The sequence below is a fragment of the Aquiflexum sp. TKW24L genome (genome assembly GCF_023502205.1).
GTDB lineage: Bacteria > Bacteroidota > Bacteroidia > Cytophagales > Cyclobacteriaceae > Cognataquiflexum.
In genome coordinates this window covers 1-48,331 of record NZ_JAMFLG010000034.1, presented here as the reverse complement: position 1 = coordinate 48,331, position 48,331 = coordinate 1, and the positions used below count along the sequence as shown (strand labels likewise).

Annotated in this window: 46 protein-coding genes; 23 read left to right on the top strand and 23 right to left on the bottom strand. The window is 41.6% G+C overall.

The features are described 5' to 3' along the window. On the bottom strand, window positions 1–236 hold a 236-nt coding region (locus M3O96_RS17795), incomplete at its 3' end, for a hypothetical protein (RefSeq protein WP_249722770.1). A gap of 60 nt (window positions 237–296) precedes the next feature. Between M3O96_RS17795 and M3O96_RS17790 the strand changes: the two genes are divergently transcribed. The 3 genes from M3O96_RS17790 to M3O96_RS17780 all read left to right on the top strand — a co-directional run bounded on the left by M3O96_RS17790 (window position 297) and on the right by M3O96_RS17780 (window position 2,429). After that, on the top strand, window positions 297–1,688 hold the full coding sequence (locus M3O96_RS17790; RefSeq protein WP_249722768.1) for an MATE family efflux transporter: 1,392 nt from the start codon (window positions 297–299) through the stop codon (window positions 1,686–1,688). 116 nt (window positions 1,689–1,804) lie between these two features. Then, complete coding sequence (locus M3O96_RS17785) at window positions 1,805–2,029, top strand: hypothetical protein (RefSeq protein WP_249722766.1); 225 nt, start codon at window positions 1,805–1,807, stop codon at window positions 2,027–2,029. After that, window positions 2,019–2,429: a putative toxin-antitoxin system toxin component, PIN family gene (locus M3O96_RS17780; protein WP_249722764.1), complete on the top strand. Its 411-nt coding sequence runs from the start codon at window positions 2,019–2,021 to the stop codon at window positions 2,427–2,429. The genes M3O96_RS17785 and M3O96_RS17780 overlap by 11 nt, the downstream gene beginning before the upstream one ends. Window positions 2,430–2,509: 80 nt before the next feature. Here M3O96_RS17780 and M3O96_RS17775 read toward each other — a convergent pair whose 3' ends face one another. The 9 genes from M3O96_RS17775 to M3O96_RS17735 are packed head-to-tail and all read right to left on the bottom strand — an operon-like array spanning window position 2,510 to window position 11,377. Next, window positions 2,510–3,277, bottom strand: a complete 768-nt coding sequence (locus M3O96_RS17775; protein WP_249722762.1) for an ABC transporter permease subunit — start codon at window positions 3,275–3,277, stop codon at window positions 2,510–2,512. Further along, window positions 3,270–4,013: an ABC transporter ATP-binding protein gene (locus M3O96_RS17770; protein WP_249722760.1), complete on the bottom strand. Its 744-nt coding sequence runs from the start codon at window positions 4,011–4,013 to the stop codon at window positions 3,270–3,272. Before M3O96_RS17770 ends, M3O96_RS17775 begins: the two co-directional genes overlap by 8 nt. Beyond that, window positions 3,988–5,235 (bottom strand): nitrous oxide reductase family maturation protein NosD, encoded by a 1,248-nt coding sequence (locus M3O96_RS17765; protein ID WP_249722758.1) that lies wholly within the window; start codon window positions 5,233–5,235, stop codon window positions 3,988–3,990. Before M3O96_RS17765 ends, M3O96_RS17770 begins: the two co-directional genes overlap by 26 nt. A 29-nt stretch (window positions 5,236–5,264) precedes the next feature. Continuing rightward, window positions 5,265–5,699, bottom strand: coding sequence for a nitrous oxide reductase accessory protein NosL (locus M3O96_RS17760; RefSeq protein WP_249722755.1), 435 nt, complete (start codon window positions 5,697–5,699; stop codon window positions 5,265–5,267). A gap of 29 nt (window positions 5,700–5,728) precedes the next feature. Next, window positions 5,729–6,316: a hypothetical protein gene (locus M3O96_RS17755; RefSeq protein WP_249722753.1), complete on the bottom strand. Its 588-nt coding sequence runs from the start codon at window positions 6,314–6,316 to the stop codon at window positions 5,729–5,731. 56 nt (window positions 6,317–6,372) lie between these two features. Next, on the bottom strand, window positions 6,373–8,337 hold the full coding sequence (gene nosZ / locus M3O96_RS17750; protein WP_249722751.1) for a Sec-dependent nitrous-oxide reductase: 1,965 nt from the start codon (window positions 8,335–8,337) through the stop codon (window positions 6,373–6,375). Between the two features lie 21 nt (window positions 8,338–8,358). Continuing rightward, complete coding sequence (locus M3O96_RS17745; protein WP_249722748.1) at window positions 8,359–10,176, bottom strand: c-type cytochrome; 1,818 nt, start codon at window positions 10,174–10,176, stop codon at window positions 8,359–8,361. 3 nt (window positions 10,177–10,179) lie between these two features. Beyond that, window positions 10,180–10,899, bottom strand: coding sequence for an iron-sulfur cluster repair di-iron protein (gene ric, locus M3O96_RS17740; RefSeq protein ID WP_249722746.1), 720 nt, complete (start codon window positions 10,897–10,899; stop codon window positions 10,180–10,182). A 46-nt stretch (window positions 10,900–10,945) separates the two neighbouring features. Further along, window positions 10,946–11,377 carry an RrF2 family transcriptional regulator gene (locus tag M3O96_RS17735; RefSeq protein ID WP_249722744.1) on the bottom strand — a complete coding sequence of 144 codons (432 nt, stop codon included), beginning with the start codon at window positions 11,375–11,377 and terminating at the stop codon, window positions 10,946–10,948. A 245-nt stretch (window positions 11,378–11,622) separates the two neighbouring features. Between M3O96_RS17735 and M3O96_RS17730 the strand changes: the two genes are divergently transcribed. From M3O96_RS17730 to M3O96_RS17720, 3 genes are all read left to right on the top strand, one after another. Next, complete coding sequence (locus tag M3O96_RS17730) at window positions 11,623–11,841, top strand: FeoA family protein (protein WP_249722742.1); 219 nt, start codon at window positions 11,623–11,625, stop codon at window positions 11,839–11,841. Between the two features lie 4 nt (window positions 11,842–11,845). Then, window positions 11,846–13,972 carry a ferrous iron transport protein B gene (gene feoB, locus M3O96_RS17725; protein WP_249722740.1) on the top strand — a complete coding sequence of 709 codons (2,127 nt, stop codon included), beginning with the start codon at window positions 11,846–11,848 and terminating at the stop codon, window positions 13,970–13,972. A 270-nt stretch (window positions 13,973–14,242) separates the two neighbouring features. After that, window positions 14,243–14,554 carry a hypothetical protein gene (locus M3O96_RS17720; RefSeq protein ID WP_249722738.1) on the top strand — a complete coding sequence of 104 codons (312 nt, stop codon included), beginning with the start codon at window positions 14,243–14,245 and terminating at the stop codon, window positions 14,552–14,554. Window positions 14,555–14,619: 65 nt separating this feature from the next. Here M3O96_RS17720 and moaCB read toward each other — a convergent pair whose 3' ends face one another. From moaCB to M3O96_RS17670, 10 genes are all read right to left on the bottom strand, one after another. Beyond that, the gene (moaCB, locus tag M3O96_RS17715; protein ID WP_249722736.1) at window positions 14,620–15,531 is read right to left on the bottom strand and encodes a bifunctional molybdenum cofactor biosynthesis protein MoaC/MoaB; all 912 of its coding nucleotides are present in this window, start codon (window positions 15,529–15,531) and stop codon (window positions 14,620–14,622) included. Window positions 15,532–15,966: 435 nt separating this feature from the next. Then, window positions 15,967–16,413 carry a molybdenum cofactor biosynthesis protein MoaE gene (locus tag M3O96_RS17710; protein ID WP_249722734.1) on the bottom strand — a complete coding sequence of 149 codons (447 nt, stop codon included), beginning with the start codon at window positions 16,411–16,413 and terminating at the stop codon, window positions 15,967–15,969. 3 nt (window positions 16,414–16,416) lie between these two features. Then, window positions 16,417–17,505 (bottom strand): HesA/MoeB/ThiF family protein, encoded by a 1,089-nt coding sequence (locus M3O96_RS17705; RefSeq protein ID WP_249722732.1) that lies wholly within the window; start codon window positions 17,503–17,505, stop codon window positions 16,417–16,419. Window positions 17,506–17,516: 11 nt separating this feature from the next. Further along, window positions 17,517–17,777 carry a MoaD/ThiS family protein gene (locus tag M3O96_RS17700; RefSeq protein ID WP_249722730.1) on the bottom strand — a complete coding sequence of 87 codons (261 nt, stop codon included), beginning with the start codon at window positions 17,775–17,777 and terminating at the stop codon, window positions 17,517–17,519. 171 nt (window positions 17,778–17,948) lie between these two features. Continuing rightward, window positions 17,949–18,692: a sulfite exporter TauE/SafE family protein gene (locus tag M3O96_RS17695; RefSeq protein WP_249722728.1), complete on the bottom strand. Its 744-nt coding sequence runs from the start codon at window positions 18,690–18,692 to the stop codon at window positions 17,949–17,951. Window positions 18,693–18,695: 3 nt separating this feature from the next. Then, a complete protein-coding gene (locus M3O96_RS17690; protein WP_249722726.1) occupies window positions 18,696–19,877 on the bottom strand; it encodes a molybdopterin molybdotransferase MoeA in 1,182 nt (393 codons plus the stop codon). A gap of 9 nt (window positions 19,878–19,886) precedes the next feature. Next, window positions 19,887–20,867: a GTP 3',8-cyclase MoaA gene (moaA, locus tag M3O96_RS17685; protein WP_249722724.1), complete on the bottom strand. Its 981-nt coding sequence runs from the start codon at window positions 20,865–20,867 to the stop codon at window positions 19,887–19,889. A 1,127-nt stretch (window positions 20,868–21,994) separates the two neighbouring features. Next, window positions 21,995–23,962: a c-type cytochrome gene (locus M3O96_RS17680; RefSeq protein ID WP_502798920.1), complete on the bottom strand. Its 1,968-nt coding sequence runs from the start codon at window positions 23,960–23,962 to the stop codon at window positions 21,995–21,997. An 18-nt stretch (window positions 23,963–23,980) separates the two neighbouring features. Further along, window positions 23,981–25,792 (bottom strand): 3-keto-alpha-glucoside-1,2-lyase-like domain-containing protein, encoded by a 1,812-nt coding sequence (locus M3O96_RS17675; protein ID WP_249722723.1) that lies wholly within the window; start codon window positions 25,790–25,792, stop codon window positions 23,981–23,983. 702 nt (window positions 25,793–26,494) lie between these two features. Then, entirely contained in the window at window positions 26,495–27,001 is a 507-nt protein-coding gene (locus tag M3O96_RS17670) for a CIA30 family protein (protein WP_249722722.1), read from the bottom strand. A gap of 349 nt (window positions 27,002–27,350) precedes the next feature. Here M3O96_RS17670 and M3O96_RS17665 point away from each other — a divergent pair, with 349 nt between their 5' ends. The 3 genes from M3O96_RS17665 to M3O96_RS17655 all read left to right on the top strand — a co-directional run bounded on the left by M3O96_RS17665 (window position 27,351) and on the right by M3O96_RS17655 (window position 30,530). Further along, entirely contained in the window at window positions 27,351–28,382 is a 1,032-nt protein-coding gene (locus M3O96_RS17665; protein WP_249722721.1) for a chemotaxis protein CheB, read from the top strand. 214 nt (window positions 28,383–28,596) lie between these two features. Next, a complete protein-coding gene (locus M3O96_RS17660; RefSeq protein ID WP_249722720.1) occupies window positions 28,597–29,763 on the top strand; it encodes a zinc-dependent alcohol dehydrogenase in 1,167 nt (388 codons plus the stop codon). Between the two features lie 245 nt (window positions 29,764–30,008). Continuing rightward, entirely contained in the window at window positions 30,009–30,530 is a 522-nt protein-coding gene (locus M3O96_RS17655) for a DUF421 domain-containing protein (RefSeq protein WP_249722719.1), read from the top strand. A 121-nt stretch (window positions 30,531–30,651) separates the two neighbouring features. On the opposite strand, the gene M3O96_RS17650 is transcribed toward M3O96_RS17655, so the two are convergent. Next, the gene (locus M3O96_RS17650; protein ID WP_249722718.1) at window positions 30,652–31,236 is read right to left on the bottom strand and encodes a DUF4136 domain-containing protein; all 585 of its coding nucleotides are present in this window, start codon (window positions 31,234–31,236) and stop codon (window positions 30,652–30,654) included. A gap of 379 nt (window positions 31,237–31,615) precedes the next feature. On the opposite strand from M3O96_RS17650, the gene M3O96_RS17645 reads away from it, so the two are divergent. The 4 genes from M3O96_RS17645 to M3O96_RS17630 all read left to right on the top strand — a co-directional run bounded on the left by M3O96_RS17645 (window position 31,616) and on the right by M3O96_RS17630 (window position 34,147). Continuing rightward, complete coding sequence (locus M3O96_RS17645; protein WP_249722717.1) at window positions 31,616–32,173, top strand: DUF2975 domain-containing protein; 558 nt, start codon at window positions 31,616–31,618, stop codon at window positions 32,171–32,173. A gap of 3 nt (window positions 32,174–32,176) precedes the next feature. Continuing rightward, entirely contained in the window at window positions 32,177–32,389 is a 213-nt protein-coding gene (locus M3O96_RS17640; protein ID WP_249722716.1) for a helix-turn-helix domain-containing protein, read from the top strand. 89 nt (window positions 32,390–32,478) lie between these two features. Continuing rightward, window positions 32,479–32,844, top strand: a complete 366-nt coding sequence (locus M3O96_RS17635) for a DUF2200 domain-containing protein (RefSeq protein WP_249722714.1) — start codon at window positions 32,479–32,481, stop codon at window positions 32,842–32,844. A 241-nt stretch (window positions 32,845–33,085) separates the two neighbouring features. After that, complete coding sequence (locus tag M3O96_RS17630) at window positions 33,086–34,147, top strand: endonuclease/exonuclease/phosphatase family protein (protein ID WP_249722712.1); 1,062 nt, start codon at window positions 33,086–33,088, stop codon at window positions 34,145–34,147. Window positions 34,148–34,258: 111 nt separating this feature from the next. Here the strand turns inward: M3O96_RS17630 and M3O96_RS17625 are convergent, their stop codons facing one another. After that, window positions 34,259–35,365, bottom strand: coding sequence for an AI-2E family transporter (locus M3O96_RS17625; RefSeq protein ID WP_249722710.1), 1,107 nt, complete (start codon window positions 35,363–35,365; stop codon window positions 34,259–34,261). A gap of 657 nt (window positions 35,366–36,022) precedes the next feature. Between M3O96_RS17625 and M3O96_RS17620 the strand changes: the two genes are divergently transcribed. The 7 genes from M3O96_RS17620 to M3O96_RS17590 all read left to right on the top strand — a co-directional run bounded on the left by M3O96_RS17620 (window position 36,023) and on the right by M3O96_RS17590 (window position 43,601). Further along, window positions 36,023–37,813: an SLC13 family permease gene (locus M3O96_RS17620; protein WP_249722708.1), complete on the top strand. Its 1,791-nt coding sequence runs from the start codon at window positions 36,023–36,025 to the stop codon at window positions 37,811–37,813. A 50-nt stretch (window positions 37,814–37,863) separates the two neighbouring features. Continuing rightward, entirely contained in the window at window positions 37,864–39,270 is a 1,407-nt protein-coding gene (locus tag M3O96_RS17615; RefSeq protein ID WP_249722707.1) for an MBL fold metallo-hydrolase, read from the top strand. A gap of 20 nt (window positions 39,271–39,290) precedes the next feature. Then, window positions 39,291–39,824: a YeeE/YedE thiosulfate transporter family protein gene (locus M3O96_RS17610; protein WP_249722706.1), complete on the top strand. Its 534-nt coding sequence runs from the start codon at window positions 39,291–39,293 to the stop codon at window positions 39,822–39,824. Window positions 39,825–39,840: 16 nt separating this feature from the next. Next, entirely contained in the window at window positions 39,841–40,437 is a 597-nt protein-coding gene (locus M3O96_RS17605) for a YeeE/YedE thiosulfate transporter family protein (protein ID WP_249722705.1), read from the top strand. Window positions 40,438–40,475: 38 nt separating this feature from the next. Beyond that, window positions 40,476–41,555 carry a mechanosensitive ion channel family protein gene (locus M3O96_RS17600; protein ID WP_249722704.1) on the top strand — a complete coding sequence of 360 codons (1,080 nt, stop codon included), beginning with the start codon at window positions 40,476–40,478 and terminating at the stop codon, window positions 41,553–41,555. 147 nt (window positions 41,556–41,702) lie between these two features. After that, window positions 41,703–42,455, top strand: coding sequence for an SDR family NAD(P)-dependent oxidoreductase (locus M3O96_RS17595; RefSeq protein WP_249722703.1), 753 nt, complete (start codon window positions 41,703–41,705; stop codon window positions 42,453–42,455). Between the two features lie 123 nt (window positions 42,456–42,578). Then, on the top strand, window positions 42,579–43,601 hold the full coding sequence (locus M3O96_RS17590) for a Na+/H+ antiporter NhaC family protein (protein WP_249722702.1): 1,023 nt from the start codon (window positions 42,579–42,581) through the stop codon (window positions 43,599–43,601). Between the two features lie 781 nt (window positions 43,602–44,382). Here the strand turns inward: M3O96_RS17590 and M3O96_RS17585 are convergent. Beyond that, a complete protein-coding gene (locus M3O96_RS17585) occupies window positions 44,383–45,396 on the bottom strand; it encodes an LLM class flavin-dependent oxidoreductase (protein WP_249722701.1) in 1,014 nt (337 codons plus the stop codon). Window positions 45,397–45,775: 379 nt separating this feature from the next. Between M3O96_RS17585 and M3O96_RS17580 the strand changes: the two genes are divergently transcribed. The 3 genes from M3O96_RS17580 (at window position 45,776) to M3O96_RS17570 (ending at window position 48,226) form a co-directional block, all read left to right on the top strand. Beyond that, window positions 45,776–46,069, top strand: a complete 294-nt coding sequence (locus M3O96_RS17580) for a hypothetical protein (protein WP_249722699.1) — start codon at window positions 45,776–45,778, stop codon at window positions 46,067–46,069. Between the two features lie 35 nt (window positions 46,070–46,104). Then, a complete protein-coding gene (locus M3O96_RS17575) occupies window positions 46,105–47,115 on the top strand; it encodes a virulence RhuM family protein/type II toxin-antitoxin system death-on-curing family toxin (protein WP_249722696.1) in 1,011 nt (336 codons plus the stop codon). Window positions 47,116–47,263: 148 nt separating this feature from the next. Beyond that, entirely contained in the window at window positions 47,264–48,226 is a 963-nt protein-coding gene (locus M3O96_RS17570; protein ID WP_249722694.1) for an NAD-dependent epimerase/dehydratase family protein, read from the top strand. The last annotated feature ends 105 nt before the right edge of the window (window positions 48,227–48,331 follow it).

Genomic DNA, 48,331 nt, shown 5'->3' with positions numbered 1-48,331 from the left:
TTCCCGCAGCCCTGACAGGGTGAAATTTTTATTAATGAAAATCGATTTTGAAAATCGGACCAAAGAAAATTGATCATAATATTATTTCGCCCTTTCAGGGCTGATTTGGATCCCGAAGATGTTAGCTCTCTATTCAATATTATTGTTCCATAGATTTCCCCTTTGCGTTTATTATTTTTTTGTAGCATTTTTGTGCCATTATGAAGGCTTAATTTTTCTCCTGTTTGTTTTGGCACAGTCCCTTTAAGGCACGTCTGCTGATTATTTTCAACCCCTTCGGGATAGCATTTTCATATATGACAATCAAAGATTTTATTCTTCATTTCCGTCAGGCTGTCAGTGGCCTTGAGGAGGATTTTACAGGTATCAGTATCAAAAAAGCGATTTTCTACCTTTCTGTTCCCATGATTTTGGAGATGGTGATGGAATCGTTATTTGCAGTAGTAGACATATTTTTTGTAGGCAAACTAGGCGTACATGCTGTTGCGACTGTGGGTCTGACGGAATCAGTATTGACGATAATTTACTCGATTGCGATTGGACTCAGTATGGCAGCGACTGCGATTGTGGCTCGGAGGATAGGGGAGAAAAAGCCTAAAGAAGCATCTGCAGCTGCTTTTCAGGCAATCTTGGTTTGTTCGCTTTTTGCAGTGGCGGTGGCGGTTCTTGGGGTAATTTATGCCAAACCCATGCTGGCACTGATGGGTGGAGAACCGGAAGTGATTGAGCAGGGCTACCGCTATACCCAAGTTATCTTTGGTGGAAATGTCTGTGTGATGTTACTCTTTCTGATCAATGGAATTTTTCGTGGTGCAGGTAATGCTGCCGTGGCTATGAGAACCTTGTGGATAGCCAATGGCTTTAACATCGTTTTGGATCCGATCCTTATTTTTGGCTTGGGACCGATTCCGGCAATGGGATTGGAAGGGGCGGCTTGGGCCACCACGACGGGCAGGGGAATCGGGGTGATTTACCAGTTTTATATCCTGTTCAATGGCAAATCCATCATCAAATTCCATTGGGATAGCCTCAAGATGAATTGGAAAACAGTCCTGACCATCGTCAAAGTAGCCTCAGGAGGAATGGGTCAGTTTCTGATCGAATCCGCTTCATGGATCTTCCTGATGAGGATTATCTCCGAATCAGGTTCTGTGGCTTTGGCGGGATATACGATAGCTGTCAGGCTGATCATCTTCGCACTTTTGCCTGCATTTGGGCTTTCCAATGCCGCAGCGACCTTGGTCGGACAAAATCTTGGCGCCCTGCAACCGGGAAGAGCGGAGAAATCCGCTTGGTTAGCAGCACACCTGACAGCCATATTTCTTGGATTCTGTGCCATTATTTTCATCGCAGGAGCAGGATTCTTTATTGGGATATTCAATCAGGAAGAGGGAGTTATCGCTGTCGGGACAATGGGCTTGACGATCATTTGTCTGGGCTATGTTTTCTTTGGCTATGGCATGGTGATGAGTCAGTCGCTCAATGGTGCGGGTGATACTCGGACGCCAACAATCATCAACTTGGCCATCCTTTGGGGCTTTCAGATTCCCTTTGCTTACCTGCTTGCCAAGACTTTTGGATTGGGGGCAACAGGTGTTTTTATTGCCATTGCAGTCAGTCATTCACTGCACGCGGTGGTGAGTACTTTGGTGTTTAAAAGGGGAAAGTGGAAGTTGGTGCAGGTTTAGGTAGTAATTTTTAGAGAATTTTCTAGGTGGTTTAAATTTAAAAATCCCAAGGTATCAAGGCATCGTTATAGTGTCAAGGGATTTTTTGTAAATTGGAGTTTCAAATTAATTAGGTTATGGAAAAGATAATGATTGAAGTAGAAAAAAATACAGCAAAGAAATGGGAAGAAAGCGATGCTGTCACAAAGCAAAGAATTTCGGATGTATTTGATAAATTTTTGAATATTTTAATGGAAAAGGAAGAAGAAGACTTTTGGCCTGTATTGGAAAAAATAAGAGAAGAGGCTGAGAAAAAGGGTTTTTCAGATGAAATTCTAGATCAAATCCTTAATGAAAAATAGGTTTATTTTTGATACAAATTCGCTTGTAAGCTCAGTTTTGTCTCCACATTCAACCAATGCTTCCGCTTTAAAAATTGCTTTAAAAACAGGAGATGTCATCATATCCCAGAATATTTGGGATGAATTCAATTATGTCATTTTTAGAAACAAGTTTGATAGGTATTTTACAGTCGAACAGCGAAATGAAATACTGACACTATTAAAGAAAAAGTTTGTTTTCTTTGAAACCCAAAGCAATTTCAAAGCCTGCAGGGATCCAAAAGATGATATGTTTTTACATCTTGCTGTGGATGCCAAAGCAAAATGTATAGTAACTGGTGACCCTGATTTATTGGTCCTTCATCCGTTTGAAGGAATACCTATTTTAACTCCTGCCGAATTTTTGGAAAAATTTATTTAATGTTGATTTCAACGGATTTATTTTTAAACTTTCAACACTCCATTCTCCCAATTTCTGGATCTCACTAAATCGCTTTCCACTCAAAAATCCTTCCTCTTAAATACCCTCATAGCAGCCGTTACAGGCAAAATCATCCAAATAAACATCACTGCGGAGGACAATAGGATTCCCTTTGCCGAACCGAAAAAATCCTGAAAGAAAGCGCCCGTATATCCCATCAGCGCTGAAATGTCCAACTGCATCAGCATGATGATTCTGCCCAAGTCAACAGGATTTAAAAATACCAAAGCCAAAGTGGGTTTTTCCAATGGATAATCCGCCAAGCTATAAATCAGGTACAGTACAAATCCGTCATAGACCAAAGAGAAATAGATCCAAAATGACAAGCTGATGCCGATAGCTTTGGCTTTGTCCCTCGTCAGGACCGAAGCCAAAAACGCCAATCCTGCAAAAATAACGCTGAGTCCAATGCCGATTGCTAGCAAGATCAAAACCGAAGCATCGGCTCCCCAAAGGAGCATCGGCGCACCAAAACCTATCAAAATCGCCATGCTCAATACAAATATCACAGCAAGAATCTGACTCAAAAAAACGTCCCTTCTCTTTACAGGTTGGGCGAGCATGAGCTCGGTAAACTCCAGGTTATTAAAAAAATGGGTAGTAGCAAATATGGCTGAAATCAAAGGTATGATCATTAGCATGATGTTGAGCAGACTGAGGGAAACCTTACTCATATCTTCCGAAACCTGGTAAATGGAGATTGCTACCAACACCATAAACAGCGTGTAAAGAAGAGCAAACCTTGACTTTACGATATCATACAGGGCGTATTTCAATAACTTAAACATGGCTCAATTCAGTTTTAATTTGCTTTTTTTTTAAACTCCATTCCATCAATCTCGCAATGGCTGTGGTGAACTTGGATTCGCCGGTGATATCCTTCAGGCTTTCAGTAGTGTCATTGAAGAATACTTTTCCCTCATGGATATAGATGGCATGGTTGGTCAGTTCATCCAACTCACTCAGGATATGGGAAGTGATGAGGATGAGTTTTCCTTTTTCTCTTTCGTGGATGATTTTGGTTTTCAGGATTTCTACCGCAATGGGGTCGAGTCCAGCTGTAGGTTCATCGAGGATCAAAATATCCGGACAAAACATAAAAGCCAAAGAGGCACTCACTTTTTGACGCGTTCCCCCGCTGAGGGTATGCATAGGTTTATCCAGCATGTCCATCAATCCAAATTCTGTGGCCAAAGCCATGTCATATTTCTTGATTTCGGGTCTCATGTCCTGCATCATGGAGAATAGCTGACCTATTTTCATGTTATCAGGGTATCGGCCGATCTGTGGCATATAGCCGATATCGGATCTATAGGCAAAGCTGCCTTTGATGGATTTGCCTTTGACAAGGATATCTCCTGCATTCGGGATGACCATGCCAAGGATGATTTTAATCAGTGTGGTTTTTCCTGAGCCGTTTGGACCCATGAGGGCATAGCTTTTTCCGGATTCAAACTCCAGGTTGAAATCCTTCAAGACTTCTAGCTTGCCAAACTTTTTATGTATTTGTTGTACGGATATCATAAGGTCTCATTTTAGGGGAATTGTCGATCATATTTTCAGGTGTGATGGAAGGGAGCACTTTTTCCATTCTATCGAGAAGGGTCACCAGAAAACTTCTCCAAAGAATCATTGCGGCGGGGATTTTTTCTACGATCACGCTGAAAAGACTGATGGGACGGTAGGGAATGTCTCCTGTCCGGTTTTTATCCAAGTCGTAGCCCTCGTATTTGTCCCAATAATTATGCTGAAGGGTATTCAAAACCACGGTGCCGTTGGTGCTGATGTCAAAGGTGTTGGCGATAAAATTATTCTCTTCGAAAGTATTTTGGTCACAACTTGCCATGAGTTTGATCGCCCATCCATTTTGGGTAAAGGAGTTGCTTTTGAAAGTGCTTCGGCTACATCCTTCCATATAGATGCCGATGGTATTTTTTCTAAATATGTTGCCGACGATTTCGCTGTCGGTGATGTCTTTGAGCAAAATCCCATATGAACTCGCTCCTTCGTTTTCTTCGAAGATATTTTCCTTCATCAGTACATTTCGGGTGTACATGACTGCTACACCTGCGCCATTTTTCTTGAAGGTGTTTTGAATATAGCTGTTGTCATGCGAAAACATAAAATGCAGACCATAACGCTTGTTGGCCTCGATCATGTTGCCTATACTGACTGTATTGGTCACAAATTCTAGGTAAATACCATCGCGGTGGCCGCTTACAGTATTTCCTTCAATAAAAGAATCACGGCATTTCCAGAGATGGATACCGTTGCCGGTTTGGTATTCCCGCTCGGCATGGGAGGAAAGCTTGTTATTTTTGATGGTCAGTTTGGAGGAATTAGAAAAATGTAAACCAAAATATGTTTCTTCCAAGATATTGTCTTCCACGCTACAGTTTTTGGAGTCAAAAAATTTGATTCCGGCCGAGTCGTCCATGTTTGACATGCCTGTGTTAATGATTTTGAGTCCTCGGATATGGACATTTTCTGCGGCTACCAAAAATACGTTTCCTTTTTCCTTTCCATCAATCACCGGGTAGGATTCGCCGATGATGGTCAATGGCTTTCGGATGGTGATTTCATTTTCAGCGAATGTTCCTTTTTCGATGATCAAGGTATCTCCATCAGCTGCTTGATTGATGGCTTTTTGGATTGATTGACCGTTTTTGACCCTGATTGTAGCAGCTTCCAAGGAAGCCATGCTCAGGATAAAAAATGTCACGAAAAGGAGATTTAAAGTTTTCATTTTTTTTGGATTTAAGTCCGGGTAATGTCTCACTTGAATTGGGTCACTAATTCACCCCAAGCCAGATATACGCCTCCATGTTTGGATTTGTAGCTTTCGAGAGTTTCATAATCAGAGAATGCGATGATATTGCTTGCCATTGGCGTCTTGAATTTGTCAGACTTCAGGTAAAAAGCAACCGTGGCATCAGTCAGGCTTTCGGGTTTGGTGTAGTCTGTGACGAGGATATGTTTGATATCTTCCTGATTCACTTCATCGGATTCCAAGAATGACATCAGGCAATTGACATCATCGAAAATAAATATTTTCCCTTTTTGGGTGACTACTTCCGCTCCATAGACAGGATCCATCAGCTTCATTTTGCAATGGTGACAATTGTCATTTCCATAGCTGATGGGTCTTGGGTCTGCTTTGCATGAAAGCATCAGAAGAGAGATCAGGAATATTTTAAGGATATTTTTCATAGAGAGTGAGGTTTATTGTGAACATGCTTTTAGAGGGAAGCCACTTTCTTTTTCTTTCTCCATTCGGTAAAAACCGCAAATGTCAAGAGCAAAGCCGACACACCCAGAATCCATCCACCTGTATCGGGTCCTGAATAGGCAATGAAATTGAGGAGTTCCTTGTATCCGATCAGTGGGGGTTGGTAAGCCATACCCGGCACTTTGATCGCTGCAGTCTGATCAAGGTTATGTCCATAGTCATATCCCCACAGGTACATGTCTGTCAAAACTCCAATTCCAAGAAGGATGATCATGGCAAAGAAGGTATAAAGTGCCCATCTTTTGGCAATGATGGCTGTAAGGATTCCAAACCCGATAATGAAACCAAAGACATAGATCAGGTAGGTAAATTCAGGAAACATTTCGACTCCGATATGCTTCATGCCAATATAATGGTTGACACCGTTGATAATGTCGATATCACCGCTGAGGCGGTCGATCCATATTTTCATATTCAATCCCTCGGGATATTGGGGAGCCCAGAGGCTGATTTGCCACAGGGGAGTAAAGTATGCTGAAACCATCAGGGCTGCGGCGATAAATGCCAGAATGCGATTTGATGGGCTGAGATTATTCATTTTTTTAGTTTTTAAACACCGCCGGAATTGATCCCGGCGGTGAGATTATGGGGAAATTATTCTGCCACTCCTGTAGAAAACTTAAGCGGGGTATTGCTTCCTGCCGGAGATACCCTAATGTATCCCTGCATTTCTTGGTGCAATGCTGAACAGAAATCTGTACAATAGAATGGGAAGATGCCTACTCGGTCAGGAGTCCATTTCAGGGTGGAGGTTTCTCCTGGCATTACCAGAAGTTCAGCCGTATTGGCACCTTTGATAGCCAATCCGTGCGGTACATCCCAATCCTGCTCAAGGTTGGTCATGTGGAAGTACACTTCATCGCCCACTCTGATGCCTTCAATGTTATCCGGTCTAAAATTTGACCTGATACTCGTCAGGTAGATGTGGACTTGATTGCCATCTCGTTCCACTCGAGCATCATTGATTCCTTTGAGTGCATGAGGGTGGTTATTTTCTTCCAGTTTGTAGAATTTCACTTGCTTGTCCTTGATCAAGGAAGCAGGGAAAGCCTCTGCATAATGGGGTTCACCGATGGTCGGGAAGTCAAGAAGCAACTGCATTTTATCCCCTGAGATATCATAGAGTTGGGCAGAATGCGCCAATTCAGGACCTGTAGGTAGGTATCTGTCTTTGGTGATTTTGTTGTAAGCTACCATATACTTACCATGCGGCTTACCTGTCGGTCCACCGGGGATGCTCAAATGGCCTATTGAATAGTAAGTAGGGATTCTATCGACTACTTGAAGGGTTTCAATGTTCCACTTCACAATTTCCGAAGACACAAACATGGAAGTATAGGCAAATCCTTTTCCGTCAAATTCGGTGTGCAAAGGTCCAAGACCTGGTTTTTCAACTTCTCCGTGCAAAACAGATTCGTATTTTAGGACTGGCATTCCATTAATATCTCCTTCGAAATCCTTATTTTCAATAGCTGCAAGCATTTTGGTAAATGAAAATACAGGGATGATCGCTGCCAACTTACCACTGCCTATGATGTATTCTCCGGTAGGGTCTGTGTCTGTGCCGTGCGGGGATTTTGGACAAGGGATAAAGTAGACAATGTCCTTCAATTCTTTTGGATCAAGGGAAAGAACTTCATTCCTGATGGTAGAGATAGCCGTATGTGTACTTTCATCCCACTTGTTGTGGACATATTTTGAGGGGACTTTTTTACCTTTTCCTGCAGCAATGTATTCTTCCGCTTTCTTCCAGTTAACAGCCATGATAAAGTCCTTGTCTTTTTGCGAAGCATTCACTTCCAAAAGGGTATGGGCCATTTCAGTGTTATAAGTGGAGAAGAAAAACCAACCATGTGATTTTTTCTTTCCAGCTCTTGCCAGGTCAAAGTTGAAGGGTGGTGCTTCCAATTGGAAAGCAATGTCCATATCGCCGTGTTCCTTGTCGACACTGATGAAGGAAATCGTCCCACGGAAATTTTCCTTGTAAGTGTCGATAGGCACATCTCTGTCTTTGTCATCGCCGGTTGGTATCGAAAACCTTGTTCCCGCCACTACATACTCTGTATTTTCAGTAATAAATGGTGAGGAGTGATTTCCACTTGAGTTTGGGATTTCGATGATCTCGACGGTTTTGAATGTCGTCAGGTCAATTCTTGCAATCCTTGGGGTATTGTTTGCATTGGCAAAAGCCCATCTTGCATCATGCTCGGCATTGGTCGTAGAGATCGCAATGTGGTGCAAATCATCCCAAGGAACGAATCCATGGGAAGTGTTCAGCATGGGTTTTGTTTCTTCAGAGAAACCCCAGCCATTTTCCGGATGGACGGAGAATACCGGCAATATCTTTAAGACTCTTCCCGAAGGAAGTCCTACAACAGATATCTGCCCATTAAAGCCACCGGATACGATGTTGTAAAATTCATCGTGCTGTCCGGGGGCGACGTATACTTTGGAGGCAGCGTCTCCCGAAATGGCGGTTTGTGCGCCTTTGGGTTTGCAACCAGAGGCAAAAGCTACAGCAACTGCGGCTCCTGCGATTAACCATAATCTTGTTTTCATTTTTCTTGGGGTTTTGAATTTTTATTTGGTAGCAGCATCCATGCTGCCGGATTTTTCTAAGTCATTTTTTCTCAGGAATTCCAAAATATGCCTGGATTCGTCCATGGAGATATTTTGATTTGGCATTCTGGTAAGACATTCCTCAAATAGGGCCTGGGCGACCGGGTCTTCATCCAGCATCACATCGACATTGGTGATCATATTCATGATCCATTCAGGCCTTCTTCTGTTGGTCACTCCCTGAAATCCGGGACCTACCAATCGCTTGTCATTGAGTTGGTGGCAGGCCGTACACTTCATATCCACGACTGCCTTCCCTTTCTCTGCCATTACCTCATCGACAGTGGCTCCGAGATCCACATTTTTGATTTCTCCGACACCTTTTGGATCGGCTGCTTTTACTGTTTCTTCAGCGGTAGGAGGGGTAGAAGTTCCTTGGTTTTCACCACCCCCACCACAACTAGCCATCAAGAGCATTACAGCTCCTATTGTCATGATCATCGAACTTTTCATAGTTTTTCTATTTTTATAAAATTGGGTTTTGATAGTTTTTATCATAGTGAGATTGGTTTCTTTAAGTGCCTGTTTTCTCCACAATTCCACCCAAATCAGCAATAAGCCAAGGGGAAATAGGGTGGAGGTAATGAATAGAATCAGGTGGAAGTGTGGAATAAATCCAAGTTTGGCCCAAAGCAAAGTTCCTTGCCCGAGGAGTAATACCTCCGAAACAATGAAAGCCCCTGCCAATAAGTACCACCCATTTTGGGATAATGCGCCCGAACCGAGCCAATTGTTTTTCAAAGCAAATGCCCCGATACCAAAAGTAATTGAGCCTAACATCACCAAATGGACAAAGCCGATGACGTACATTCGGATGGTATAGGCGATGGTAGCGACATCAGGAATGATAAGCGCTGCCTGAATCAAGGCTTTTGCCACCAAGCTCATCAATCCGATATAGAGCATCCTGTCTATCCAGTTTTGGGGAAATGAGAACCCGTTGAATAATTGACGGAATGCAGGTTGAAGTATCCAGAAGTATGCAATGATTTGGAGAATTACCCCTAATGCATTGATGTAAAAAAGCGACATGATCGGTGTGCTCCAAGAAACAGCCAAAGCATAAGTCAAGAAAAGAGAAAGGTGGAGGATCCATTCCTTTGTTTTAGAAATCGGTATGGTCCATCCGCTTTTTTGGAGGTAAGCTGTTAACAATCCCAAAAATCCATAAACAAACCAGCCATTCAATTGAAAGTGCAAAAACCATTGCACGCTCATGAAATATAAGGGATGAACTCTGCCCAACATCGCACCGACAGGACCGATGGCCCAAAGCCCAATACTGGAAAGCAACAGCCAAATGATGGAGAACTTCACCAATCGGGTAGCTGTAGTTTTTTTGTGCTTCGAAAGATCCTGTAAGAAGTAGTAGGCGAAGAAATAACTTGTAATCAGATGTAGCGACGAAAATGCAATGCTGTATAGGCCATATCCCTGAAAGGGAAAACTCAACATCATGCCTATGGTGGCGACAACAGAAATACCGAGTAGGAATTTATAGGTTCTAAGCCTGTTGGCATCTTTTACATAAGTGAATACCAAAGCACCTGTGACCAATAAATATCCCCATCCCAACAATGCTAGGTGAGAGTGCGCATGAAGCAAATGCTTGTATTCAAAAAAATTGACCTCACCGACTAGGAAATACCTCATCAGAAGCCCGAATAGCGAAGCCATCAAAAAGAAGAAAACCGCCCAGAACATCCACGGTTTTGCCAAGTGTCTCTCTAGAGGAGAGGCATTAGATTTTTGGCTTAAAAGTTCCGGGGCGGTTTTCATTTCTTATGGATTCAATTGGTGATACAATTCGGTAGCCTTTGGAAATAAGATGTTGTTTTCCAAATGGATATGCTTGTGTAAGTCTTCTTCAAATTCCTGAAGCATGGCAAAAGCCACTTTGTAAGTCTGACAGCCATCGGAAGGTGTCCTATAGCCGTCACTCAGTTCGGATATCAAGCGGAACCTTTCACCTTCAGTTTCATGCTCGTCTTGCATCATGTTGATGGGATTCTCGATTGCTCCAAAATGTGGTTTTGACAGGGTAAAATGACTTGATTTGGCTTCCTCCATCGCTTTGACATAGGGGAAAAGGATCAATTCTTCCTTTTTCATGTGGGTAGTCAAAGCATCTGCAGCTTGGAAAAATTGTTCTTTGATTTGTTCCAATTCAGGATGTCTTTCTCCATGTACAAGGACAAGTTTTTGTAAATAAGCTTTCAGTGGAGGAATGCTGTTTTCTACATAGCGGTGATGCGTAGTCGTGATGTGGTTGATGAGGTCAGTCAATCCAAATTCTTTGAAATGAACCTCCTCAGGTATGATGACTGCGTTTTCGAGGTCCTTGAGGATGTTTTCCATTGACACATCGTTTATTTCACAGGCCTTTTCAAGGCTTATTCCCCCTTTGCAGCAAAAATCAATGCCGTACTCGGTGAATACTTTGGCCGCCCGGAAATTTTCCGCTACGATTCCGCCTACTTTTCTTTTTGATAGATTTTCCATTTTTCTTATTTTTTAGAGCCTTGTAGCCGTTAGATTTCAATTTTTTTTAATACTTCAGAAAACTGATGCCGATATTCACCCTGTCTGCCACATCTCTCAAACTTGTTGTCATCAGCATTCCGGTCAGGTGTTCGCGGATCGCCGTGAACTTATGGTGAACTGGGCAAGGATGGTCTTCAGAGCATTTTTCCAAACCCAAAGCGCATCCTGTAAATAGCATGTCCCCATCAATGGCTTCGACGATTTCCGATAGGACGATTTTGCTTGTATCACCCTGAATGTGAAACCCTCCATTTGGCCCTTTTACAGAATGGAGCAAGTCATGCTTAACAAGCTCCTGCAAAATTTTACCTGTAAATGCCTCCGGCGAATTGACTGCCTTTGAGATTTCCTTCAATCCTGCACGCTCTTGACCTTCTGGTAGAGTGGCCACATAGATCATGGCATTGATGGCATATTTGCAGGCTTTGGAAAACATATTCGTTTTTAATACAGGACAAATATATCCTTTTTTATTAAAAGATAAAAATATCCTTTAATATTTTTTCAATCCGAAATGTTTATAATTGCGCAATACAGAAATAAAAAAACCGAACAGATAAATTCAAGCACCTTTTCTCTAGATTTTGGAACTTATACATAATTATTTAGATTGATTAAAAATAAATTATAGGTAAGTTTGAGAAAATCCATAAATTTTCAAGCCCTATTATAAGTTATAAAATGACCGCAGCACAACTTTCGTTACAGCAATCAGCAATCATTGAAAGTATAGGGGAGTCTGATATATCCATTAATTTTCTGGAGTTGGGGATTTTGCCCGGCAAGGAAATCAAACTGTTGAAAAAAGCCCCTTTTGGCGGTCCTATGGCATTTATTATTGAAGAAAACATTGTTGCCCTCAGACAGCAGGAAGCCATTTTGATTAATTTAAAATCCTAATTGCATGGAAACCACCACTGTCGCTGCCACCCAAACAAAAACCATTGCTATCATCGGTAATCCCAATGTGGGGAAATCCAGTATTTTTAACCAACTGACCGGTCTCCACCAAAAAATCGGAAATTATCCCGGTGTCACGGTAGACAAAACGGTTGGCTTTCTCCGGCTGGGGGAAAAATCCTTTGATCTGATCGACTTGCCCGGGACATACAGTCTCTACCCAAAGTCCGAAGATGAAGTGATCGCCCATCGGGTGCTTAATGGTTTGGGGGAAGAAAAACCTGATTTCGTTCTTGTCATCCTTGATGCCTGTAATTTAGAGCGGAGTTTACTCTTGGGTACGCAGGTGATGGACCTTGGTATTCCGATGGCTTTTGTAGTCAACATGAAAGACCTTGCCATCAAAAAAGGCATTCAGATCAAGACTTTTGAGCTCTATAAACTTCTTGGAGTGCCGCTGGTGCTGACTGACGCCAGAAATAATGAAGGGATTAACGCCATTCGTCAATTGATGGCAGCTGAGAAATTTGAATCACCCAAACCGCTTCTAGACTCATATTCATTTGCAGATGCTTCCTTGATAGGTGAAGTCATGGCAAGATTTGGATTTACTACTCCCTATCAGGCTTTTCAGTTGTTGGTTTTTGGGGAGTTTGACAAAACGCTCCCACCTTCGGACAAGGAATGGCTCCAAGAAAAATCCAAGATTTTCGGATTTGACAGGAAAAAGCAACAGATCCGAGAAACAGAAGCGAGGTATGTCCAAATCGGGGAGATTTTAAAAAAATCTGTTTCCAAGGAAAAAATCAAATCCCGAAACACGACCATAGCACTGGACAATGTTTTTATCAATCCTGTCTTCGGTTTTGTGATTTTTTTGATCATCATGCTGTTGATATTTCAGGCGATTTTTGCTTGGGCTTCTATTCCTATGGACTGGATTGATGTGGGATTTGCAGGATTGAGTGGTTGGATCTATGACAACCTTCCCTCCGGGGTTTTGACAGATTTGTTGGCGGAGGGGATAGTTCCAGGAATCGGTGGCGTGGTGATATTTATTCCCCAGATAGCCATGCTGTTTGGTTTTTTGGCTATTCTAGAGGATACGGGATACCTTTCGAGGGTCGTGTTTTTGATGGATAGGTTGATGAGGCCTTTTGGTCTTCATGGCAAAAGTGTTGTTCCGCTTATATCAGGTATGGCCTGTGCCATCCCGGGAATCATGGCTGCAAGGAATATCAGTAATTCGAAAGAAAGGCTGATCACGATTTTGGTGACTCCTTGGATGAGTTGCTCAGCAAGGCTTCCCGTGTATATCATTCTTATTGGATTGACTGTTCCTGATACATTGTGGATGGGTGTCAGCCTTCAGGCTGTCGGCTTATTGGCCATGTACTTATTGGGGGTTTTATTCACTTTATTGGGAGCGTTTGTTTTGAAATACATCCTGAAAACAAAAGAAAACAGCTACCTACTTACTGAGCTTCCTATCTACAGGTTGCCAAGGTGGAAGACGGTGTTGTTGACGATGTTCAACAAGTCCAAAATTTTCGTCTTGGAAGCTGGGAAAGTAATCCTTTCGATATCCATCGTTCTTTGGATATTAGCGAGCTATGGCCCTAGCGGTAGCATGCAGGCGCTTGAAGAGGAAAAAACAGCCATTTTACAAAATACACCTGAAGAAGAACGTTCTATAGTGGAAGAGTCTTTTGCTTCCAAAAAACTGGAAGCTTCCTTTATCGGTATTTTGGGCAAGGCTATCGAGCCTGCGATCAGGCCTTTGGGATATGATTGGAAAATCGGGATAGCATTGTTAACTTCTTTTGCAGCAAGGGAGGTTTTTGTGGGAACGATAGCAACTATTTACAGCATTGGCGGAGACGTCGAAAATGAACTTACTATCCGTGAAAAACTGGAAAAGGAAGTCCATTCCGATACAGGGGAAAAAGTTTTTGACAAAGCTACAGGGTTTTCACTTATGGTGTTTTATGCATTTGCGATGCAATGCATGAGTACTTTAGCGGTAGTGTATCGGGAAACCAAAAGCTGGAAATGGCCGGTCTTGCAGACGCTCGTCATGACAGGAATTGCGTATTTGGCAGCATTTATTACTTATCAGATTTTCTCATAATTATGTGGCAGGAAATAGTTGTTTTCGGATTATTTGCTTTGGTGTTGGGTGCTTGGGTTTTCAGGAATTTTATCCGAAAACCGAAGAAAGCGACCGGTCCGGGTTGTGATAAATGTGGGGTTTAATCGCCCATCCTTTTAACTTTATGCCTTTTTTATTCATTAATTATTTTTATATATATAATCATAAATATAAATAAAAATTAATGACTCCTCATTGGTAGTTTTGTGTAGAATCATGAACCAAAATTAAATGGATACAAATATGACCATGCATAAAAACATCACTTTGATTAAAGGGGATTTTGAAATAGAAGAAGCAAAAGACATTTTAAGAAACCTGATTGATTTTAAAATCAAGTTTCATCAAATTAAAAGTTTTAACTCCGAATTGAAAATAGGAGAAAAAGATGCGCGTTCTCAAGCAAGGATTATTGAACTGAAGGCAAGCATGCAAAAAATGCTTTCAATCATGGAAGAAGCTGAGGCAAATGGGTATAACTTAAAAATGGAGGCAAAAATAGATATTGAATTTCAACATCAAGAAACTAACATATTGAATCAAGAGGTGGTCAGCCATTGATATATATTCAGACTTATTCGAAAAAAAATGGGGAATTAAACTTCCCCTTTTTTTTTGATTTTTTATCAATCATGTCTCGCCCCTTCCATCACCTTGAAAATATGCAACACAGCCGGAAAAACTGCATCCATGGATTCTGCAGCCCCTTTGGTTGATCCGGGCAGTGCCAAAATCAAGGTTTTTCCAATCAATCCGGCTACACTTCTCGACAACATGGAATAAGGAGTCCGCTGTTGTCCATATGCACGGATTACTTCTTCGATTCCGGGAACATCCTTTTCCAACATGGGCTTGATCGCTTCAGGAGTCACATCCCTTGGAGACAGGCCTGTTCCCCCGGTGAAAATCACCAAATCCATTCCTTCACCACAATACAGCTTCAATTTTTCCTGAATGACAGCTGTCTCGTCAGGAATTACAATATAATCTGCAATGACAACTCCTTGTTTTTCCAACTTTTCGATTATGGCCTTTCCTGCCAAGTCTACTTTGGTTCCTCTGGATATCGAGTCCGAACAGACAATCACAGCAGCCTTGAACCCTTCATTTTCCTTTTTGGCAAAATCGGTCTTGCCGCCTTTCTTTTCCAGCAATTTAATCTGATTGATGCTGATGCCTTTGTCAATCGGCTTGAGCATATCGTACATCGTCAGCGCCACGACCGAGGCCGCATGCATGGCTTCTACTTCCACGCCCGTTTTGTAGATCGTATGGATCTCCGCATGGATGTGGACATCCAATCCTTCGATTTTGAAAGTGATGGAAGTATATTCAATTGGTAGAGGATGACAATCCGGAATCATATCAGATGTGCGCTTGGCAGCAAAAAGTCCCGCCGTTTTCGCCATTTCAAAAACATCTCCTTTGGGAACCTTCCGCTGCACGATGGCATCGATGGTTTTCTGTGAGCTCACTGAGAGGATTGCCTGAGCAATGGCTTTGCGGAGAGTGGGGGATTTGTGGGTAATGTCGACCATTTTTTAGAGTATCAAGTAATTAGGATCAAGTATTAAGTATCAAGAAACGAGAGCCGAGAAGCGAGAGAGTCGCAGTGATCAGTTTGCAGTGGCAGTTGGCAGTGGTTAGATTTTAAGTATCAAGAAGCGAGAAACGAGAGCCGAGAAGCGAGAGAGTCGCAGTGGTCAGTTTGCAGTGGCAGTTGGCAGTGGTTTGGTTTTAAGAAGCGAGATTCTGGACCCCCAGTATGAAGTCAATCCATCTAACATTACAAGGCGAAGCAGAAAACCGACAACCATTACAACCAATCAATTTACTTCGATTAGGACTGCTGTGAAAAACAGTTAAGCAAATAACCAATTAACCAATTAATCATTTTCAACAGCCCGAAAACGCGAAGCAGACAACCCGCCAACCATTACAACAACGACAACAACTACAACAATTTTAACCCTTCAAAGATTCTCCTTCCATACCGAGCCTTCGTTGTCAATCAATTCTTTTCCCCAGACAGGAACTTCTTTTTTGATCCTTTCTACCAATTCCTCGCAGGCATCGATAGCAGCTTTGCGGTGTTTTGAAGAGGTGAATACAAAAAGGCAGATTTCGCCGACTTTCACTTCTCCAAGACTGTGGTAGATGTGCATGCAGCTTAAGGGATATTTGGCAAATACGGCTTCTCTGATCTCAAAAGCCTTTTCCAATGCCATTTCTTCATAGGCCGTGTATTCGATCGCTGTGACTTTTCCACCTTCTTTTTCATCTGCCCTCACTTGGCCGAGAAAGATGCTATGTCCTCCGATATCGGTTTTGGTACTGTGGTTGGCGATGGACTTGGCGATGGATTCTGGGGAAATCTGTCCCTGCACAAAGATGTTTTTTGGGCTTCTTTTGGTTTCCATGTCTTAATTATAAATCGGTGAATCAGGGGCTTCAATGCCTCCTGATATAGAATGTATTTTTTTCCCCGGAAAATGCTTTTCCAATATTTTGACTGCTTTCAAACTTCGGACTCCGCTTTGGCAAAACAACAAAATCAATTCTGAATTAAGCCATTCTTGGTGTTTTTCATCCAACAAATCCAAAGGGACAGATTGGTATGGATATCCTTTCAGTTTTGGGTATTCATCCGCTTCCCTGACATCGATGAGTGTTCCTCCTGCGAATTTTCCTAATAAATCAAAAGCTTCCTCCCAATCAATAGAGTCACCATCCCCGCAAATTATGGCATAATCTGTGACTTCCAATGCTTCTATGCTGGACGGAATTCCTTTCCTTGAATCCGGATTCTGGCTAAGTTCCATCGTATAGGATTGATGGCTGAGAAGGTTGTAAAACAACATCTTGTCCACCAAAGTTTCGCCGTATCCTGTCAGAAATTTGATGGCTTCCGCGGCCTGAAGTGTTCCTATGATTCCAGGCAAAACGCCTAAGACTCCTGTTTCATTGCAGTTGGGGATTTCATAGGCAGTTGGAGGATCCGGGAAAATATCGCGGTAATTGATGCTGTTTTGACCGTTTCCATTCAATATAGCAACCTGTCCTTCATTTTGGTACACAGCTCCAAAAACCAATGGTTTTCCCAAAAGAACGCAAGCATCATTAACTAGGTACCTTGTGGGGAAATTGTCCGAGCCGTCAATAATCAAATCATATTGGGATAAGATGACTTTGATGTTTTGCGTAGTGAGGAATTCAGGAATGCAGTTGATTTTGATATCAGAGTATTTTGCTTTGAGAAAATGGGCGGCAGTTTCCGCTTTGTTCATACCCAAATCTCCCTCTCCGAAAATCACTTGCCTGTTAAGGTTGGATAATGATACCATATCTCCATCCACGATGCCAATTGTTCCAACGCCTGCGGCAGCAAGGTAGAGTAGGATCGGGCAACCCAAACCGCCAACACCGACGACAAGAACCCTGGACAGCTTTAGCTTTTGCTGCGCAGCTGTACCAAATCCCGGCAAAATGGTTTGTCTAGTGAATCGGTCCATATCGTTTTTGATTAACCTCCTGAAAAAGGTGGTAGCAGCGCAACTTCCGCACCGACAGGAATGAATGTTTTCCCGACCACCATTTTTTTATTGAGCGCAATGCTGAACTTGGTTTGCTTCAAGTCGGGAAATTGTTGATAAAGATAGCCCAATAATACCTCAGTGTCAGGCATATATTCCAACACCAACTCTTTTGTTTTTATCTTTTCGGCAATCATACCGAAAGCAATCACATGTATACTTGTAGGTGTCATAGGTTCTAATTTAGGCATTAGATTTAAAAATAGTACGGTTTTCCATTTTTTAAAAGGCAGATGAGATTAACTGGAAGACAGAAGACGGAAGACGGAAAAAAACGATGCAATCTTTATCCGGGTATAGTTAAATATGAATTGTTTTTGACCATTTATAGCTATCCTGACCAAAGACAAGTACTTCCTTGTTTAACCGGGCCAAATTAACTTTACTGCCGCAATGAAGAGAACGACTGTCAATAGGTATTTGATGATTACAGGGTTGAATTTTTTTGCGCCGAGGTACGCGCCCAAAGCTCCTCCTGCGATCGTCAACGGCATGACGATCCAAAGTTGCCGGTCGATTTCTACCTGAAATCCATCTGCACCTAGGAATCCTGAAACAGAGTTGAAAAAGATGAACAGCGCACTGACGGCAGCAGTTTCTTTCATATTGGTCCAACCCAACATCAGCAATATCGGAGACAGGATGATCCCGCCTCCGATGCCGATCAGTCCGGAAAAGAATCCGATCACCAATCCCAAAAGCGGCCCCATCCACCACTGTCTTTCCATGGCAGGACGGTCAGAAACAGGAAATACATTCAGAAATTTCAAAATGGGAAAGAACAGCAATATCCCCAAGATCCTTTTGTACAACACAGTATCTACCAAAATACTTCCCCCAAGATATGCTGCAGGAATAGAGAAAATAACCAAGGAAATGAATAGGGACGTTGGGAAAGTACTTGCCTTCCGAAAGGAAAGAAATGCCATCAGTGAAACAAACATGTTCATGATCAGTGCTGTCGGTCGGATTTGTTCGGGAGCAAAATTCAACAAAGCCAATACCATCAGGTAGCTGCTTGCACCGCCGTGACCGACTGAGGCATACAAAAACGCCACAAGGGGAAGCATCAGGTAGAGGATAAATTCATTCAGCCCTTCTGCCATATTTTACCAATTGTAAATATTGACGTTGGTTCCCGCTTCCAGCCTTTCCACTTCTTCTCCGACTTCGGCGATACAATTGGCAGCGCCATAAGAGATCAAATTAAAGGATTCCTGACTGGGAAGGATGATCACTTTTCCGTTTTCAAGTTTTGCTTTGAGAAAAAAAGTGAGGCCTGTGGTTTTTTCAAAGTTATCTGCCAATGGATAAGCTCCACTTGGATTCCAAACTTCTTTCTTTCCCATCCAAGCTTCGATGCAGGGTTTGACATATTGGTTGAAACATGTGAGGGTGGATGCGGGATTTCCCGGCAAAGCAAAAATCCATTGGTTTTCCTTCTGCCCTACAAAAAGCGGTTTTCCGGGCTTTTGTTTCACTTTGTAGAAAAGTTCATGGACTCCAGCTTGCCGCAATCCTTCTTTGACGTAGTCATAATCTCCCACCGAAATCCCTCCGGAAAGGATCAGGACATCATATTTGTCGAGGTATTCATTGATTTTTTGCTGCAATTTCTCTGGTTCATCGACTGCTTTTCCGATCTGTATCTCTTTTACGCCAAGATTTTGAAGGTAAGACTTCATCACCGGACCGTTCGCATCATAGACTTTTCCAAAACCTAGAGGATTGCCCGCTTCTTCGAGTTCGTCCCCCGTCAGGATGATCCCGACAGTTGGTGCAGCATAGACCGAAATTTGGTTGATCCCCACTGAGGCAAGCAAACCAATCATTCCCGGACTGATAGAACTGCCTTTCTTGGCGATCAGGTCTCCTGCTTTGTTTTGGGCTCCTTTGCCACGGAAGTTGGCTCCCTTGCGGAACTTATCTGAATCAAAAATCAGTTGCCTTTCTTCTATTTTCACCCACTCTTGAGGAATGATGGTGTCTGCCCCTGAGGGAACTGGCGCTCCGGTAAAGATTCGAATAGCTTCATTTTCTCCTAGTACCAACTCCTGCAGGTCTCCGGCTTTGCTCTTGGATTGGCTGCGGAGTTCTCTCCGATTGATGCCTTCCTTCCAGCAAATGGCATAGCCGTCCATGGCGGAGTTATTGAAAAAAGGAATATCGATGGGGGAGAAAATATCCTCAGAAAGGACCAACCCAGAAGCTTTATCCAAGTCCACTAAGATGGTCTTGCCTGAGATGAGGTTGTCCTGAAGTATTTTTTTTGCTTCGCTAACTGAAATCATATGGGTTGGCTAACCGCCGATTTTGATCATGCTGCGGTTTTCGATTTTATCTGCTTCGGCTTTGAGGTAATCAGGTGAAAACTGCCCCCCGAGCATGGCATGTTTTCTATAAATAGACAAATGGATCAAGGGAAGGATGTCTTCTCCTTTGCGCAGCGTTCCGAGTAAGTCCATTTCCTCTTTGCCAAAAAGGCAATTTTTCATCTTGCCGTCTGCCGTGATCCGCATCCTGTTGCAATCGCCACAGAAGTGCTCGCTCATCGTGGTGATGAAGGCGAAAGTACCTTCATTGCCGACCACTTTATATTTCTTGGCGGTATCATGAACCTGATCCTGAAGTTTGACTACATCCATTTCAGCTTGGACGATACCGAGCATTTGCTTGGCCGTAATTACCTTTTCACTTTTCCAATGGTTGCCCGAAAAAGGCATAAACTCAATGAATCGGACGTGCAAGGGCAGTTTTTCGGTGATTCTGACAAAGTCCAACAATTCTTCTTCAATGATACCATTTAGTGCCACCGCATTGATCTTGACCCGGAATCCATGGTCAAGGAGCAGCAGAATATTGTCCCAAACTTGTTGGAATTGGTTTCTTTTGGTGAGTTTGAAAAATGTCTCTGGATTTAAGGTGTCGAGACTGACATTGAGGGAGCGGATGCCGGCCTCTTTTAAGAGTTGGAGATGCTTGTGTACCAAGACACCGTTGGTGGTCAAGGTAAGTTCGACAGGCAACTTTGACAGTCGCTGCACAATATCTGGAAACTCCTTTCTGACCAAAGGTTCGCCTCCGGTCAACCGGATTTTTTTCACTCCGAGATCCACAAAGGTTTTTGCAATTTGCTCAATCTCTGAAGTGGACATGAGTTTGGAATTGGGCAGGCACTCGATTTCCTCATTGGGCATGCAGTAGGCACAACGGAAGTTGCAGCTATCTGTCAGCGATATCCTGAGGTAATTGTGGATCCTTTGGTGTTGGTCAACGAGCATTCGCGGCGGGTAAATTTCCCAAATGTATTAAGATCAAATTTGCCAAGATAAATTAAGAATTAAAAGGGGAATTTTGTAAAGGGTAGGATGTCAGATGTCCGATGACGGATGTAAAGACACGAGAGCTGAGAAGCAAGAGCCGAGAAGCAAGACAAGTATGCAGTAACAATAAACAGTGATCAGTCTCAGTAGGCAGTTGAAGAAAACGAGGAAACCAAAGAGCAGTGATCAGTCTCAGTCGCATTCGGAATGTTTGTTTGGTTTTAACCAAGCAAAGTTAAATGTCACTCACAACTTTGAAATTGGAAAAAACTTATCCTTGTCACCTCGACGTTGGAGAGGTCTATTTATTCAATTAAATAAAAGATTTCTCTCTACGTTCGAAATGACAAGGGGAGGTTCATTCCGATCTTGACGAACGATGGAAGCTAACCCTTTCATTTTTTTCATGGAAAGTCGAAAGTCACTCATAACTTTGAAATTGGAAAAAACTTATCCTTGTCACCTCGACATAGGAGAGGTCTTTGAAAATTCTACTGATAGATTTCTCTCTGCGTTCGAAATGACAAAGGGAAGTTCATTTCGATCTTGACGGACGATGGAAGGTAATCCATTCATTTTTTCCATTGAAAGCCGAAAGTCACTCACAATGTTTAAAATGTAAAAGACCTCACCTTGTCACCTCGACGTAGGAGAGGTCTTTTTCTAGATATTTTTAGATTTCTCTCTGCATTCGAAATGACAAAGGGGAAGTTGATTTCGATCTTGACGAACGATGGAAGCTAACCCTTTCATTTTTTTCATGGAAAGTCGAAAGTCACTCGCAATGTTTGAAGTGTAAAAGACTTCACTTTGTCACCTCGACGTAGGAGAGGTCTTTTTCTAGATATTTTTAGATTTCTCTCTGCGTTCGAAATGACAAAGGGGAAGTTGATTTCATTTTCGACTTTCTTTTCCCACCCGATCAAGTTTCTAGAAACAAAAACCCCAAACAAATCCGAAGCACGATTCTGTTTGGGGTTTTGTAAATGACATGATCAAATTGAGGAATGTCCCTGAGCCAATATCAATCAATATCCAATATCAATCAATATCTATTTGTACGTAATTCAACCTAACCAGAAGATTTACTTTGCCAATGAATTAATCCAAGCAGAAATCTTCAAAGCTTCATCTCTTGGAACCTGTGGCATTGCGGCCATTGGCGTGGCATAATCCGGCCAATTTTCAGGCTTCGGGTTATAGATCAAATCCACAATTTTTTCATTGGAATATTTCCTTTTGGCGATTTCTGCATAGGCAGGACCGACTTGTCGTTTGGTGGCATTGTGACAAGCAGTACAGGTGTTCTTGGCGAGCAGTGCATTGATAACTTCGAGTGAAGGGACTTCATTGGCGGCAGCTACGGATTGCACAGCAACTGCAACTGGGGCTTTCTTGGGAGAAGCAGCGGCTTTCTTCGCGGCTTCTGCTTCCAATTTGGCTTTCTCTTTCACCGAATTATACTGAATGAGTTCGTCTTCGGCTAATTTAGCTCCCTCGGGAATATTGTTCAGTGTATAGTATGCCGTGCCATGTACCAAAGAATGGGATTCGAAACTGTCCCTGATGCCATCCAAGGATATTTTGTGGATGTGGTATCTTCTCAAGCCATCGACTACAATCCTTACTTTCATGCGATCAGGAGAAACTTTCACCCCGGAAATGACATTGTCTTGAGTATTGACTGGAGGACTTCCATATACTGGATGGTACTTGTAAATAAAGCTCTGAACGGAATAGGAAGCCAAGTCTTCTGCGGAATTGATATTGACCGGCTTGGTAAATTCTATCTCAAAACCATCCGGCATGGCTTTGATGGTTCTCATTTCGAAAGGAACTTCATTGTTCCAGACCATGCGCTGCAGGCCTTCATTGGCTTCGCCTGCCGAACCCCAACCTCTGTTGGTCTCGCCCACAAAAAGCGACTTATCAGCACCAAATGCAATCCGCATCACGCCAGATTGGAATCCTCCTCTAAAGTCAATGGATGCGCCCTGGTACTGTCCGTTGACTTTCTCCAACATGATCCGCATGATCTTGCTCTGACCCTGATCGCCGACGAGGACTTGGCCTTCGAAAGGTCCAAGATGCCCTTTCGGAATCTGTAAAGGCTCAGAGTTAGAGATGCCATGGATACCATGAGGCAACCAAACTGCAGGAAGCTTGATGGAGGGGATTTTTTCTTTGGCCTCATACAAGGTGATGAATTCCTCATCTACCACATTCTCAGGCTTGATATAGCGACCGTAAGTATTTTTAAGTTTCCTTGGATCGACGACTGCGTCAAATTGCTCCGAGGTCAGCTTGAAGGGAGGTCCCGCCAATCCGGTCCAAGCTAAGCCTGCCGGATGTCCCGTGAAATCTCCTTTTTCCAAATGCCACAATCCACCCGAACCCATATAATCTCCCTGATTGTCGGTGTAAAACAATTCCCCATCAATGATGCCGAGTCCGGCAGGCGAGCGCATACCTGTGGCCCAAGGTTCCATCTTTCCATCAGGGGAGATTTTCATCACCCAACCTCTGTACGGCACACGGCTTTCGCCTCTCCACCATTCTTCATTGCCAAAGGCCACATTGCCTGACACAAAATAGTTTCCATCTGTGCTGACTTTGGGTCCAAAACTATATTCGTGGTAATGCCCGGAGATGTCCCAAGCATAGATTGTCTCGTATTTGTCTGCGTAACCGTCCTTGTCCGTGTCAGTGACTTTGGTGAGTTCACCCCTTTGGGCACAGATCCATGAACCGTCCTGATAAGTTAGTCCGAGGATTTCGTGGAGTCCTGAGGCAAACTTCCTGAAGTAAGGCCTTGGGCTTGTGGGATTTTCTACAATGAAAATATCCCCACGCCTGGTCGCCACCCCAAGATTGCCATTTGGCATCAAAGCCAAACCGCCTACCTCTAGGAGCGTTCCTTCGGGACTGCTCACCTTCATAATTTTGTAATAATCCTCCTCTAATGGAGACTCTTGTGCCATGGCCGGACGGGAAAACATTCCCAAAAGTCCAAGTGCAAAGACGGTTATATATATTGAGTGAAAGGTCTTCATATTGTAATTGTCAATAAGTTAAAACAAGATGGCATATTGGATTTGGGAATTGATGGATACTAAGAGCTGCTGCTTGCCGCCGCTGCTTTGGACCACAGGCTTGTTGGCTGACTTGGGGTCAACCTGAATGTAAAATCCCTTGTCTGCCACCCAATACAATCCGTCTTTGATCAGCTTGATTTCTGCACCCTCGGCTATGGCATACTGCTTGTTAGCAGTGCCGCCGGTGGGGGAAAGTGTTCTGTCTAAGCCTTTGCCATCAGCCCTGCTGATAATAAAATCCTTAAAACTGATTCCCTGCAAATCATAGCTGAATTCTACGCCTCCATTTTTGGTCTGATATCCTTGGGAATCAAAATTCTGGTTATTGGACTGGAATTCTATTCCTTGAATGTTCTTGTCAGGATTTCCGATGAAAACCACGGCACCGAGAGGCACAGAAGCGCCATTGCCACGGTCATTCCACATCGGCGTGGCATCGAGGAAGCTGCCCCTCCAAACCTGCATCAGGTTTCCCTTACTCAGGTCATAAGAATAATGCACCTGCTGTGTACTGGATACCGACAGCGCATGTGTTATTCTTTTGCCGTCAGGCAAGTCCATAAAGCTTCTCAACATCGGAACATCCTGTTGGTCAACGAGAATCGGATCCGTCGACCACATTTGTCTAGTGACACTCTTAGATAATGCGATCTCACGTAATCCAGGTCCGGAGACATACAATTCAAGTCCTGTATCTGACCAGTCTTTGGTTTTGGAAACAAGGATTTCCACAGGAACAGTCCCTTTTGGCAGGGTGACATTTGCCCTTTGGAACTCTTCTTTCATCTCAATGACTTTCTTTCCATCGATCTTTAGCTGACCCATTCCGGAAGAAACAAGCATTTGGATGACATACTCACCGTTTTCGGGGATATTTAAATTTCCCATATAACGGGTCAGGTTTTGTCCGGTTGGTGTTGGGATCGGGTCTTGAATGTTGGTAATAATACCCACGGTGGCCACTTCTAATTTGGAAAAATCAGGCTCTTGGTTGAAGAATCCTTTGTAAGTCATGTACTTCAGGTCCGTAAGTGTGGGTGCCTGGGTATCAAATCTTGTGATCTTGATATTTCGGAAAGCTACCGCACCATGATCTCCTTGGATCCGGAGCGGGCCTTTGGCGATGTCATTTGGCATTAGTGAACCTCTCGTCGGGCCGTTCATTTCAAGATTTTCATGGATCAAGACACCGTTTAGCCGGATGGATAGAAACTTGGCATTTTCGATTTTTTCTCCCTGAGCATTGAACCTTGGGGCCTGAAAAGACACACGAAGTTGCTGCCAAATTCCCGGTGCACGGGCGACATTTTGCCTTGGGGCATAGCCCTCATAGCCTTTTTGACCATCAGGTTTGCTTTCATCCCATCGCTCATAGACGCCGCCCATGTCTCCGGGCTTGGGAGTCTTCTTGGTCCAACTGTCAAGAATCTGGATTTCGTATTGTCCCATGAGGTAGACACCCGAGTTGGATTGGGAAGCCACCATGACTTCAAGCTCGAGGTCGATGTCGCCAAACTCCTCGATTGAGACGAGGTCTTGTCCAGTGTTCTTTTTGGTGGGGAGGTTAACGAGGATGGCCTCGCCTTGGGTGGCCTTGAGGAAGTTAGCCTGGTCAGGATCTCCTGAGACTTCGCTGGCCATTTGCCAGGTGCCTTTGTTGGGTTTGAAAGCCGAGAGGTCTTTCAACATGACGGTCTGCTGGGCTAAAAGGGCAAAATTGCCAAAAAATCCAGTCAGGAATACACAGCCTAGGAGGACCGTATATTTTTTGAAATCAGTATTGGTCATTTTTTCAAAGTAATGGTTTGAAATGGAAGTAGTATCAAAGGGTAAATATGTCCCAAAGGAGGTGTTTTTCCAAATGAATGTTTAATTACCGCAATGGACGCGGAGGTTTCGCAAAGGGTCGCAAAGGTTCTAGAACTTTACTACAGAGCTCTCGGAAAGCACGGAGAAAAAAGGTTGAATTTTCTCCCGCAGATTTCGCAGATTTACGCAGACGACATCTATGCCGATTTTTATGTTTCCGCTATCCTGCTTCTGCAGAAGCTGGATTTGATTTCACTTTTACCGTAATGAATGCCAAGGTTTCGCAATGGTCGCAAAGGGTCCTCGGCTTATAGCCACATCGTGGCGAAATATTGGTAGCCTGGGTAAGGTGCTAAACTAATTCTCATAATTTCTTGAATTCTCATGCGCCGCAGCCCATAGTGAATATGAATGCCGTTGGTTTTATTTCGGTCACGGATTTTGTAAAAAAGAAGAATCTCCTATACCGAAATTGTTGGAGAATTCTATCAAATTCAATTGATTGATCATAACCGCAATGGACACGAAGGCCTGAAATGGGATATTAATTATCCCGCTGATTGAGCAGAAAATGCAGATTGCATTCACCCTTATCAATTCTTAATTTCTTTTTCTCTGCGGCTCTGCGTGAGATAAATTTTCTTCTGAGCAAGTGGCAACCTATTTTGAAGGAATAAAAAATCAATAGAATTTCAGGTAATCGATCCACAAGTTGAAAGCTCCTTCCTGCTTGTCTGCCAAAATAAACCCAATCCGCTGAATTTCTTTTAAGGCCACAGGGTCAATTCCCTTTTGGATGGTGGAGCCCATTCTGCTGATTTCAAAATCCCGAAGTGGAATGGTGACTGTTTGCCAATCTTTGCTGTCAGCAGCAAACTTTACCCGGAATTTGGGAAGGTAAAATTGAGTGTCTTTTTCAATCAAAACCTCAAACTTCCTTTCTGTATCTGATTTGAAACGGATTTCACAATAACTGTAAGCCGAAAGGTCGTACTTGCCCATGGCACTGCGAAGGGAAACAAATCCCCCATTGTTTTTTAGGGAAACATTTCCTGTAAAAAGTAGGGCATCCGCATCGAGGCTCGCTTTAGATTGGGAAAGCCCACCCATAACACCGTCATTGACTATGGTCCAACTCTCAAAATTCTTACCAATTCCAAAATCAAATAACAATGGGTCTTTCATCATAAGGGGATTTGCGTAAAAACAAAGGATCAGCAATAATAGAGGCTTCCACATACCATTAAAAGAGTATTGAGTGGGTTAATGTTTGAAATTTGGCGGGAATTTTTAAGGTATGAGCGTGGTAATGTATTTCACCACGGAGCTCACTGAGGGTGCAGAGAAAAAAAATCCCGAATGTGTCTTACCTTCCACCTTTCACCTCTTACCTCCTTTTATAAAACTTTTCCAAACGCTTTCGGTGCTTCCTAAATCCATAATTTCCTTGGTAGACTGCGATTTATTGCAAAATTTCTCAAAAAGGTATAAGGATTTGAAATGTGCAAAGGCTTACATTTTGCCCTGCAAAAAGAACATGGAAAAAAGCTCTAAATCGGTCAAAAACGATAAAATTTCGCGGGTACTTGTGATCGGTACCTCTGCTGGAGGCCTGCATGCATTGAAGAAATTGGTCAGCCAACTCCCGATAGATTTTCCTTTGCCGGTATTGGTGGTTCGGCATATTTCTCCGGATGCTACGGGGAATGTACTTATCGAGGAGCTCAACAAACTCAATACCCTCTCATGTCAGCATGCCGAAAGCGGCAAAAAACTAAAACCCGGTCATCTTTACCTTGCGCCCTCAGACCATCACCTCTTGGTGGGCGAAAACCTCAAAATGCTGGTTACCAAAGGAGCGCATGAAAACCGTTCCCGTCCGGCTATTGACCCTTTGTTTCGGTCAGCGGCAGTGGCTTTTGGGAATGGTGTGATCGGTATCCTGCTGACGGGATATCTTGATGATGGGACCTCCGGAATGAAGGCAATCAAAAAATGTGGAGGTATCTGTATTGTACAGGATCCTGAGGATGCGGAGTATCCGGATATGCCAAGAAATGCGCTGAACAATGTGGAGGTAGACCATTGCTTACCGATAGCTGACATGGGGGCATTGCTTCAGGGAATTATTTCTGAGAAATTACCCAAGCGCCTGCCTGTTCCTGGGGATGTTCTGATAGAAGCAAAAATAGCCGAACGCATATTTAGCAACGTGCCTGCTGTCAACGAATTGGGAGAGCAGGTTCCTTTTAATTGTCCCGGTTGCGGCGGAGTCTTATGGCAAATAGGGAAAGACAAGGACTTAAGGTTTCGATGCCATACAGGACACGCTTATACGGCGGCGTACCTTTTGGCCGAACAGACAAGCAAGATTGAAGAAACGATGTGGACAGCACTCCGGATGTTTGAAGAGCGACAAAACCTACTGTTCCAAATGGCTAAAGGAAAAAAAGGTGTTGGGCCTCAATCAGCCCTTGAGCGTGCAAATATGTCCCAAGTCCACATTGACAGGATCAGGGCTATTTTGAAAAGTGCTGAAATTGAAGATAGGGAGGATATTCCTACGTGACGGAATCCAGCGAGAGGTTCTAACAAAAATTTGTCAGTTGATTTTTTGGGATTTTTGAGAAGTGTGAATTGATAAGACTTTTTTCAAAAATGTGTAACACATTCTTTTTCAGATGATCTGAACTTTAACCTATCAAAAAATTTATAAAACACATTTGATCGGAGGCTCTAATAGCACTACTGACAAATTAATTCTAAACCAAAAATCACAAACTATGAAAGCAGCAGTTGTGCACCCTGGCGGTAGCATTAAATACGAAACAGTAGCAGACCCCACTATTCAAGATAGCACTGATGCTATCATCAAAGTAACATCGACTGCTATTTGCGGTAGCGATTTACACGTTTATAATGGAAGTATTCCACAGCTACGTCCAATGGTCATGGGCCATGAATTTATGGGTATTGTGGAAGAAGTAGGTCACAGTGTCAAAAATTTGAAAGTCGGCGATCGTGTTATCGTGCCATTTCCTTTGGCATGTGGACATTGCTTTTTCTGCGATCATCAAGCTCCGGGGCATTGCGAAAACAGCAATCCTGAACATTATGGGCCTGAGGGAGCACTGCTCACAGAAAAAGGAGGAGCCATGTTTGGTTATACAGATTTATACGGTGGTTATGATGGCGGTCAAGCGGAATATGCGAGAGTTCCCTTTGCGGATTTTGGTCCACGTGTGGTGCCTGAAAATTTGACAGATGATCAGGCCTTGTTTCTGACTGATATTTTTCCGACAGGCTATACAGGGATTGATTGGGCAGAGGTAAGTGGCGGCGAAACTGTCCTGATCTTCGGAGCAGGTCCGGTAGGTATCATGGCTGCCAAAAGTGCTTGGTTACGTGGAGCAGGTCGGGTTATCATAGTGGACACTGTTCAATACCGCTTGGACAAAGCCATCAAAACGGCCAATGCTGAAGGGATCTTGTGGGAAGAGGGAGACGGAAAAAATGTAATAGATTATATTCGTTCTATTACCAATAACCGGGGAGCAGATGTCTGTATTGAAGCTGTAGGTTTTGAGCCCGATAGGGGTCTGATTGACCGTGCCAAAGCGGTAATCAATTTTGAAAAAGGTTCCTCAAAAGTATTGGAGGCATGTATGAGTGCTGTGAGGAGAAATGGGAAGATCTCTGTCATGGGAGTGTACATTGGGACCTATGACAATTTTCCTGTAGGACAATTTTTCGATAAGGGACTTACCATAAGAGGAGGTCAGGCCCCTGTGCATAAGCATATCGATACTTTGTTGAACTACGTCGTAGAAGGAAAGGTGGTATTGGATGACATCATTACCCACCGTTTACCTCTTTCTGATGTGGAGCATGCTTATCACATCTTTAGACAAAAAGAAGAGGATTGTGTGAAGGTTGTTTTGAAACCTTAATTGCACCCCATTCACCAACAAGAGAAAAAGCTGACTTCCTTGTACTGAGAGCTTTTTAAAACCTCAAAATAGGAAGAGTATAGTTATTAAGGTGTAGTTGGCTTACCCGTTAGCGGGATTTAAGCGACTACACTTTTTTTTATCTTCAATTTTTGTAGCACCGGATTGAAGAGAAGAATGGTGAGGAGGCAAACAAGAGGATAGCAATTTCATCAATCTGTTATCAGAATAGAAAAGGGAAAAAAATGGAAAATATTTGGTTTGACAGTTGGGGAAGTATTTTGAAGATAATCTTTATGACGCCATTGGCTTATATAACGATGGTAGTGCTTTTGAGGATCTCCGGTAAAAGGACCTTGTCTAAAATGAATGCTTTTGATTTTATTGTTACGATCGCATTAGGTTCCACTCTTTCGAGCGTAGCACTCAACGAAAGCATCCCTCTTGTCAATGGTATAACAGCCATTCTGTTGTTTATTGGACTTCAGTTTTTATTGACATGGTTGTCTGTTAGGGTGAAGGTAATCAAAACCATCATCACGGCTAAACCTACATTGATCTTCTACAAAGGCAACTTTCTGCAAGAGGCGATGCAACATGAAAGAATAACTGTTGAAGAAATTTATAGCGCTGCCCGGCAAAAAGGGTTTTCCACTTTAGATAATATTGATTTGATAGTTTTTGAAACAACAGGTGATTTCGCTATTGTCGAAAAGTTAATAGAGGGTAAGAAAAGTAGTTTTGAGGATGTTAATGTAGATCCATAAAAATCCACGTTAAGGATTGGATCATTAGGAGAAACAAAAATTTTTAAAGACAGTGTTTGAGTTAAACAAAGAAAAAAGGCACAGTTTTCCTACTGCGCCTTTTTCTCTGTATTAGTATTGATTATTCTCCAAAAGGCTTAAAATTCCAATCATTGAAGATTGCAATTACTTTGGCTTGAAGATCTGAAATCTCCTTGATACCGGATTTTTCAAATGCGCCTGAGGCAAATCCTTGCCATAATTGACTTCCTGTATTGGCATCAATAAAATTAACGATTATTGTTCCCTCCTCGACAGGCACCATTTTCGCATCCATAGATTTTGGTCCGAAGCCCAAAAATGTTTGGCCGGTAGTCATGGTGAAGGTCCTTAATTCTGTTGGTTCCTCCAAAATCTGAAAGGTGACCAACATGTCCGGATTGGCTGTATCGTGGGTAAATCCATTGGCCTTCATCTGTGCGTCGATAGCATCTTTTACAAGTTTTTTTGTACTCGTGTTTTTAGATATCAGCATCTCGCTTCCATCGAATACCAACTGGTCTTCAGGAATGTTTTCTTTGATCAATACCCATTCATACTTTTGGTATTCTTTCATATCTACCTTGTCGTGTTTGGCTGTATGGATTTCTTGGCCTATCACCAATGTAGCTGTGAATGCAGTCAAAATAACTGTGCCTATAATATGCTTTAAGTTTAAATTTTTCATGATTAAAAATTGTTTTATTCCATTAAACATTATACTATTTATAACGAAAGAAATAAAATAATGTTATTAACCTATAAAAATCTAATAAAATATAATATTATGAATTAGTTTATTAGTGATATTTTATAGTATACAGAAATTTTATTTCAATATATAATTTTATGAAATTCAGATTAACGCTATAATATTTTTCATAAATTTTTTGATGATCCGCTCAAAAAGCGCATCTTTTTATTCAAAAGGGTGTCAAGTAAACTTATAATCAATTTTCTAGTGATAGGTGTGTAAATAAAATATTTTCTATTATCATGATATTTTTATTGTTTAACAATAAAAAATTACTGATAATTGTGTCATTATTTTTAAACAGGTGTTCATTATGGAAATTAAAATCTCAACCCAGCTGATTCTGAAAATATTGCAAATACTTTCATGGGTCATACTTATTGGCTTATGTGTCGAAGTAGGAGGGACGATTGTCAATACGGTCATCACGCTATTTATCAATCCGGAATGGGTGAAGAATTATTGGGAAGGGGCAGATTATTTGTCAAGACTCTATGAGTTTGACCGCGGATATTTTGCTGTCATTACCTTAATTATGGTCATCGTGGGAGTTTTGAAAGCCATTATGTTTTACCTTATTGTCAAACTATTTGTCGAAAAAGATTTGAATATGACCCAACCATTCAATATAAAATTGCAAAGTTTCATTTTAAATCTTTCTTACCTAGCCCTAGGCATCGGACTATTTTCTCACGCTGCGTTTAATTTTGCAGCCTGGCTTTCAGAGCAGGGACTCCAAAGCCTGAATCTTCAAACTTTGCATCTTGCCGGAGCTGATGTTTGGATATTCATGGCTGTGATCCTGTTTGTCATTGTTCAGATAGTAAAAAGAGGCATTGAGATCCAACAAGAAAACGACCTAACGATATAAAATATGCCGATCATAGTTAACTTGGATGTAATGATGGCAAAGCGGAAGATGTCGCTCAATGAACTTTCTGAAAAAGTGGGTTTGACCCTGTCTAACCTTTCCATTCTCAAAACCGGAAAAGCAAAAGCCATCCGTTTTAGTACACTAGAGGCCATCTGTGAGGTGTTAAATTGCCAACCGGGCGATATTTTGGAATTCGTTGAGGAAGGTAAGTGAAACGCAATGAGAATTTTCCTATTCGGGATCCGATTTATAATGGCCAAAAAAATTATACACTATCAATTATTTTAATTTTAAAAGACAGCATGAAAACAACCCCTGAACATGATGAGCAAATGGCAAAGATGACTTTCTCATCCGTATATCCCCATTATGTCACCAAAGTGGAGGGAAAAGGTAGGACTAAGGAAGAATTGCATCAAGTCATTACGTGGCTTACCGGCTTTGATGACAAAGATTTAAATAAATTGATTGCCGAGAAAGCATCATTCGAAACCTTCTTTCAAAAAGCAACTCCAAATCCCAATGCTCCTTTGATTACCGGAGTAATCTGTGGTTATGGAATTGAAGAAATCGAGAATCTTTTAACCAGGCAAATAAGGTACCTTGATAAGTTGGTGGATGAATTGGCAAAAGGCAAAAAGATGGAGAAGATCCTAAGGGCTGGATAGCAAACGAATGATACTCAGGTAGGTGAATATGGATGGGAGGAAAATCCTTTCAGATTTTTTAAAATGGTAAAATTTAAGTTCAGTCTCTACAATTTTTTATCAGACTATACACAGTGGAGCTGCTTTGCTTTTTTTTTCTGAATCTAGGTTAGTTTAATCTCCACTACTTCTGAAAAAGAAAGTGGCTTTACTCAGTTCGGAACACATATTGTATTATATCCTCCAAGTTTTATTAAAATCAATGCGGATACTTACCCTATTATTATGTGTTTTAGTCCTTGTTGCTACAGGATTGCCTTTGATCAATTCAGCTGCGTGGTGGATTAGAATATTTGATTTTCCACGACTTCAGATTGCTGGATTGACCCTTTTGGCGATGGTCTTGGCATACTTTTTTTTAAAGTTCAAAAGGTCTTTCAAACTACCATTGATGCTGGTGTTGGCAGTTTCCCTTGTATATCAGATACAGTACGTGATGGTGTATACACCACTTTACCGAACACAGGCAAAGGACAGTGACAAAGAACGAACCAAGGATAGCTTTACACTGCTAGTGACCAATGTCCGGATGGAGAATGAGGATAAAGAGAGTTTCCATGCACTCGTCAAAAAGGTCAATCCCGATGTTCTTTTGATCAACGAACCCGATGAGGAATGGGCACAATCTATCAACAAACTTGATAGGGATTTCTCTTACTCGGTCAAATATCCCCTTGACAATACCTATGGCATGATTTTGCTTTCAAAGCTTCCATTGACTGAAAGTGCTGTGAATTTTTTGGTAAAGGATAGTATTCCTTCCATTTTCACAAAAATCACTTTACCATCTGGCAGTAAAATTGATTTCTATGGCGTGCACCCAGAGCCGCCAAAGCCAGGTACAGATACTTACGAAAGAGATACAGAATTGCTCCTTATTGGAAAGGAAATCAAAGAATCAAAGAACCCAACAGTAGTAGCCGGAGATCTGAATGATGTTGGTTGGTCAAGTACTTCCAAGCTTTTCAGAAAATACAGTGAATTGGTTGACCCTAGAGAAGGTCGGGGTTTATACAATACTTATAGCGTTTTTATACCTCTTTTCAGGTATCCTCTGGATCATATATTTTATTCTAAGGAGTTTGGGTTGTTAAATCTTGAGAAATTGGAAAGTATAGGATCGGACCATTTTCCTATTCTGATCGGGTTGAATTATGAACCCGACGAGGATAATACGGAAGGTTTGGAAATAGCAGATCCAAAAGAAGAAGCTGAAGCGGAGAAGAAGATTGAAGAGGGTAAAAAGGAAGGGGAGAAGAATTAATCGCCCCCGTCTTTTTGTTGACAATTTCAAAAATTTATGAAGTCAAAGTTCCGACTTCCTGCCAGTTTATAGAAGAATATAGGCGTGCAGGCAAAGAAGCGGATAACCAAATTATTTAAACCACCCTTTTACTTTTTCGACCCACTTTGAAGGTTTGTTCACTTTTTTCTCATCACCAGAGATATCGTCGCTGATCAGCATGGCTATAGGTCTTAGTTGGTCAAACTCCTCGCAGATAACTTTGAGAATGGCAGCAAAGGGCAGAAACAAAATCATACCTGCGACGCCCCACACTGCCGCACCAACCAACAAACTCAAGATGGCTACCAAGGCATTGACATTGAGGCTGCTTCCCACAATCTTTGGATTGAGAAAGTTGCTTTCAATCACCTGGATTGCCCAAAACCAAATGACCACCGCCACGGGAACCAATAGAGAATCCGAAGACATAAAAGCATAAAGTACCGGAATAACTGCACCAATGGTGGTGCCGACAAAAGGCACTATGGATAAAAAAGCAGCCAGAAACCCAAACAGAAAGGGGCTATCAATACCAATGAGTAACAATCCTATACTGTTGGCAAAACCTAATATTAAGATCAAAATAAACATACCGGAAAGGTATTGTTTTCCTACCCGCTGTATATTTTGGAGCATCTTGAAGATTCTACCTTTGTTTGCTTCATCCCCAAACGAGACAAATGCTTTGGTCAATCCATCTCTGTAAATCAGAATCAAAAAAGTAAAGATAATGGTGGTAAATACGCCGGTAAATAAAGTAGCCGTTGTGCTAAAAGTGCTTTGTAATAGTGTTCCGGAGGATTCTTGAAGCCATGTTTTTCCATCCTCAATCAATTCCTCCCTGTTAAGATCACCGATAAAATGGATATTACCATTTACATAGACAATCACATCGGTCAAAGTGTCCATGATTTTTATTGAGAAATCACTCAGTTGATCGGATAAATTCATGATCTGGGTGGAAAACAAGGTTAGAAAACCTCCCAGAATTAAAAACATCATTAACAAAGAAAGAAATGCAGCAAACAATCTGTTTATCCCCCAAGCTTCCAATTTTTGAACAACCGGAAATAGAATAAATGAAATTAACAATGCCATGCTTAGCGGTATCAGCACAGGCCTGGCAAGTACCATGACTGCAAATAGACCAAAAATGAAGGCCAATGTAAAGAATAGCTTAGGGAAGGATAGCGTCATAGATTTGTTAAAATTTGTTTTTAGTCAGAAAAAATCGAAGGTGTTTCATCAGTTACTTCTGAAAATGAAAGATGCGTACTTAATCGCATGCAAATATCGGGTACATTTAAAAGTAAGTGCAATACAAAACCAATTGGGAATTACATAATTCGCAGAATACGATATGCTTCATTAGATTTTTAAAGTATTTTTTGATAAGGCTAGTACACAGTTGCTAAAAAAAAACTTGATTCCAGATTTCTCGCTTCAAGCGCCATGGGATGTCTTTCAAAAATTTGCACTTGTATTATAACCTGATTTCAACTTAGTTCAAAAACGTCAAAGAACCATCTGTCAATCATGTAGTTCTTCTCAAAATTTGTGTAAGGCATTTTTTTTACTTCAAACATACTTTTGTTTAATAACATGAAATATTCTAATCCTGGGGAGAGTTTAAGGTTGAATGCAATACTTTTTCAACACACCCTTGGTTCAATTTGCTTGATCTATAGAGAGGGGACAAGCCACGTAAAATTTTGATACTTCCGTTCATTTGTTCTAGAAAGCATTTGAGATGGTAGTTGACATTTCCTCCTCCTAATTCCAAAATGGAATAACGCAGGAAAAGAACAGAGAAGAAGTGATAGAAATATTCTCGTAAGCAAACAAAACACTGCAATGGATTCCAGTATTATTACGGTTTTGATCATCCTAAGCATTACAGTTATACTGTTGGTGCTTGATTTGGTCCGAATTGACATTGTAGCCATTGGCTGTATGCTGGCGGTGGGATGGACCGGTATTTTGGATTCGCAGGAGGTGTTTTCTGGATTTTCGAGCAACGCTGTAATTGCCATGCTGAGTGTGATGATACTTGGACGAGGTATTGCCCGCACGGGTATCATGGATGAATTTTCAAAACTTATTATCAGCAAGGCTGGAACGCGCAAACGAAACCTTATAGGCTTGCTTTCTCTCTCAACTGGCATTCTTTCAGGTTTAATCCAAAACATTGGCGCAGCTGCCCTTTTTCTGCCAGGAATCTTGCAGGTTTCGCGCCGCACCAAGATTCCCGCATCATCGCTAATTATGCCCATTGGATTTGCTGCCATTCTTGGCGGAACACTTACAATGGTTGGTTCGGGTCCACTGATTTTGGTAAATGATTTATTAAAAAACGAAGGACATCAAGCCTACAACTTGTTTTCCGTAACCCCAGTCGGGATTGTGCTTCTCTTATCGGGCATAGGTTATTTTTTGCTGTTTGGAAGTAAAGTTTTACCCAAAAAGAAAGTTGACGAAGCAGAAAAAACTGAGCAAGAAAAGTTGGTAGAAAAACTTAATTTACCACATAACATCAAGTTACTAAGCTTGACTGCTGAAAGTTCACTGCATGGAAAAACAACAGAAGAGGCAGAATTGTGGGAAACCTACCATGTCAATCTTTTAGGCATCGGAAAAGGGGATAATGTGGTTTATGCGCCTTGGCGAGAAAATAAATTTGTTGAGGGACAAACCCTTGCTGTTCTGGGATCTGAGGAGAACATCAATCATTTTTCAGAACACTTTCAGTTGGAGGCACTTGCTGCGTCAAGGAATTTCTCTCATGACTTTAGCCCGAATGTTAGTGGTTTTGCAGAGGTAATTATACCTCCGGGTTCTGAACTAGCCGGAAAATGTATAAGAGAATATTCCCTGAGAAAGCGCTACGCCGTGGAGCCCATAATTCTTTTCAACGAAGGAAAAAGGATAGAGGGAGATTTTTCTGATATGGAGATTCGCTCCGGGGATGTCTTGATTATTTACGGCAGGTGGGAGGAAATAAAGGATTTGAAAGAAAGTGCTGATTTTGTAGTACTCACTGAGTTTGAAATAAATAAAAAAGACAGGTCAAAATTGTGGCCGGCAATAGGTTGTTTTGTTTTTGCCATTACCCTTGCATTATTTGGCTTTCCCATTTCAATGGCATTTCTGACCGGAGCTCTTGGCATGGTACTTACCCGTGTATTGCATATCGGAGAAGCCTATGGGGCTATAGAGTGGAAAGTTGTTTTTCTCCTAGCGGGATTGATTCCATTAGGAGTAGCCATGCAAAAAACGGGTGCTGCCACTTTTCTTGCAGAAGCCATCATGGGCTTGGTAATTGATTTACACCCTGTTTTCATCGTTCTCATGGTTGGGGTTTTGTCAACCATTTTTTCACTGTTTATGTCAAATGTAGGCGCAATCGTAGTCCTGGCACCCTTGGTAATGGGAATGGCGAAAATTGCTGACATTGATCCCCGGCCACTTGTACTTATGGCTGCCGTTTGTGCTGCTAACTCCTTCATTTTGCCTACACATCAAGTGAATGCTTTCCTAATGTCTTCCGGCGGTTATCGCAATGCTGACTATATAAAAGCAGGGAGTGGAATGACAATACTATTTCTGATTATCACAGTTTCTATCTTCTATTTTTTCATGATTTAAACAATAAAATAAACCTAAATACATATGCTATGCTGATAAAACATTATTTCATGAACAAGATTGCACTCAGTTCCTACATTCTTGCCGGATCGGAAGTTTGTGCCATCATTGACCCACAGCGCGACACCGATCTTTATATTGATGAGGCGCGTGCGCTGGGTGTAGAAATCACCCATATCCTGCAAACTCATATGCATGCCGATTTTGTGTCGGGGCATATGGACCTTGCTGAGAAAACCGGTGCCAAAATATATGTGGCCAAAGCAGCCAAATGCGCTTTTGATCACGTAGCGTTAGTCGAGGGTGATACCATAGAGATTGAGGATTTTGTCATTAAAGTGCTGGAAACACCCGGGCACTCTCCTGATCACCTATGTTACGTGGTGGTAGATACTTCGAGGGGGAAAGAACCTGTATGTGCCTTTGTAGGCGACACCTTGTTTGTTGGCGACGTAGGACGCCCTGACATTTTTCCTGATATCGCCGAAGAGCTTGCCGGGAAATTATACCACAGTCTGTTTGATAAAATTTTAAAGCTTCCGGACTTTTGCGAAGTTCTCCCTGCACATGGCGCAGGTTCTCTTTGCGGAAAATCAATGGGTGCCAAATGGCGTTCAACCATCGGTTACGAAAAAAAATACAATGAGGCGCTGCAGATTACGGATAAGGATGAGTTCATCAAGTCGCTCACCAATCAAATGCCTCCTGCGCCCGACCACTTTAGCAGGTGCAACGAAATCAATCGCGAAGGGCCTGTGCTTGTTTTAGAGCTTCCTCCCATGACAAACCTAAAGGCGGCATCTTTCAAAGAAATTTTAGATAAAGGAGATATTGCCATTGTTGACACCCGTAGCTATTTAGCCTTTGGCAGTCAGCATATTCCCGGTTCTTGGAGCCTGGATATTAATGGTAACCTGCCCACATTTGCAGGATGGGTACTTCCTGTTGATAAAGATTTACTGGTAATAGCAGACAGTTTTAAAGAAGCGGAAAAATCGAATTTATGGCTCAGGCGTGTTGGTCAAGACCGTGTTGTGGGGTATCTGGATGGGGGTATGGCTGCCTGGGTTACAAAAGGTTACAAAACCAATCATATTAAACAAATCTCAGCTGAAGATTTAAATGATATGGTTACAGGTTCTGATAAGTTCGTGTTGCTCGATGTGAGAGCAACCAATGAATATGAAGACGGACATATTGAAGGCGCTATCAATATTCCTGTGGCCGATTTGCGTGAAAGGTATACAGAACTCAATAAGAAGGATAAGACTATCTTGATTTGTAGCTCGGGTAATCGAAGTAGTCTGGGTGTAAGTATTCTGAGTCAACACGGTTTTGAAAAACTAACCAATGTGGCAGGAGGTATGACCGGATATAGTGCTGCTGGATATATCAAGCGCTGTGATGTTTGTCAAGTTCCTCACGGATCAAGGTTTATTCAAAGGCTTAAAAACTAAACCAATTTTAAATAAAAAACATGGAAACATTTGGATCGGTTTTTACGCAAACCCTATGGTCGCCCTATGTAGTTGGCATAGGGATTGGTATTTTGAGTTGGCTGAGTTTTTTGATTTCGGGCAAACCTATTGCTACCTCAACGACATTCGCCCGGGCAGGGGGGATGATTGAAAATCTGATTTCAGGAGGAAAAGCAGAACAAAGGCCTTACTTTAAAAAGATCAAACTTCTGATCAATTGGCAGTGGATGCTTGTTTTGGGAGTTGTATTAGGGTCATTTCTGTCAGCTATGATCTCAGGAGATATTCAGGCAAATGCGTGGGTACCACCACTCTGGGCTTCAGCTTTCGGTGATGATGCAGTGCTTAGGGTTATTGTCGCCTTGGTGGGGGGGATTATTCTCGGTTTCGGCGCACGTTTTGCCGGCGGTTGTACCAGCGGACACGGTATTAGCGGCACGCTGCAACTTGCTGTTTCAAGTTGGGTTTCAGTCATCTTCTTTTTTATTGGTGGAGTGATTACTGCCCATATCATTTATTATGTAATTGCTTAACTCCCAGCGGATCATCATGGAAAAAAGAGAAGAAGTTTCAGATAAAAAAAATGGAACAGAAGATAAAGCATCTGATGAAGATAAAAGACCTTTACTAATAGGTTTGGGTTTTGGTATTATTTTCGGCTTTCTATTGCACAAGGGCGGAGCAACCAAATACGATGTGATAGTCGGTCAGTTGTTGCTTACCGATTTTACGGTTATCAAAATCATGCTTTCGGCAGTAGTTACCGGCATGATTGGGATATACTTTATGAAATCAATGGGCTGGATTAAGCTATCGATAAAGAGTGGCTCAGTGGGTATGAATGTCATTGGCGCTACTATTTTTGGTGTTGGATTTGCCGTGCTTGGCTATTGCCCGGGAACCATTGCCGGGGCAATGGGTAATGGATACTTGGATGCCATTGTTGGTGGTGTAGCAGGCATAATTCTGGGCACCTGGATTTTTGCTGTTTTGTATCCCAAAATAAAGGATGGGATCCTGAAAAAAGGCGATTTTGGGGAAATTACGTTTCCGGGCATGCTAAAGGCAAATGACTGGGTGGTGGTTGTTCCAGCAGGTGTAATTATAATCCTAGTGCTATTTGGGATCGAAAAAGTTGGTTTTTAGAACAAAGGTTATTTTTTTACCTCTAAATTACCGTGAATATGGAAACTTCAGACGCCTCAGAAGACAAAGAAATAGAAGACATCAAAAAGGATGAGAAGGTACAAAGAGCTTTGAGCGAAACCTCAATTGTTGAAGAAAAGGTAAGTGCTGGTATTATAAAAAAAGAAGCTCCCTTTTTAGGAATGACTGTTATCATATTTCTATCCTGTGGTGCTCTTTATTTTCTTTTAGGTCAGAAAATTTTACCAATTGCCGGCAGCTATATACCGCTTTTGCAGAGAATTGTACTTGCTGTCATGTTGATTTCTTTGGTGTTAATTGCCAACAGGCTTTTAAAAAAATTAGTTAACCGAAAAATAAAAGATAAAACCAAAGAATTCAATTTTAACAGGATTGCTGATTTTTTTGCAGCCCTCCTTATACTTGCCATTATCCTTTCATTGCTGTTTGCCAATTGGTATGCCGCAGCAGTTTCTTTTGGTATAATTTCTCTTACGCTTGGCTTTGCTTTGCAAAATCCCATCACAAGTTTTTTTGCATGGCTTTACATTCTTATCCGAAAGCCATATGAAGTCGGCGAACGGATCAAGATAGGCAATGTGTTTGGAGATGTGATCAATGTGAGCTATTTGGATACCACCTTGTGGGAATTTAATGGGGATTATTTATCCGCTGACCATCCTAGTGGACGTATCATCAGATTTGCCAATTCAAAAGTCTTCAGTGAATATGTCTATAATTATTCATGGCCTTTATTTCCTTTCATCTGGAACGAATTTAGTTTCTTCATCTCTTATGACAGTGATTTTGATTTTACGGCAGCTACTACAAAGCAAATTGTTGAAGTGAAAATAGGTGAATCCATGGTGAGAAGGGTAAGGCGATTTAAAAAGATTCTGGCAGATACACCGGTCGATGAATTTGATGTAAATGAATATCCTTCCGTGATTTTAAAAGCCCATGTCAATACATGGATAGAGGTGACCGTGCGATACTTGGTTGAGCCCAAAAGTTCAGGACGGGTAAGAAAAGAACTTTTTGAAATCGTCATGGAAGAATTAAAGAAACATCCGGAAAAGGTGATTTTTCCAAATTCAACAAAGCAGAAAGATCAATAGCATTTGTCCGATACCTATCCTTGTCAGGCGTGGACGTATTTCATCTTTTGAATTTACAATTCTTTGCCGGATTTCTGTAACCCTAGAATTTTAATTGACCTGACCTTTGTATTGACCATAAAGTCAATCATTTAAACCAATTAAGAGGTGGGAATTTTAGAGAACAAAGTAGCAATAATAACCGGTGCAGCTTCTGGAATAGGCAAAGCAATTGCCTTATTGTATGCATCAGAAGGTGCCAAGATTGTTGTTTCCGATATTGATGAGAAGGGTAGTGAGGATACTGTTGCTTCTATCAGAGAAAATGGAGGTGATGCGATTTTTATTAAGGCGGATACTTCTAAGCCTGTGGACAGCAAAAATCTAGTGGAGCTGACTGTCAAGCATTTTGGGGCTTTGCACGTAGCCGTGAACAATGCCGGAATCGGCGGGCCTATCAGCCCTGTGGGAGAATATCCAATTGAAGGTTGGGACAAAACCATTGCCATCAACCTTTCTGGGGTTTTTTATGGCATGCGCTACCAAATTCCTGCCATGCTCGAAGCTGGTGGAGGAAGTATTGTAAATATGGCCTCAATTCTTGGTAAAGTAGGTACGCCTAATTCTTCGGCTTATGCAGCGTCTAAGCATGGTGTTATTGGGCTGACAGAGTCAGCAGCATTGGAATATGCACAATATAAAATCCGAATCAATTCAATAGGACCGGGATATATCTCCACACCCTTGCTTACCAAAAACTTAGATGAGGCTACCATGGACGGATTGGTGGCATTACATCCTTTGGGTAGATTGGGAACATCTGAAGAAGTTGCAGAATTGGCTTTATGGTTAAATTCCGATAAAGCGTCATTTGTGACTGGAGCCTATTTCAATGTAGATGGTGGCTATCTGGCTCAGTAATCCTTTCCAGCTCAATTTTTTTAACATAAGTCATCAGGATACTACGACGCAACAATTAAAATGAAGGTGGTTTAAAATGAACCACAGACTATTTCTTATAAATTAAAAACCAAACCAATGATTATGAAAACTACTATTGATTACCATTCTTACACTAAAGTGCCTCCCAAAGGAATTTCCTGGAGGGCTATTTTCGCAGGTACCATTGCAGCCCTAGCGGCCATGTTGATATTAAATCTGATTGGAGTAGCGATAGGATTATGGAGTATAGAACCTATTGAGGAAAATAATCCAATGAGCGGACTGGGAACAGGCGCTATTATTTGGTGGGTTCTGAGTAACCTGATTGTACTTTTTACTGGCGGATTTGTCGCAGCACGGTTGGGTATCTCCTTTACAAATTTTAGCGGGGTAATTCATGGCATTATGACTTGGGCATTGTACACCCTTATTTCAGCTTGGTTGCTTACTTCTATCATAGGAAGCATTATTTCTGGCGTGGGAAATGTGGTTGGAGGAGTCCTATCCAAAACAGGGGATGTCATTTCTGACCAATTGGGTCCCATCGTAAAGGATCAGTTCCAAGACATAGAATTGTCTTTAGATGATGCGAAAAAAGAGTTTTATTCCCTATTGGAGGATACCGGTAAGGCGAATCTTGATCCCGAATACCTGAAGTCTCAAGGTGAAAAATCTGTCAGTGACGCAAAAAACATGGCAAGTAGACCCGGAAGAGGTGATAGTAAAGTTGAAGGTATCTTGAACCAGTCCAAAAACAGGTTTGAACAATCCTTTAAGGCTTTAGACCAACAGGCACTTGTCAATATCGTTGTGGAGCGAACCGATATGACCGAAGCCGAAGCTAAGCAGGCAGTTGAAAACACTTTTGCTGAATTTGAAAGGGCAAGGGTGGAATTTGAAGCGTTTTTGCAAGAGACTAAAGAAAAGGCTGAGCAGAAAGCAGAAAATATCGCCAAGTCAGTGGGTGATGCAGCGATGTATCTCGCAGTTGCACTAGTTCTAGGAGCTATAGCCGCCACTTTTGGAGGATTTGTAGGAGTAAAGAACTTGAGGGAAGATTACTTCAGAAATGAAGATCGAGTGATTGAAAGAGAAGCAGCCATAGGTCGCGGAGAATTTAAATAACCACTAATTTATCAGAACAAGAAGCCTGTTGAAGGCTTCTTGTTTTTTTCTTTTTTTATACCTAAAATCTGTGGGTTAAGATTGCGACGACAATTACTTAATTTTTTTGATTAAAAAAGCCACTTTTTTGGGCTAAACAAATGGGCTCCCAAATAAATCGAAATGCCAAAAATTATTAAGGTAATTGGTAGGACTCCTACTTTTTGGTAGAACAGAATTTCACCTAATTGACTACCTAAGCCTAAAAACAGGATATAGGTACTAAACAGATTTAAAAATCTAGGATGCCGATCCCGTGCTTCAATTATGGGATAGCTATTCAAAAAAGGTTTTTCAAAAAGCTGTAAGAGAAGCTTACCTGATATTCCAAATGAAAAAAGGCAGATCCAAACTAGCAGGATATTCTCTGGTAATTCAATCGTACCTCCTATAAATAGTGGAATAATCAGTCCAATTAATCCTGAAATAGCCTTTATAATTGTCATAGGTTAATCCTGTTTGCAGAATTAAGTTAGCCAAAAGCTTTAAAAATCACAAGCCTGATCCTTTTCCTAATAACCAATTAACCACTAATCAATTAAGCCATAAGCAACCCTTCGGCAAGCTCAGGGACCACCCTTCGGCAAGCTCAGGGACCACCCTTCGGCAAGCTCAGGGACCACCCTTCGGCAAGCTCAGGGACCTGGACAAATAACCATTAACCAAATAACCCCATAACCAACCCTTCGGCAAGCTCAGGGACCTTAACAAATAACCATTAACTAATTAACTAAATAATCAATTAACCACCCCCATTAATCTCTTCCATCACTTCTGCAAATAGCCTCGCGGACTTTATCCTGTCTTCAATGGCATACATGGTAGATGTTGCGATGATTTCATCCACTTGGGTTTGTGCCAAAAATTCCTTCGCCTGCTTTTTAACAGTTTGCTTACTGCCTACAAAGGAATATTTAAGCATCTGTTGCAAGGAAGGATGCTGCACCATCTCTTTCAGGTCTTTTGTCATTTCTGTAGGTGCCTGTAAACCCTGTCTGGATCCTGTCAACACACTGAAAAACATCCGGATCAAGGTCGTATATAATCTTTCAGCTTCTTCGTCAGTATCGGCCACAAATACATTGACCCCGGCCAAAGTATATGGCTTTTCCAAAAACTCAGAAGGCTGAAATTCCTGATGGTAGATACTCAAAGCCTGAAGCAAATAAGTGGACGCAAAGTGGCTGGCAAAAGCATAGGGTAAACCCTTTTCAGCCGACAAATGGGCACTGTCTGTACTCGATCCTAAGATATACAGCGGCACATCTGTTCCTTCCGCTATGGTTGCCCGTACTTTGGCGCTTTTGTTTTTGACTGAAAAATAATTTTGGATCTTCTCTACTTCATTTGGAAATGAGTGTGCGGCCTGCATAAAATCCGAGCGGATGGCTTGTGCTGTCTGCGAATCTGTTCCCGGCGCTCTTCCCAAACCCAAATCGATGCGGTTGGGATAAAGGTGTGCTAAAGTTCCAAACTGCTCTGCGATAATCAACGGGGAGTGATTGGGCAGCATGATGCCGCCCGAACCAACCCGGATGGTTTTGGTATTTTCTGCCACGTAACCGATCAAAAGAGAAGTAGCACTGCTGCCGATATGCTCAGAATTATGGTGCTCGGCAAACCAATACCGCTTGTAACCTAAAGATTCAGCTGCTTGGGCAAATACAAGGGAGTTGTTGAGGGTTTGTTTTATAGTGCCACCCTGCGGCACAATGGCTAGTTCTAAGATGGAGTATGAGATATTTTTATTGGACATGATTCGATAATTATTGGTTAAGCGTGGTTAGGTGGAGCCTTTATCCTATTAGATATTAATAGATACTGGATATTCGTGGATATTGACCTAGAACCAAACCTTAAATATGGTCTTGACTTCTGCTGACATCAACAGTTAAGCTCTTTAAATAGGTTCGCATGGTAGGATCTTACAGGAAAAGAAGGGAGTGAAGATGGAAAAAGTGATTTGGTCAAATTGGAAATTTAGGGGATTAGTTTTATGTTTAAATATATTGAAAAATATCGGCAACAGTTGTGCTATGTATGCCATATATAGCGCAATGATTGCGTGAAGCAAAACGTTGGGGTCAATTCTAAAATGGCAAAGCAGAATCCTTGGATAATCGGAATATTGGGGTTTGGAGTTTTTTCTATACCTAGCATGGAATAATTTTGAAACACTCTTTGCTCCATGGACAAAAACCGCAGAAGCAAAAGCCGTGATTACAGATAATGCACTTGGGTATGGACCAATGGGGAGAGGATTTACCCAAATTATCACAATATCCTATCTAGTTGAAGACTCAGTCTATGTTCAAAAGAAAAAACTTTCTCAGAGAATCGATAAAAAGGAAATTGGATCAAAGGTCTTAATTGAATATGCTGTTAAAGATCCTAAAAATTTTGAAATCAAAGGTTTTTTAAAACAATGAACTGATATTTTTATCAAAAAACTTTATCTTCCTACATGGAAACAGGTGACTTCATTTCTGAAATAGTGGTTTTTAAACCCTCCCAAGGTAGTGATGAATTTGAAATCATTTTGGATGGCGAGCATGATACGGTTTGGGTTACCGAACAGCAGCTTGTTGAGTTATTTGGTAAAGCTAGAAGGACGATTGGTGAGCATATCCGAAATATTTACAAAGAGGGAGAATTGGAAAAAGAGTCAACTTGGCGGGATTTCCGCCAAGTTCAAAAAGAAGGAGAAAGAAAGGTAGTAAGAGCAGTTTCAGCTTACAATTTGGATGTTGTGATCTCAGTAGGATACCGTGTGAAATCACCTGTTGGGATTGAATTCAGAAAATGGGCAACCCAAAGATTGAAAGATTACTTAGTGAAAGGTTATGCCATCAACAGCGAATTACTGAGCAAACAAGACCAAAAAATCATACAGTTAGAAAACCAACTTGATATTTTAAGGGAAAGAAAGTTTGAGTCACAAAGAGTACTGACAGAAGGGTTTTTGGATATTATTTCAAAGTATTCCAAATCTTTTGAATTGCTTAATAGGTATGATTCAGAAGATCTTCAGCTTGACAACCTTTCGAAAGAAATTATTTATGTCATCAATTATGAAGATGTCAAGAAAGCCATTCACCAATTAAAGAGGGAATTGATTCAGAAAGGAGAAACGGGAGAGCTTTTCGGAAACGAGAAAGATGATTCCTTCAGGGGAATATTGGGCAGTATTTCCCAAACGGTTTTTGGAGAATTGGCATATCCAACCATTGAAGAGCAGGCAGCACAATTGTTATACTCTGTCATCAAAGGTCACGCCTTCAGCGATGGAAATAAGAGAATTGGTTCATTTCTATTTGTGTGGTTCTTGGAACAGAACACTTTTCATTTGGATGAAAGGGGAATAAGGAAAATTAATGAAAACACTTTGGTGGCTCTGGCATTGGCAGTAGCCCAAAGTTTACCTGAGCAAAGGGAATTGATGATAAAACTGATAGTGAACCTAATAAAGAACTAAGTCCAACATCACCTTGGATACAGCGGGCGGTTCAGAGTAAATAGAAAGTTCAGTATCTTAAAAAGGTAAGGAGTAGATTAGAAGAGAACGTTTCCGAATGCCCGCCGTCTCCAAGCTGAATCACGTTAGCATCAAGAAAAAAACAAAAATGACAAAAAAAGTTTTTGTAACAGGAGGAACAGGATTTTTAGGAAGACACCTAATTGAAAGGCTTGTATCCGAAGGCAATCAAGTTCTTGCGTTGACAAGAACTAAAAACTCTTTAATAAATCTTCCCATTCACGAAGTTGTTGGAAGTTTTAATGACATTCAAAAATGGGAGAACGAACTTAGTGAATGTGATGTATTAATACACTGTGCAGCGAGAGTGGAGTTTTGGGGTGCTTGGCAAGACTTTTTCAAGGACAACACACTTGCGACCTTGGAACTATTAAAATCAGCAGAGAAGCACAACGTCAAACGATTTATTTATATTAGTTCTGAATCTGTATTACAAGATAAAAAGGACTTGTTTGACATTGATGAATCATATCCATATCCCAAAGAACCAAGTTCGAATTATGGAAAATCTAAAATGTTGGCTGAACAAGGTATAATTTCCTTTAATGGCAACATTCAAAAAATAATATTGCGTCCTACATTCATTTATGGTAAGGGAGTAAATGCCATAGAAACCCTCAAAGAAAAAGTAAAAACGGGTACATTTTCTTGGATTGACAAAGGAGATATATGGATGGAAATGGTATATGTGAAAAATGTTGTGGAGGCTATAACTAAGGCATTCGAAAATGGCAAAAACAATGGAATTTACAACATAACAGACCATTCAAAACTAAAAGCAATCGAATTTTTGTCTGACTTAATGGCAACAGAAAACGTATCTATCTCTAAAAAAAATACACCTTCTTTTATTGCTAAACCTGCTGCATCAATAGTCGAGATAATTTGGAAAGTGTTTGGCAATAATAGTTATCCTCCATTGACAAGATTTGATTTAAGTTTCATTGCAATGAACAGACAGTACAAAACGGAAAAAGCAATTAATGAACTTAATTACAAGCCGATTTATAGCACAGTTGACGCACTTAAAGAAATGGGAAAGAATACCTGATGCAAATACAGGTTTGTCAAAAGTGGCGGTTCAGTGATCCCCGCCTGGGTGAAGTTTGGAGTAGGCCCTAAGCAAGTTTGTAACTACGCTTTTATATCATAATGA

Excerpts from the sequence above, each read along its gene's own strand:
- M3O96_RS17790 (WP_249722768.1), top strand. The coding sequence starts at position 297 with ATGACAATCAAAGATTTTATTCTTCATTTCCGTCAGGCTGTCAGTGGC.
- M3O96_RS17785 (WP_249722766.1), top strand. The coding sequence starts at position 1,805 with ATGGAAAAGATAATGATTGAAGTAGAAAAAAATACAGCAAAGAAATGG.
- M3O96_RS17780 (WP_249722764.1), top strand. The coding sequence starts at position 2,019 with ATGAAAAATAGGTTTATTTTTGATACAAATTCGCTTGTAAGCTCAGTT.
- M3O96_RS17775 (WP_249722762.1), bottom strand. The coding sequence starts at position 3,277 with ATGTTTAAGTTATTGAAATACGCCCTGTATGATATCGTAAAGTCAAGG.
- M3O96_RS17770 (WP_249722760.1), bottom strand. The coding sequence starts at position 4,013 with ATGATATCCGTACAACAAATACATAAAAAGTTTGGCAAGCTAGAAGTC.
- M3O96_RS17765 (WP_249722758.1), bottom strand. The coding sequence starts at position 5,235 with ATGAAAACTTTAAATCTCCTTTTCGTGACATTTTTTATCCTGAGCATG.
- M3O96_RS17760 (WP_249722755.1), bottom strand. The coding sequence starts at position 5,699 with ATGAAAAATATCCTTAAAATATTCCTGATCTCTCTTCTGATGCTTTCA.
- M3O96_RS17755 (WP_249722753.1), bottom strand. The coding sequence starts at position 6,316 with ATGAATAATCTCAGCCCATCAAATCGCATTCTGGCATTTATCGCCGCA.
- nosZ (WP_249722751.1), bottom strand. The coding sequence starts at position 8,337 with ATGAAAACAAGATTATGGTTAATCGCAGGAGCCGCAGTTGCTGTAGCT.
- M3O96_RS17745 (WP_249722748.1), bottom strand. The coding sequence starts at position 10,176 with ATGAAAACCGCCCCGGAACTTTTAAGCCAAAAATCTAATGCCTCTCCT.
- ric (WP_249722746.1), bottom strand. The coding sequence starts at position 10,899 with ATGGAAAATCTATCAAAAAGAAAAGTAGGCGGAATCGTAGCGGAAAAT.
- M3O96_RS17735 (WP_249722744.1), bottom strand. The coding sequence starts at position 11,377 with ATGTTTTCCAAAGCCTGCAAATATGCCATCAATGCCATGATCTATGTG.
- M3O96_RS17730 (WP_249722742.1), top strand. The coding sequence starts at position 11,623 with ATGACCGCAGCACAACTTTCGTTACAGCAATCAGCAATCATTGAAAGT.
- feoB (WP_249722740.1), top strand. The coding sequence starts at position 11,846 with ATGGAAACCACCACTGTCGCTGCCACCCAAACAAAAACCATTGCTATC.
- M3O96_RS17720 (WP_249722738.1), top strand. The coding sequence starts at position 14,243 with ATGCATAAAAACATCACTTTGATTAAAGGGGATTTTGAAATAGAAGAA.
- moaCB (WP_249722736.1), bottom strand. The coding sequence starts at position 15,531 with ATGGTCGACATTACCCACAAATCCCCCACTCTCCGCAAAGCCATTGCT.
- M3O96_RS17710 (WP_249722734.1), bottom strand. The coding sequence starts at position 16,413 with ATGGAAACCAAAAGAAGCCCAAAAAACATCTTTGTGCAGGGACAGATT.
- M3O96_RS17705 (WP_249722732.1), bottom strand. The coding sequence starts at position 17,505 with ATGGACCGATTCACTAGACAAACCATTTTGCCGGGATTTGGTACAGCT.
- M3O96_RS17700 (WP_249722730.1), bottom strand. The coding sequence starts at position 17,777 with ATGCCTAAATTAGAACCTATGACACCTACAAGTATACATGTGATTGCT.
- M3O96_RS17695 (WP_249722728.1), bottom strand. The coding sequence starts at position 18,692 with ATGGCAGAAGGGCTGAATGAATTTATCCTCTACCTGATGCTTCCCCTT.
- M3O96_RS17690 (WP_249722726.1), bottom strand. The coding sequence starts at position 19,877 with ATGATTTCAGTTAGCGAAGCAAAAAAAATACTTCAGGACAACCTCATC.
- moaA (WP_249722724.1), bottom strand. The coding sequence starts at position 20,867 with ATGCTCGTTGACCAACACCAAAGGATCCACAATTACCTCAGGATATCG.
- M3O96_RS17680 (WP_502798920.1), bottom strand. The coding sequence starts at position 23,962 with ATGAAGACCTTTCACTCAATATATATAACCGTCTTTGCACTTGGACTT.
- M3O96_RS17675 (WP_249722723.1), bottom strand. The coding sequence starts at position 25,792 with ATGACCAATACTGATTTCAAAAAATATACGGTCCTCCTAGGCTGTGTA.
- M3O96_RS17670 (WP_249722722.1), bottom strand. The coding sequence starts at position 27,001 with ATGATGAAAGACCCATTGTTATTTGATTTTGGAATTGGTAAGAATTTT.
- M3O96_RS17665 (WP_249722721.1), top strand. The coding sequence starts at position 27,351 with ATGGAAAAAAGCTCTAAATCGGTCAAAAACGATAAAATTTCGCGGGTA.
- M3O96_RS17660 (WP_249722720.1), top strand. The coding sequence starts at position 28,597 with ATGAAAGCAGCAGTTGTGCACCCTGGCGGTAGCATTAAATACGAAACA.
- M3O96_RS17655 (WP_249722719.1), top strand. The coding sequence starts at position 30,009 with ATGGAAAATATTTGGTTTGACAGTTGGGGAAGTATTTTGAAGATAATC.
- M3O96_RS17650 (WP_249722718.1), bottom strand. The coding sequence starts at position 31,236 with ATGAAAAATTTAAACTTAAAGCATATTATAGGCACAGTTATTTTGACT.
- M3O96_RS17645 (WP_249722717.1), top strand. The coding sequence starts at position 31,616 with ATGGAAATTAAAATCTCAACCCAGCTGATTCTGAAAATATTGCAAATA.
- M3O96_RS17640 (WP_249722716.1), top strand. The coding sequence starts at position 32,177 with ATGCCGATCATAGTTAACTTGGATGTAATGATGGCAAAGCGGAAGATG.
- M3O96_RS17635 (WP_249722714.1), top strand. The coding sequence starts at position 32,479 with ATGAAAACAACCCCTGAACATGATGAGCAAATGGCAAAGATGACTTTC.
- M3O96_RS17630 (WP_249722712.1), top strand. The coding sequence starts at position 33,086 with ATGCGGATACTTACCCTATTATTATGTGTTTTAGTCCTTGTTGCTACA.
- M3O96_RS17625 (WP_249722710.1), bottom strand. The coding sequence starts at position 35,365 with ATGACGCTATCCTTCCCTAAGCTATTCTTTACATTGGCCTTCATTTTT.
- M3O96_RS17620 (WP_249722708.1), top strand. The coding sequence starts at position 36,023 with ATGGATTCCAGTATTATTACGGTTTTGATCATCCTAAGCATTACAGTT.
- M3O96_RS17615 (WP_249722707.1), top strand. The coding sequence starts at position 37,864 with ATGAACAAGATTGCACTCAGTTCCTACATTCTTGCCGGATCGGAAGTT.
- M3O96_RS17610 (WP_249722706.1), top strand. The coding sequence starts at position 39,291 with ATGGAAACATTTGGATCGGTTTTTACGCAAACCCTATGGTCGCCCTAT.
- M3O96_RS17605 (WP_249722705.1), top strand. The coding sequence starts at position 39,841 with ATGGAAAAAAGAGAAGAAGTTTCAGATAAAAAAAATGGAACAGAAGAT.
- M3O96_RS17600 (WP_249722704.1), top strand. The coding sequence starts at position 40,476 with ATGGAAACTTCAGACGCCTCAGAAGACAAAGAAATAGAAGACATCAAA.
- M3O96_RS17590 (WP_249722702.1), top strand. The coding sequence starts at position 42,579 with ATGAAAACTACTATTGATTACCATTCTTACACTAAAGTGCCTCCCAAA.
- M3O96_RS17585 (WP_249722701.1), bottom strand. The coding sequence starts at position 45,396 with ATGTCCAATAAAAATATCTCATACTCCATCTTAGAACTAGCCATTGTG.
- M3O96_RS17575 (WP_249722696.1), top strand. The coding sequence starts at position 46,105 with ATGGAAACAGGTGACTTCATTTCTGAAATAGTGGTTTTTAAACCCTCC.
- M3O96_RS17570 (WP_249722694.1), top strand. The coding sequence starts at position 47,264 with ATGACAAAAAAAGTTTTTGTAACAGGAGGAACAGGATTTTTAGGAAGA.